50 protein-coding genes and 2 pseudogenes (2 of these 52 running past the window's edge) are annotated in these 57671 nt (G+C 61.4%); 15 read left to right on the forward strand and 37 right to left on the reverse strand.

Features of this window, described 5'->3' with window-relative positions:
* The 4 genes and pseudogenes from RX329_RS31555 to RX329_RS31570 form a co-directional block, all read left to right on the forward strand.
* Positions 1-820 carry the 3' portion of an invasion associated locus B family protein gene (locus RX329_RS31555; protein WP_204510535.1) on the forward strand. Its footprint begins 587 nt before the window's first position, so 820 of the gene's 1407 nt are visible here — the last part of the coding sequence; its start codon lies off the left edge, out of view; it ends in the stop codon at positions 818-820.
* Between the two features lie 335 nt (positions 821-1155).
* On the forward strand, positions 1156-1500 hold the full coding sequence (locus tag RX329_RS31560; RefSeq protein WP_317244797.1) for a hypothetical protein: 345 nt from the start codon (positions 1156-1158) through the stop codon (positions 1498-1500).
* Between the two features lie 270 nt (positions 1501-1770).
* On the forward strand, positions 1771-2949 hold the full coding sequence (locus RX329_RS31565) for an IS481 family transposase (protein WP_317244478.1): 1179 nt from the start codon (positions 1771-1773) through the stop codon (positions 2947-2949).
* 2 nt (positions 2950-2951) lie between these two features.
* Positions 2952-3498 (forward strand): annotated as a pseudogene (locus tag RX329_RS31570) (adenylate/guanylate cyclase domain-containing protein); the annotation flags it as partial.
* A gap of 90 nt (positions 3499-3588) precedes the next feature.
* Here RX329_RS31570 and RX329_RS31575 read toward each other — a convergent pair.
* The 7 genes from RX329_RS31575 to xylB form a co-directional block, all read right to left on the reverse strand.
* Entirely contained in the window at positions 3589-4635 is a 1047-nt protein-coding gene (locus RX329_RS31575; RefSeq protein ID WP_317244798.1) for a sensor histidine kinase, read from the reverse strand.
* 387 nt (positions 4636-5022) lie between these two features.
* Complete coding sequence (locus tag RX329_RS31580; protein ID WP_317244799.1) at positions 5023-5970, reverse strand: phosphatase PAP2 family protein; 948 nt, start codon at positions 5968-5970, stop codon at positions 5023-5025.
* 349 nt (positions 5971-6319) lie between these two features.
* The gene (locus RX329_RS31585) at positions 6320-7699 is read right to left on the reverse strand and encodes a TadE/TadG family type IV pilus assembly protein (RefSeq protein ID WP_247454674.1); all 1380 of its coding nucleotides are present in this window, start codon (positions 7697-7699) and stop codon (positions 6320-6322) included.
* 247 nt (positions 7700-7946) lie between these two features.
* Positions 7947-8894 (reverse strand): ABC transporter substrate-binding protein, encoded by a 948-nt coding sequence (locus tag RX329_RS31590; protein WP_018458273.1) that lies wholly within the window; start codon positions 8892-8894, stop codon positions 7947-7949.
* Positions 8895-9047: 153 nt separating this feature from the next.
* Entirely contained in the window at positions 9048-10103 is a 1056-nt protein-coding gene (locus RX329_RS31595) for an ABC transporter permease subunit (protein WP_018458272.1), read from the reverse strand.
* Positions 10096-11631 carry a sugar ABC transporter ATP-binding protein gene (locus RX329_RS31600; RefSeq protein WP_317244800.1) on the reverse strand — a complete coding sequence of 512 codons (1536 nt, stop codon included), beginning with the start codon at positions 11629-11631 and terminating at the stop codon, positions 10096-10098. The genes RX329_RS31595 and RX329_RS31600 overlap by 8 nt, the downstream gene beginning before the upstream one ends.
* Positions 11632-11841: 210 nt before the next feature.
* The gene (gene xylB / locus RX329_RS31605) at positions 11842-13287 is read right to left on the reverse strand and encodes a xylulokinase (RefSeq protein WP_247488869.1); all 1446 of its coding nucleotides are present in this window, start codon (positions 13285-13287) and stop codon (positions 11842-11844) included.
* Positions 13288-13430: 143 nt separating this feature from the next.
* Between xylB and RX329_RS31610 the strand changes: the two genes are divergently transcribed.
* The 4 genes from RX329_RS31610 to RX329_RS31625 all read left to right on the forward strand — a co-directional run bounded on the left by RX329_RS31610 (position 13431) and on the right by RX329_RS31625 (position 18319).
* Positions 13431-14684, forward strand: a complete 1254-nt coding sequence (locus RX329_RS31610; protein WP_247488871.1) for an MFS transporter — start codon at positions 13431-13433, stop codon at positions 14682-14684.
* A 24-nt stretch (positions 14685-14708) separates the two neighbouring features.
* Positions 14709-15902 (forward strand): M20/M25/M40 family metallo-hydrolase, encoded by a 1194-nt coding sequence (locus RX329_RS31615; RefSeq protein ID WP_317244801.1) that lies wholly within the window; start codon positions 14709-14711, stop codon positions 15900-15902.
* 74 nt (positions 15903-15976) lie between these two features.
* Positions 15977-17065: a mandelate racemase/muconate lactonizing enzyme family protein gene (locus tag RX329_RS31620; RefSeq protein ID WP_085352056.1), complete on the forward strand. Its 1089-nt coding sequence runs from the start codon at positions 15977-15979 to the stop codon at positions 17063-17065.
* A 105-nt stretch (positions 17066-17170) separates the two neighbouring features.
* Entirely contained in the window at positions 17171-18319 is a 1149-nt protein-coding gene (locus RX329_RS31625) for an amidohydrolase (RefSeq protein ID WP_204510527.1), read from the forward strand.
* Positions 18320-18325: 6 nt separating this feature from the next.
* Here the strand turns inward: RX329_RS31625 and RX329_RS31630 are convergent, their stop codons facing one another.
* Positions 18326-18637 carry a hypothetical protein gene (locus RX329_RS31630; RefSeq protein ID WP_018458265.1) on the reverse strand — a complete coding sequence of 104 codons (312 nt, stop codon included), beginning with the start codon at positions 18635-18637 and terminating at the stop codon, positions 18326-18328.
* Between RX329_RS31630 and RX329_RS31635 the strand changes: the two genes are divergently transcribed.
* Complete coding sequence (locus RX329_RS31635) at positions 18636-19421, forward strand: DUF72 domain-containing protein (RefSeq protein WP_018458264.1); 786 nt, start codon at positions 18636-18638, stop codon at positions 19419-19421. The two genes, RX329_RS31630 and RX329_RS31635, sit on opposite strands and share 2 nt — an antisense overlap.
* Here RX329_RS31635 and RX329_RS31640 read toward each other — a convergent pair.
* Positions 19418-20605, reverse strand: a complete 1188-nt coding sequence (locus RX329_RS31640; RefSeq protein ID WP_018458263.1) for a CaiB/BaiF CoA transferase family protein — start codon at positions 20603-20605, stop codon at positions 19418-19420. The two genes, RX329_RS31635 and RX329_RS31640, sit on opposite strands and share 4 nt — an antisense overlap.
* A 166-nt stretch (positions 20606-20771) precedes the next feature.
* On the opposite strand from RX329_RS31640, the gene RX329_RS31645 reads away from it, so the two are divergent.
* Complete coding sequence (locus RX329_RS31645; protein WP_018458262.1) at positions 20772-21659, forward strand: VOC family protein; 888 nt, start codon at positions 20772-20774, stop codon at positions 21657-21659.
* 109 nt (positions 21660-21768) lie between these two features.
* On the opposite strand, the gene RX329_RS31650 is transcribed toward RX329_RS31645, so the two are convergent.
* The 4 genes from RX329_RS31650 to RX329_RS31665 all read right to left on the reverse strand — a co-directional run bounded on the left by RX329_RS31650 (position 21769) and on the right by RX329_RS31665 (position 26854).
* Entirely contained in the window at positions 21769-23115 is a 1347-nt protein-coding gene (locus RX329_RS31650; RefSeq protein WP_317244802.1) for a carbohydrate porin, read from the reverse strand.
* A 137-nt stretch (positions 23116-23252) separates the two neighbouring features.
* Positions 23253-24314 carry an ABC transporter permease gene (locus tag RX329_RS31655; RefSeq protein WP_317244803.1) on the reverse strand — a complete coding sequence of 354 codons (1062 nt, stop codon included), beginning with the start codon at positions 24312-24314 and terminating at the stop codon, positions 23253-23255.
* The gene (locus RX329_RS31660) at positions 24311-25837 is read right to left on the reverse strand and encodes a sugar ABC transporter ATP-binding protein (protein WP_317244804.1); all 1527 of its coding nucleotides are present in this window, start codon (positions 25835-25837) and stop codon (positions 24311-24313) included. The genes RX329_RS31655 and RX329_RS31660 overlap by 4 nt, the downstream gene beginning before the upstream one ends.
* Before the next feature lie 51 nt (positions 25838-25888).
* Positions 25889-26854, reverse strand: a complete 966-nt coding sequence (locus tag RX329_RS31665) for a sugar-binding protein (RefSeq protein ID WP_317244805.1) — start codon at positions 26852-26854, stop codon at positions 25889-25891.
* A 255-nt stretch (positions 26855-27109) separates the two neighbouring features.
* Between RX329_RS31665 and RX329_RS31670 the strand changes: the two genes are divergently transcribed.
* Positions 27110-28372: an ROK family protein gene (locus RX329_RS31670; protein WP_317244806.1), complete on the forward strand. Its 1263-nt coding sequence runs from the start codon at positions 27110-27112 to the stop codon at positions 28370-28372.
* A gap of 251 nt (positions 28373-28623) precedes the next feature.
* Here RX329_RS31670 and RX329_RS31675 read toward each other — a convergent pair whose 3' ends face one another.
* On the reverse strand, positions 28624-29301 hold the full coding sequence (locus RX329_RS31675; RefSeq protein ID WP_085359193.1) for a hypothetical protein: 678 nt from the start codon (positions 29299-29301) through the stop codon (positions 28624-28626).
* A gap of 129 nt (positions 29302-29430) precedes the next feature.
* Here RX329_RS31675 and RX329_RS31680 point away from each other — a divergent pair, with 129 nt between their 5' ends.
* The 4 genes and pseudogenes from RX329_RS31680 (at position 29431) to RX329_RS31695 (ending at position 34392) form a co-directional block, all read left to right on the forward strand.
* Positions 29431-32013, forward strand: a complete 2583-nt coding sequence (locus RX329_RS31680; RefSeq protein WP_085350531.1) for a MobA/MobL family protein — start codon at positions 29431-29433, stop codon at positions 32011-32013.
* Positions 32014-32432: 419 nt separating this feature from the next.
* Positions 32433-33310 (forward strand): annotated as a pseudogene (locus tag RX329_RS31685) (SMODS domain-containing nucleotidyltransferase).
* Complete coding sequence (locus RX329_RS31690) at positions 33288-33875, forward strand: SLATT domain-containing protein (RefSeq protein ID WP_085359197.1); 588 nt, start codon at positions 33288-33290, stop codon at positions 33873-33875. Before RX329_RS31685 ends, RX329_RS31690 begins: the two are co-directional and overlap by 23 nt.
* A gap of 70 nt (positions 33876-33945) precedes the next feature.
* Positions 33946-34392: a hypothetical protein gene (locus RX329_RS31695; protein ID WP_201263209.1), complete on the forward strand. Its 447-nt coding sequence runs from the start codon at positions 33946-33948 to the stop codon at positions 34390-34392.
* A 748-nt stretch (positions 34393-35140) separates the two neighbouring features.
* On the opposite strand, the gene RX329_RS31700 is transcribed toward RX329_RS31695, so the two are convergent.
* The 23 genes from RX329_RS31700 to RX329_RS31810 all read right to left on the reverse strand — a co-directional run.
* On the reverse strand, positions 35141-37255 hold the full coding sequence (locus RX329_RS31700; protein WP_240543252.1) for a TonB-dependent receptor: 2115 nt from the start codon (positions 37253-37255) through the stop codon (positions 35141-35143).
* A gap of 217 nt (positions 37256-37472) precedes the next feature.
* Positions 37473-38186 (reverse strand): urease accessory protein, encoded by a 714-nt coding sequence (locus RX329_RS31705; protein ID WP_085359199.1) that lies wholly within the window; start codon positions 38184-38186, stop codon positions 37473-37475.
* Between the two features lie 165 nt (positions 38187-38351).
* Positions 38352-39332: a hydrogenase nickel incorporation protein HypB gene (gene hypB / locus RX329_RS31710; RefSeq protein WP_085359201.1), complete on the reverse strand. Its 981-nt coding sequence runs from the start codon at positions 39330-39332 to the stop codon at positions 38352-38354.
* Positions 39332-39673 (reverse strand): hydrogenase maturation nickel metallochaperone HypA, encoded by a 342-nt coding sequence (locus RX329_RS31715; RefSeq protein WP_085359370.1) that lies wholly within the window; start codon positions 39671-39673, stop codon positions 39332-39334. The genes hypB and RX329_RS31715 overlap by 1 nt, the downstream gene beginning before the upstream one ends.
* A gap of 8 nt (positions 39674-39681) precedes the next feature.
* Positions 39682-40749 (reverse strand): hydrogenase expression/formation protein HypE, encoded by a 1068-nt coding sequence (gene hypE / locus RX329_RS31720; protein ID WP_085359203.1) that lies wholly within the window; start codon positions 40747-40749, stop codon positions 39682-39684.
* Positions 40746-41876, reverse strand: a complete 1131-nt coding sequence (hypD, locus tag RX329_RS31725) for a hydrogenase formation protein HypD (protein ID WP_085359205.1) — start codon at positions 41874-41876, stop codon at positions 40746-40748. Before hypD ends, hypE begins: the two co-directional genes overlap by 4 nt.
* Positions 41873-42565: an SIS domain-containing protein gene (locus RX329_RS31730; RefSeq protein WP_085359207.1), complete on the reverse strand. Its 693-nt coding sequence runs from the start codon at positions 42563-42565 to the stop codon at positions 41873-41875. The genes hypD and RX329_RS31730 overlap by 4 nt, the downstream gene beginning before the upstream one ends.
* 13 nt (positions 42566-42578) lie before the next feature.
* Positions 42579-42860 carry a HypC/HybG/HupF family hydrogenase formation chaperone gene (locus tag RX329_RS31735; protein WP_007594357.1) on the reverse strand — a complete coding sequence of 94 codons (282 nt, stop codon included), beginning with the start codon at positions 42858-42860 and terminating at the stop codon, positions 42579-42581.
* Positions 42830-45289 carry a carbamoyltransferase HypF gene (gene hypF / locus RX329_RS31740; protein WP_317244807.1) on the reverse strand — a complete coding sequence of 820 codons (2460 nt, stop codon included), beginning with the start codon at positions 45287-45289 and terminating at the stop codon, positions 42830-42832. Before hypF ends, RX329_RS31735 begins: the two co-directional genes overlap by 31 nt.
* A complete protein-coding gene (locus RX329_RS31745) occupies positions 45286-46224 on the reverse strand; it encodes a hypothetical protein (RefSeq protein ID WP_240543251.1) in 939 nt (312 codons plus the stop codon). The genes hypF and RX329_RS31745 overlap by 4 nt, the downstream gene beginning before the upstream one ends.
* Before the next feature lie 266 nt (positions 46225-46490).
* Positions 46491-47360 (reverse strand): NifU family protein, encoded by an 870-nt coding sequence (locus tag RX329_RS31750; protein ID WP_162847246.1) that lies wholly within the window; start codon positions 47358-47360, stop codon positions 46491-46493.
* Positions 47361-47389: 29 nt separating this feature from the next.
* Positions 47390-47614 (reverse strand): hypothetical protein, encoded by a 225-nt coding sequence (locus tag RX329_RS31755; protein WP_085359213.1) that lies wholly within the window; start codon positions 47612-47614, stop codon positions 47390-47392.
* A 13-nt stretch (positions 47615-47627) separates the two neighbouring features.
* On the reverse strand, positions 47628-47837 hold the full coding sequence (locus RX329_RS31760) for a hypothetical protein (RefSeq protein ID WP_085359215.1): 210 nt from the start codon (positions 47835-47837) through the stop codon (positions 47628-47630).
* Entirely contained in the window at positions 47834-48901 is a 1068-nt protein-coding gene (locus tag RX329_RS31765; protein WP_085359217.1) for a hypothetical protein, read from the reverse strand. The genes RX329_RS31760 and RX329_RS31765 overlap by 4 nt, the downstream gene beginning before the upstream one ends.
* Positions 48902-48970: 69 nt before the next feature.
* On the reverse strand, positions 48971-49297 hold the full coding sequence (locus tag RX329_RS31770) for a hypothetical protein (protein ID WP_007594374.1): 327 nt from the start codon (positions 49295-49297) through the stop codon (positions 48971-48973).
* The gene (locus tag RX329_RS31775; RefSeq protein WP_085359219.1) at positions 49294-49779 is read right to left on the reverse strand and encodes a hydrogenase maturation protease; all 486 of its coding nucleotides are present in this window, start codon (positions 49777-49779) and stop codon (positions 49294-49296) included. Before RX329_RS31775 ends, RX329_RS31770 begins: the two co-directional genes overlap by 4 nt.
* A gap of 134 nt (positions 49780-49913) precedes the next feature.
* Positions 49914-50222, reverse strand: coding sequence for a hypothetical protein (locus RX329_RS31780; protein ID WP_085359221.1), 309 nt, complete (start codon positions 50220-50222; stop codon positions 49914-49916).
* Positions 50223-50269: 47 nt separating this feature from the next.
* A complete protein-coding gene (locus tag RX329_RS31785; protein ID WP_085359223.1) occupies positions 50270-50581 on the reverse strand; it encodes a hypothetical protein in 312 nt (103 codons plus the stop codon).
* A gap of 100 nt (positions 50582-50681) precedes the next feature.
* Complete coding sequence (locus tag RX329_RS31790; RefSeq protein WP_007594382.1) at positions 50682-52280, reverse strand: nickel-dependent hydrogenase large subunit; 1599 nt, start codon at positions 52278-52280, stop codon at positions 50682-50684.
* A 60-nt stretch (positions 52281-52340) separates the two neighbouring features.
* Complete coding sequence (locus RX329_RS31795) at positions 52341-53303, reverse strand: hydrogenase (protein ID WP_085359225.1); 963 nt, start codon at positions 53301-53303, stop codon at positions 52341-52343.
* A gap of 720 nt (positions 53304-54023) precedes the next feature.
* Entirely contained in the window at positions 54024-55469 is a 1446-nt protein-coding gene (locus RX329_RS31800) for a sigma-54 dependent transcriptional regulator (protein ID WP_085359229.1), read from the reverse strand.
* Between the two features lie 188 nt (positions 55470-55657).
* Positions 55658-56974, reverse strand: coding sequence for a DUF3422 family protein (locus RX329_RS31805; protein ID WP_085359231.1), 1317 nt, complete (start codon positions 56972-56974; stop codon positions 55658-55660).
* A gap of 266 nt (positions 56975-57240) precedes the next feature.
* Positions 57241-57671: the 3' portion of a GntR family transcriptional regulator gene (locus tag RX329_RS31810; RefSeq protein WP_085359233.1), read on the reverse strand. 286 nt of this gene lie beyond the right edge of the window; 431 of the gene's 717 nt are visible here — the last part of the coding sequence; its start codon lies off the right edge, out of view — the gene reads right to left on this strand; it ends in the stop codon at positions 57241-57243.

Below are 57671 nucleotides of genomic sequence, written 5' to 3' on the forward strand. Positions count from 1 at the left end.
AGTTGACGGCAAACCCAACAACAATTGTGCTCCCGACAAGCTCGTTGCCGCCACCAGCGAATTCGGCCGCACCGCACGCGTACCGATGCTTTGGATCTACGCGGAAAACGACAGCTACTTCGGTCCGGAATTGACGATGAGGATGCATCAGGCCTTTGTCGAAGCGGGCGGAAATGCCGATTATCGTATGCTCCCGTCCTTTGGGACCGACGGGCACTTCATGATCGATTTCGCCGACGCGGTGCCGATCTGGTCGCCCTTGGTATCGCAATTTCTGGAGAAGCATTCAGCGACCGCTCCGCCGCTTGGGCAGCCAGTCAACGGCCCTTCTGCCCAGCGGGAGCCTCCGTCGAAGCCGCCACGATTGCGGCTGCCTGAGAACATCCATTTCTCAACCTGGAAAAAGCTTTGTTTCGCCTCATCCGATCGAACCAACATATGCCGATCGACGTCAACCGCCACGGACGATCTCGATCAGATCGTGGCCCGTGTCGATCTGATCGAACGAGCTGACGGTCCCGCTCGCCTGCAGCTGTTCGTTCCGCAAGGGGCAAATCTGCAGCAGGGAGTCAAGGTGACGGTAGATCAAGGCAGTCCTGTCCAGGTTCCTTTCACCTGGTGTCTCACCAACATCTGCATCGCAGCACGTGGAATTGAACCAACGGTGGCGGCTCAAATGGAAGCCGGCCAACAGCTCAAACTCGAACTCACAGACCTTTACTCCTCTTCGGTGACGATAAAGTTGCCGCTGAGCCAGTTCGGGGCTGTTCACCAAGACCCGCCTGCCGAAACTTTCGATTTCAGCCTGACTGAAGAATGAATGGAGTTGGACCGCCTGACGGGGCTGACCGAAAGGAAGCTCGACTGTGAGTACGTCGGATATGCCTCTACGGAGCACGAGACAACGGATCCTCGCTCTTAACGGACTGAAAAAATTCTCCGGATCGACGATCAAGCAGTCAATCCGGCAGCGAATTGTAGCAATCGCTGTCGGACTGATCATCCTCATGCTCGTGACGTCGGTCCTATCGATCGCGATGGTCAGGCGAGTCGGCTACCTGCTTGATGAGCTCTCTGCACGTTACGCACCTATCAACGCCCCGTCTGACACGGATCAATACTCTATCGCTCGAACGAGGCCTCGGGCTCCGCCGCATGGTGATCGCGAAGATGCAGGAGCCTCCCGATGTGCTCGGATATAGAGCCCGCTTGGAGTTCTACAACGAGAAGGGAGCCGAGGTCGAAAGCGAAGCGCAAGCCGCGCGGACACTGATCAATTCGATCATTGAAGACACAAGTACACCATCGGACAACGCAGCCCTGGCGCGCATCGACAACCGGATTGAAAATCTGGACGATACTCGCCGCCAGCTGAAGCAGGAGACCAGAGAGCTACTTTCACACCTTGAGGCGAGAGACTTTCCAGCGGCGAGACGCAGCCTTGCGCGAGCAGACGCTGTTCGCGACGACTGGATGAGAAGGTCAGTGCTATTCGATTGAGTATGCTGACCGTCAGCGAGGGGGCTATCGCAAAAGTGAGGTCGGAACAGACCCAGGTGGCGCTGACCTCGGCCATCGTGACGCTGCTTGCCGCGATCGTCGATTGATCTTCGCCAATCTGGGCAGCGGCGGCATCATTCGCTCTGTCCGACTATTGCTTGAAGGTGCCCGCCCGGTGGAATGTTTAGACCGGACAGATCACTGACAGGTGTTCGGAGACATAGCTGACACTTCAAACTGGGCTGGAATGGTCGATTCGGGAGGCCTTCCATGCCCTGGAACGAGGTGTCGGTGATGGATCAGCGACGGGAGTTTGTGCGGCTTGCGTTGCAGGAAGGGGCGAACCGGCGGGAGTTGTGCCGGCGGTTCGGGATCAGTCCTGATGTGGGCTACAAATGGCTGCGGCGTTGGCAGGCTGGAGATCATGAACTGGCGGATCAGTTGCGCCGGCCCAAGAGCATGCCCAAGCGGAGCGTGCCTGAGGTCGAGGCGCGGGTTCTGGCTGTGCGTGACAAGCATCCGGCTTGGGGAGCGCGCAAGATTGCCCATTGCCTGAAGCGCGGCGGCCAGACCGTACCGGTGCCCTCCACAGTGCATCGGATCCTGTGCCGGAACGAACGGATCAAGCCGAGCGAGAAAGCCGCGCCGAGCCCTTCAGGCCACCGGTTCGAGAGGGACGCGCCCAATCAACTCTGGCAGATGGACTTCAAGGGCCACATGCCGCTTGCCGACGGAAGGCGTTGCCATCCGCTAACCATGGTCGATGACCACTCCCGCTATGCGCTGTGTTTGAAGGCGTGCGCCAACGAGCAGCGACCAGATGTGCAGAGGCATCTGACCGACACCTTCCGACGCTATGGGCTGCCGGAGGCCTTCTACCTCGACAACGGTTCTCCCTGGGGCGACACCTCGGGCGTTCGCTGGACTGCGCTGAAGGTATGGCTGCTCAAGCTCGGCGTCAGGGTGGTCCATGCCAGGCCACGTCATCCTCAGGGCCGAGGCAAGAACGAACGCTTCCATCGCAGCTTGAAAGCAGAAGTGTTCGCTCTGCGCACGTTCCGCACTTTGGCGGAAGTCCAGCGTGCCCTCGATAGCTGGCGAACGGTCTACAATCTGGAGCGGCCCCACGAGAGCTTGGGCATGGGCATTCCCGCCGATCGCTACCGGCCCAGTTTACGCGCCATGCCGGATCGTGTGCCGAAGATCCAATACGACGCCGGGGAGATCGTTCGCACCGTCTCCTCGACGCGGAGCTACATCGCCTTCAAAGGGCAAATGTGGAAAGTCCCTCAAGCCTTCTGCGGCGAGCAGCTGGCCGTGAGGCCGCTCGACCGCGACGGCCGCTACGGAATCTTCTTTGCCAGTTGGCAGGTCGGATCAATCGACTTGACGCGCAGCCAAACTGTCAGTGATGTGTCCGAACAGGCGTCAGCTATGTCTCCGGTCTAAACATGGAAGCGGGTCAGCTCGATCAATCAATCGATGTAAGGGCGACTGACGAAATCGGACAACTGGCTGCCGCCTTCAATCGAATGGTTGTGCAATTGCGCAACAACCAACGCATCAAGGAAACATTCGGAAAATACATCGATCCGCGCGTCGTTGAAGGGGCTGATCGATCACCCAAATTTGACGGCCGCCGAAGGCCAGCGCCGGGTGATGACTGTGTTGTTCTGCGACTTGAAGGGCTTCACCAGCCTTAGCGAAGGCATGACCCCGCAAGGTCTCGTCAAGGTCATGAACCACTACCTTTCGGTCATGTCCGAACCAATCCGGAACAACCGAGGGATCATCGACAAGTATATCGGCGACGGCATCATGGCTTATTGGGACCCACCTTTCGTCGATGAGGCCGATCATGCCCGCCTTGCATGCCTCGCCTCCCTGGAAATGATCGAACGTATCGGAGAATTGCGCGAGGAGATTCCTGAGCTACTTGGCGTTCGCGCAACTCCAATGGAGCAATGCGATCTAAGGATCGGGATCGCGACCGGCGAGGCGCCGGTGGACAGGACACGACATGACGGCGGGCCCGTGAGGGGCTCCTCGTCCTCGCGGCAGTCAACATGGGTCGGGTAAAAGCTCCCACTATTGTGGTGACATTTCCAGATTTTCGAGCGGAGCCGTGAGGCGGCAAGTGAGTCCGGTCGATTCATAGGACACCGCAACCGACCCTCTGAAGTCGTATTCCAGCGCCCCCGAAATGAGTTGCGAACCGAAGCCTTTATCGGCGGGCTCCGACACAGATGGACCGCCGAATTCTTGCCAGACGAAGACGAATTTTTGATCACCCGCCTGATCTTCGGTTGACCACACGATGGACACCCGGCCGCCTGTCACGCTCAGAGCGCCATACTTTACTGCATTGGTGGCGAGCTCGTGAACCGCTAAGGAAAGGGCGAGAGCCTGTTGCGATCTGAGAACAAGCGGAGGACCGGACGTCGTAATCCGGCCTTCGCCTGTTCTGTAAGGGCTCAGGGCCGTGTTGACGACATCTCGAAGTGGGGCAGCAGCCCAATTCGCCGCAGTCAGCAAGGCGTGTGCTCGTCCGAACGCGGCAAGTCGTGCCTTATACTTTTCAAGATCGGCGCGGCTCGATACGTCACGAAATGTTTGGCTGGCAACAGCACCAAGCACAGCAAAGGTGTTCTTGAACCGGTGCTTTAGCTCTTCGTTGATAAGCCTCAGGGCTTCCCTTGCCATGTGCTCGGAGGTGACGTCTTTACAGACAACGAGTACGCCGCCGACTTTATCTTCAAGGTCAATTGGACCGAAGCTGTACGTCCACCAGACATCCTCGCGCCGACCGTGGCGGGTTACAGGCACCAATTGATCCTCATGCCACGTCGCCCCCTTACCTGCCATGACGTATTCAATCTGGGGACCAATGATGTCCCATATTTCATCCCAGCATTCACGGCCGCCCGCGCCCAAGGCGCTCGGATGCCGCTCGGGACCCATCGTTTCGCGATACGCATCGTTATAGAACTGGATGAGGTCCGGTGCCCACCAAATGAACATCGGGTGGCGTGAGGTAAGAACGAGCCGCACCGTGACCCGAAGACTTTGCGGCCACGCTTCCGGCGAGCCGAGCGATGTTTTTGACCAGTCAAACGCTCTTGTGAGAGCGCCCATCTCGCCGCCCCCCGACAAGAAAAGGCTACCTGTGTCCCCGCCCATGCGCGCAACTCCTGACACGTTGCCCAAGCGTAAAGCCAAAATTCTCGGCAATGCAATGTCGATGGTTGGTCAAAGCGGTCCACGCCGGGCGCTGCGATAGATCAGTTTCGGGCCAGATGGGGGTGCCACTACACCGGGCGCGCCGGCGACATCGACCAGACCCTGGCGATGTCCGTTCCGGGTCAGTTTGCCCGCGTGTTCTCGATGTCGGCTGGCCCCCGCTCCGGTGTACCGCAGGCGATGGCGACCTTCGCCTTCGCGCCACAAGCGAACTTCAATCTGTTTGTCGTTTGATGACCTCTGCCAAGACAAATCGCTCTGTCGCTTGCAGAGCGTGGATGACTATCCGGCCGCGTGCGATGGCGAGGTGTTCCATCGCGCAAACAAAACGCCCCAGCGAAGCTGTCGAAGGCAAGCGAGGCAGAGAACGATGCCCGCACCGGCGATGATATCGATGAAATAGTGGCCGCCTACAGTAGGTGTTGCAGCAAGCATCAGCAAGTTCAAGACAAGGTATAGTGGGAAAAGCATCTTCACGCCTCGGCTGGCGTATATAAGTATTGTGGCCAGCGCAGCGTGGAACGAAGGAAATGTGATCAGACCATTCACGTGCGTCAACGAAATGCGTGTCATCTCGCCGCTTCGGAGTGCGTTGAAATCGACCAAATGATACGCGTCGACGCGTTCGACGACGCCAAAGTAGACCCATGCGCTCGCTGCCGGCAGTCTCCATGAGATCGGAAGAATCACGAGGAGCGATGTTACGAACAGCCAAACAAACTCTCGCATCCTTTCAAATCGCCCGCACGCACTCAGCCACACCAACAAGATGGCGACCTGCAGCATACAGCTGTGATACGCGACTGCGAGGACCGCTTTGATAATTGGTCTGACCTCAACCCACTCAAAGAAAGCCAGCCAATTCAGTCTCAGCAGGGTGTCGACACCGGCCAGCTGGGAATCGACCAACGGAAACTTTGCCGTGATGGTTAGATAACTCAGGATCGCGCCCACGACCGTAAAGGCAATGATCTGAGCCAAAGCCGTGGCAAGCTCAGCGATACGCCGATCCGGCCTCAACCTCGTGTAAACAAAGGAGAGAAGAGCAGCAGCACAGAACGCAATCGCTTGCGTCGGATCGATAGCCATCGTCATCCCAGCGGCGCGAAGCCATACGAGGTCAACGGCTGCAACAATCGCAATTGCGATCCACAAGCGCAGAATTTCGCTGAACCGATAAGCATTGAGGACGGCAAAGACAAAGCCTTCATTTCGCATCACTCTGTCCATCTATCGCATCGTTCGGGATCCCTGACCCCTTCTGGAGTATCAATATCCGGTGCTCATCTAATGATTGTTTAATTTGTCTCACACAATTTCCGCGTGTTGAACTCGATGGGTTCCGCGCTGCTCATCAAATCTGCTTCGGGTCAAACTGCGACTCCGCTTTGCATGAGCGACGGTCCGGTCTAGCTCGCGAACGGACGTCACGATCGCTCGCGCGAAGGTCAGCCGCCGAGCCAACATATGACGCGCGTTGGCGCTCACGTGAGGATGCGATTTCGCCCTTGGCGGGCTCTGCCTGCTGTTTCAGCCTTTGCTTCCCCGGGCCAATATCAAGCAAAATGGATATGTGGGGCTACTTCGAAACGCGCAGCTTGGAAATGGATGTGCCGATCTGGGTGAAGGCGGCGTCGATTTCGCTGGGGTTGCTCAGCATGAAGAAGTTTGCCGAGCCGCTCGCACATTTGGGAAGCACGGGCGACACCCCGGTGCCGTCGTCGAGCTGGACCGTGTAGATGGTCGTGTTCTTGGCCTTGACGGCGGTGCACAGAGCCTCCATTCGCGTGTCGATCTTGCCGCGTTCAGTCGAGGACGAGGTCATGGACCCGTCGCCGTTCCACCGATTGACCGTGTTCTGGCCGTCGGTGAACAGGATGATCACGTGCTGGTACACGTTGTTGACGTCCTCGGCCGGCGCGTTCAGCGGCGCTTGCTGCAGCAGCGACAGCCAGCCCCAGTGCAGCCCGATGGTCTGATTGGTGCCGCCGTTCGCCGACATCGCGTCGATGGTGCTCTTGACGGTGCTGGCTGTGCTGGTCAGCGCCAGCAATTTGGCCGGGCAGTACGGGTCTTGGTCGGCGACAAATTGCGTTGTCAGCGCCGATGGCAATGCGTCGGAGACGTCGTAGCTCTGATCGCGGTCGGTCACACAGCCGTTCCAGTTCGAAGTTGAAGGCGAGCCTACGGAATGGCTCCAGGTGTAGCCATGCCCCTTGCACATCGCCATCGTGTACCAGGAGCTCCGTCCGCTGCTGCAATAGGAGTTGCTGGAGGAATCCTCCGACCTGGGGTCCCATAGATCCCAGCGCAGCCACGTGGCCGAGACCTTGTCGATGCCGACGTTGACGGCGCTCGCGAACGGAATCACGGAGAACATGACATCGCCCGGGGTCTTCGCCAGCGCCCCGAGCTTGTCGACAAGGTTCTTGGATGCGGTCTTCAGGTTGCTGATCTTGGTGCCCCCCATGGAACCGGTGTTGTCGAGCACCAGCGCGATGCGCAGCAGGTTGTTCCCCCAGGTCGAGGTCGAGCCGACGCTGAAGTCGAGGGTTGGAAAGCCGGCAATCTGCATGAACTGGCTCTTGATTTCGCCCGACGCCGCCATCGTCACCGTCGATCCCTTGCCGCCATTGTTGGCGGTGTAGGTGGCGGACGCCTTGACGTTCTGGCTGCCGGTGTGGGTATAGAGTGCGGCGAAGTAAGCGGCGCCAGCGGTCGGAACCTGGTCAGCCGTGATCTTCCCATCGGACAGGTTCTTGGCGACCATCAGCGCGGCCGAATCGAGCGCACCCTGCATCGCGGTGCGGGCGTGGGCGGCGCGGCTGTAGTCGATCGCAGCGCCGACGAATGACAAGACCGGCAACAAGGCGATGGCGAAGATGACGGCGATATTGCCGCGCTCGTCCCGGGCTAGGCGACCCAACGTGGTGGCGGCGGAAGAAGGGCTCAAGGTCATCGGGAATCCTCTGCAACCTCCAATAGGCAGTGGACTCTAAAGTATACGTTAAGTTACGCGCGAAAATGCTGGCAAACCGCCTTCCGCATGCGCGGCGCCGCCAAGGAGACCCGGACCTCCTGCGGGTTCCGCAGGCCGCTTTGGTGATATGCGAACGGGGCCATCCTGCAGGGATCGCTGCCACATCTTCCGCTGGTGCCACGCGAGCCGACCAGCGCCGCATCCGGCGCCGGCCGCCTCTCGCCCGCTACTGCGACCGATCCGAGGTCCAGCCTTTGTACTCGCCGACATTGTCGCGCGTCACGAGTTTCGACGGCAGCAGCTCGACCGTGGACGCCGGCTTCTGGCCGTTGAGAATGCTGACGCCGACCTGCACGGCGCGGCGGGCCATGAAGAACGGGTCCTGCGAGGCGGAGGCCTGAATCTGCGTCGCCTGCGGGTCCTTGAGCGCCGCTTCGATGTCGGGGGCGCCGTCGACCGCGGTGATGACGATGCCGGTGCGCTGCTGCTGGCGCGCGGCGAGGTCGGTGCCGATCGCCTGCGGGTCGTTGATGGCGAAGATGGCGTCGATCTTGGCGAAGCGGGTCAGATAGCCCTGCGCCACCGTGAGGCCGCCTTCGCGCGAGCCCTTGCCGTCCTGGTCGCTGGACAGGACCTTGATGCCGGGATTCTTGCCGAGCACGTTCTTGCAGCCGACCACGCGATCGATCACCGCGGAGACCTGCGGGCCGTTCTCGATGATCACGTCGCCCTTGCCTCCCAGCTTGTCGACGATGTACTGGCAGGAGATCTCGCCGGCCTGGACGTTGTTGGTGGTCACCGTGGCGTCGGCGCCTTCGGCCGCGGTGTCGACGGCAACGACGACGATGCCGGCGGCCTGCGCCTTCTTGATCGCTGGTCCGATCGCCTTGGGATCGCCAGGGTTGAGCAGGATCAGGTCGACGCCGGCGGCGATGAAATTGTCGATCTGGGTGACCTGCTTGCCGAGATCATATTCGAAGCCCACCGTCGTGATCTTCACGTTGGGGTTGGTCTTCTTGGCCTCGAACTCGGCGCCCTTCGACAACGCGACGAAGAATGGATTGCCGAGCGAGCCCAGCGAAATGCCGATCGACTTAAGCTCCTTGGCGTAGGACGGCGCGGAGCTCAGGACGAGCGCCATCGCGGCGCCGGCAAGCGAGATCGACTTCAACATTGGCTTCCTCCCTGGTCTGTTTGAAGCTCCGGCGCGGCGACCAGTTGCCGTGACGGAATGAACATGACGGCGCGGTGCCGGCTGCATTTTCATGCTCCTTGTTTGAGCATGATCCTTTCGAAAAACCGCTTCGCACTTTTTCGGATCATGCTCTCAAGTCCGAGCCGAGCCCTGCAGCCGATAGCGGTCCAGCGCCACCGCGCCGATGATGACCAGACCCTTGATCACATATTGCCAGACGTCGGACACGCCGATCAGGATCAGGCCGTTCGACAACACGGCAATGATCAGCGCGCCGACCAGCGTTCCCCAGATCGAGCCGATGCCGCCGACAAAGGAGGTGCCGCCCAGGATCACGGCGGTGATGGCGTCGAGTTCGTAGGACTGGCCGAGCTGCAGGCCATTGGCCGCGTAGAGGCGCGCTGCCTGCATCGCGCCGCCGAGGCCCGCGAGCAGGCCGGACACGCCGTAGACGAAAATCAACACGGCCCAGACCTTGATGCCGGCGAGCCGCGCCGCGCTCTCATTGCCGCCGACCGCGTAGATGTGCACCCCGAGCACGGTGCGCTTGAGCACCAGCCACGACACCAGGATGACCAGCAACGCGATCACCCAGAGCCAGGGAATCGACAATACGCCGGGAATGAGGGTCAGAGCACCGTTGCCGATGAAGGCATAGGGGATCGACGGATTGAACACCGTGGTGTCGGCGCCGAGCAGGCGCGCCGCGCCGCGCACGGCGGTCAACGATCCCAGCGTGACGATGAAGGGCGGCAGGCGCAACAGCGCGATCAAGCCGCCGTTGAGAATGCCGAAGACGGTGCCGGTGAGCACCGCGGCCGGCAACCACAGCGCCCCGAGATCGGGAAATTTGGAGATGATCAGCCCGGCCATCGCCGCCGCCGCCAAGATGGAGCCGACCGACAGGTCGATGCCGCCGGTGAGGATGACGAAGGTCATGCCTGCGGCCAGCACGGTATTGACCGCGGACTGCTGCACCACGATGCCGATGTTCTGGCCGGTGAAGAAGCGGCCGTCCGACAGCACGTGAAAGCCGATGCACAAGAGCAGCAGCACCGGCAGCATGCCGACCGCGCGAATGATCATCCGCGTCCGCTGCCGCTTCGTCTCCTGCGCGGCGGCAAGACCGGGCGCGACGGGGACGGCTTTGGCGGGGGCGGTGTTGGCGGAAGCGCCGTTCTCAGGCATCGAGCTGCTCCGTTCCGGTGGCGAGGGCCATGATCTCCTCCTGATTGAGCGGCGATGTCGCGTCGCGCCGGATCTGCCCGGCGATATGTCCTGCACGCATCACGATGACGCGGTCGCAGATGCCGATGATCTCGGGCAGGTCGGACGAGATGACGAGAACCGCGGTGCCCGACTTCGCGAGATTGTCGATGATCGAATAGATCTCGGACTTGGCGCCGACGTCGACGCCGCGCGTCGGCTCGTCGAGGATCAGGATTTTCGGGCCGATCGCGAGCAGCCGCGACAGCAGCACTTTCTGCTGGTTGCCGCCCGAGAGCCCGCCAGCGGGAACACCGACATTCGCAGCGCGGATGCCGAGCCCCGCGAACGCGCGCTTGGCGCGGTCGCGGGCCTTGTCGCGATCGAGGATGCCGCCGAATTTCGCGTCGCGGCCGAGCACCGCGAGATTGATGTTGTCGAGACAGGACATGTCGAGGAACAGGCCGAGCGCCTTCCTGTCCTCGGTGAGATAGGCGATGCCGGCGTCCAGCGCCTCGCCGGGCGTGCGGATGGAGACCTCGCGCCCGTCAATCTCGACATGGCCGGAGATCATGGGCGCGGCGCCCATGATGAGGTGCGCAAGCTCGGTGCGGCCGGCGCCGACCAGGCCGGCAAGCCCTACCACCTCGCCCGCATGCACCGCCAGCGAACATCCCTTGACGCGCCTGCCGTCGGCGATGTCGACGGCCGCAAGCACGGGAGCTCCCGACCGCGCGTTGGGATCGTTCCTGGGATCATGCTCCTTCTTGTAGAAGGACGAGACGTCGCGTCCCACCATCATCCGGACGATGGTGTCGGCACGGATGTCTGCCTTGTCGAGCGAGCCGACCAGCGTGCCGTCGCGCAGCACCGTGACGCGGTCGCCGAGCGCATAGACCTCGTCCATGCGATGCGAGATGTAGATGATGGCGAGACCTTCGGCGCGCAGCTGGCGGATCAGCGCGAACAGCCTTTCGCTCTCACCGGCCGACAACGCGGTGGTCGGCTCGTCCATGATCAGGATCCTGGAGCGGGCGTGCAGCGCGCGCGCGATCTCGACCAGTTGGCGCTGGCCCATCGAGAGATTGGCGACCTGCGTCTGCGGCGTGAAATCCGCGCCGAGCCGCGCCAGGATCGGACCGACGCCGGCCTGCATCGCCTCGCGCGCCAGCAAGCCGCCGCGGGAGACCTCGCGACCGAGATAGATATTCTCCGCAACGCTCAGGTTGGGGGCGAGCGAGAGTTCCTGATAGATGATCGCGATGCCGGCTGCGCGGCCGCCGAGCGGACCGCTGATCTGCACGGGCTGGCCGTCGATGCGGATTTCGCTGCCCGGGTCCGGCCGGTAGGCGCCCGACAGGATCTTCATCAGGGTGGATTTGCCGGCGCCGTTCTCGCCCATCAAAGCGTGGATTTCGCCCGCGTAGACGGTGAGGTCGACGTCGCGCAGCGCCTTGATGCTGAAGAACGATTTAGAGACCCGGCGCATCTCGAGGATGGGCTCGCTCATCACACCTCCCCGATGCGCCGACGGCGGCATCGCAATCTCACCCGCGTCTCGTTGGTCCCTGGCGCGCGCGCAAGCATTAAACAAAAGGTTGTGGCGCAGGGCAATACCTCCGGCATGCCGACCAACGGTCCGGCGCTGCTTTTATCTTTTGCAGACGGAACCGATCTCGCGCGTGATGCCTTTTCTTCGCCACATCATCGCGTATCGCGATCAGCGCCGCGGCCGGTACAGGCGGCGCCATTGCGGCAGCCGCTCGGCATAGGCCTGCGCAAGCGCGCCGTCGGGCTCGAAGGTCTCGACGCGCTGTGGCGCGGTGCAGACGGCGTCGATCGCCTCACCGGTGACGGCGAGGCGGCCAAGCCGCGCCGCACCGAACGCCGCGCCCGTCTCGCCGTCGGCAAAGCGATGCACCGGCACGTTCAGGACATTGGCCAGCACCGAAAGCCAAAACCGCGACCGTGAGCCGCCGCCGATGACATCCGCCTCCGCGATCACCAATCCGGTCTCGGCCAGCACGTCCCGGCAATCCGCAAGCGCGAAGGCGACGCCTTCGAGCACGGCTTGCACGATCGCGTCACGATCGGTGGCGTGACTGATCCCATCGAGCATGCCGCGCACGTCGGGGTCATCGTGCGGGGTGCGTTCGCCGGAGAGGTACGGCAGGAAGCTGATCGGCGACGGCGCCCGCGGGCGCAACCCGAGCGGCGCCAGCAGCTCAGTCTCAGGGATCCCCAACAGCCGCGCGATCCAGGCCAGGCACGATGCCGCCGAGAGGATCGCGCCGGCTTGAATCCACCTGTCGGGGACGGCGTGACAGAACGTGTGCACGACCCGCTCCGGATTGGCCGCGATCGTCTCGGTCGGCACCAGCAATGCGCCGGAGGTTCCGAGCGAAATGAAGGCTGCCCCGGGATTGATGGCGCCGATGCCGATGGCTCCCGCCGGATTGTCGCCGGCCCCGCCCGCGATCATCGGCCGCCCGGTCATGCCCCAGCGCTGCGCCAACTCGCTCCGCAGCCGTGCAGCCGGCGCGCAGCCCTCGACCAGACGGGGCATCTGCCGGCGCGATAGCGCGGTCGCGGCGAGTCCTTCATCCGACCAATCGCGGCTGCTAACATCGAGCCACAGCGAACCCGAGGCGTCCGAGACATCCTCGATCGCCTCGCCGGTCAGCACCAGGCGCAGATAGGCCTTTGGTTGCAGCACGAGTTTTGTCGCCGCGAAGATCTCCGGTTCGTGCCTAGCGACCCACAGCAATTTTGGCGCGGTGAATCCCGGCATCGCCTTGTTGCCTGTCGTGGTCCGCAAGGCGGGCCAGCGCCGCTCCAGCTCGGCGCATTCCGCAAAGGACCGTCCGTCATTCCAGAGAATGCAGGGCCGCAACGGCCTGTGGCTGGCGTCGAGCAGCGTCGCGCCGTGCATCTGGCCGGACAGGCCGATGCCCTCGACCTCGGACAGCTCGCGCGCGTGATCCGCCTTCAGCGCGTCCAGCGTCGCGAACGTCGCCTCGATCCACTGTGCCGGGTCCTGCTCGCAATGGCCGGGACGCGGCGAGGAGACCGTCAGTGACCGGCTGCGGCTCGCCACCACGCGCTGCGCGTCGTCGACCAGAACGATTTTGACGGCGGAGGTGCCGAGGTCGATGCCGAGATACATGATGTCACTAGCCTTGCACGTTTAGGATCTTGCGCGTCCGTTGCCTTGTGCATCCACGACATTGCGGCCATGGCGGTCCCGATGTTGGCATGCACCCGTCAATCATGTAACCCCACCCGAAACCTTGCCGGGACGCAACGCCCATGACCACCGCCGCCACCCACGACGCGGGAGCCACCCGCGCGCTGATCTTTGCGCTGCTTGCGCTGGCCTGCGGGCACATGCTCTCGACCTTGCTGCGCACCATTCCGGCGGTCAGCCTCGACCTGATGGCGGCGGATTTCGGCATCGAACCGCAGGCGCTGGCGAGCCTCACCTCGGTCTACCCGTTCGCGTTTGCGGCCGCGCAGATCCCGGTCGGTGCGGCGATGGACCGCTTTGGCGTGCGGCCGGTGTCGCTGAGCCTGCTCGCGGGAACCGTGGTCGGCGCCATCGCGTCCGGGTTCGCAACGGGACCCGAAAGCTTCGCCATCGGGCAGGTGCTGCTGGGCATTGCCACCTCCGGCATGCTGATGTGCCCGATGACGTTGGCGGCCAAGCAATTGTCGGCCGCGCGCTTTGGGCTGTGGTCGGGCGCGATCCTCTCGATCGGCAATATCGGCATGCTGTTGTCGTCGAGTCCGCTCGCCTTCGTGGTCGACACTTGCGGCTGGCGCGCCGGGTTCTGGATCTCGGCGCTCGGCGGCGTCGCCGTGGCGCTCGCGGTGTTCCTGCTGGTGCCGAGCCAGCCGGCCGAGCACAAGGACGAGTCCTCGCCGCTGTCGCAGATGATCGAGGTGCTCAGGCTCGGACTGTCGCGGCCCTTGCGCGGCCTGATCGCGCTGGCGCTGGTGTCGCTTGCGACCTCGCTGGTGCTGCGCGGCCTGTGGGGCGGACCGTGGCTGATGCAGGTCAAGGGATTGTCGCGGGTCGAGGCCGGCAACCAGCTCGGCGCGTTCACGCTGGCCATGATCGCAGGTCCGCTTGTCATCGGCATGATCGACCGCAGGCTGGCACGCCGCCGCGCGCTGGTGGCGGGAACGCATCTCGTCGGCGCGTTGCTGCTGGCGCTGATGGCGTTAGGGGCCCCGCGCTATGCCATTTCCGTGTTGTGTGGTGTTGCGGTGATGCCGCCGCAATACGACCTCGTGCTGTTCGTGCTCATCGGGCTTGCCACTTCCGCACAGCCGCTGCTGTTCGGCATGTCGCGGCAGCTGGTCGACGCCCAAGTTGCGGGCAAGGCGCTCGCGGCGATCAACCTCGCCTTCTTCCTCGGCGCGGCGCTGATGCAATCGATCACCGGTGCGGTGGCGGCCTTTGCAGGGTTGCCGGCGGTGCTGCTTTTCATGGCAGCCATGCTTGGCATCGGCGCGCTGATCTTTTTGGTCTATACCTCGCCAAGACCGACGATAGAGTAGAGCCCTGCATCAAGGGGACATCTCATGCCTGTCGACACCAAAGCCGCCACCGACCGCCTCTTGCGCTTTCTCGCCGTCGAGGGCGTCACCGGACAGGAGGCCGCAATCGGGCGTGAGCTCACGGCTGCGCTGAAGGAGAGCGGCGTGCCGGCGAAAGCGATCCGGCTCGACGACGCCAATACCCGCATTCCGGTGCCGACCGAGACCGGCAACCTCATCGTCGACCTGCCCGGCCGCGGCGCGCTGCACAACCAGCCGCGCATCATGTTCATGACCCACATGGATACCGTGCCGCTATGCGCCGGCGCCAAGCCGAAAAAGTCGGGTCGCAAGATCGTCAATGATGCGAAGACCGCGCTCGGCGGCGACAATCGCTGCGGCTGCGGCGTGCTGGTGACGCTGGCGGTCGAGCTCGAAAAGCAGCAACTCGATCATCCGCCGATCACGCTGCTGTTCTGCGTGCGCGAGGAGAGCGGGCTCTATGGCGCGCGCCACGTCAAGCTGGACGAGCTCGGCTCGCCGGTGATGGCCTTCAACTATGACGGCGGCTCGGCCTCCAACGTCGTCATCGGCGCCGTGGGTGCCGACCGCTGGACCGTGGAAATCTTCGGCCGCGCCTCGCATGCCGGCGTCGCGCCGGAGCGCGGCATCTCCTCGACCATGATCCTCGCGCTTGCGCTCGCCGACGTGAAGGCCGGCGGCTGGTTCGGCAAGGTGGTCAAGCGCAAGCAGCAAGGCACCAGCAATGTCGGCCCCGTCACCGGCGGCGAGGGAAGGCCTGCGGGCGACGCCACCAACGTCGTCACCGACTACGTCCATGTGCGCGGCGAAAGCCGCAGCCATGACGGAAAGTTCTTCAAGGAGATCACAAAAGCCTACAAGGCCGCGTTCGAGAAGGCGGCCAAGAAAGTCACCAACGCGCAAGGCAAGTCCGGCAAGGTCAAGTTCAAGGCCGAGACCGACTATTTCCCGTTCCGCATGAAGGACAACCTTCCTGTCGTCAAACGCGCGGTGGAGGCCGTGTCCGCCGTCGGCGGCACCCCGAACGTGCGCACCGCCAATGGCGGCCTCGATGCCAACTGGATGGTCCGCCACGGCGTTCCGACCGTGACCTTCGGCGCCGGCCAGAACGAGGTGCACACGATCGACGAGTGGATCAATCTCGACGAATACGACCGCGCCTGCGCGCTGGCCGTGCAGCTCGCGACGATGCGGTGAGCTGCCTTGCATGGCGCGCGCTTGCCGGGCGGTGCGCGTCGGCCTAGCCTGCAAAGAAAACGCAGGGAGGCCGCATGCCGCGCATTTCGACCATCGAGACCGGATTCTACCGGATCCCCCTTCCCGTCACGCTGTCGGACTCGATGCATGGCGACATGGCGGCGTTCGAGCTGATCACCTGCCGCATCCGGGATGCCGATGGCGCCGAGGGGGTCGGCTACACTTACACGGTCGGACGCAATGGCGGCGCCGTCGCCGACATCCTCAAGCGCGAGATCCCGCCGCTCGTCGAAGGCCGCGAGGCCGATGATACCGAGGCGATCTGGCACCAGGTCTGGTGGGCACTGCATTATGGCGGGCGCGGCGGGCCAGCGGTGCTGGCGCTCTCGGCACTCGACATCGCGCTGTGGGATTTGAAGGCGCGGCGCGCGCAATTGCCGCTGTATCAGTTGCTCGGCGGATTCGACGCGCGCGTGCCGTGTTATGCGGGCGGCATCGATCTCGATCTCTCCGTCGATGCACTGCTCGCGCAGACTGACGGCAATCTCAGCAAGGGCTTTCGCGCCATCAAGATGAAGGCCGGCCGCCCCGATCTCAAATCGGATGTGGCGCGGGTCGCGGCGATGCGACAGCATCTCGGTGACGGCTTTCCGTTGATGGTGGATGCCAACATGAAATGGACGGTCGAGGAAGCGATCCGCGCCGCCCGCGCGTTCCAACCGTATGACCTCACCTGGCTCGAGGAGCCGATCATTCCCGACGACGTCGCGGGCCACACTCGCATCATGCAGGCCGGCGGCGTGCCGATCGCGGCGGGCGAGAATTTACGTTCGCTTTGGGAGTTCAAGAACTACATCGTCGCGGGCGCGGTGTCCTATCCCGAGCCTGACGTCACCAATTGCGGCGGCGTCTCCGCCTTCATGAAGATCGGGCGGCTGTCGGAGGCGTTCAACCTGCCCGTCACCAGCCATGGCGCGCATGACGTCACCGTGCACCTGCTCGCGGCCTGCCCGAACCGGTCGTATCTGGAGGCGCACGGTTTTGGGCTCGACAAATTTATCGAGCATCCACTGGTGCTGCAGGACGGGCTTGCGCTCGCGCCGGACCGTATCGGCCACGGCATCAGCTTCGATTGGGACGGGCTGGCGAAGCTGTCGGCGTAGACGGGAGCGCGTTGCTGCACGCGAGGCATTCGCTGAGGCTTGATGCAAGCTGCGGTTATTCGGCTATGGTGTCGACGCCGACACACAAGCCGAGAGATTCCCGCCTTGACCCCCGAGCTGCACCAGAAACTGACCGCGTGGCGCCGGCATTTGCATGCGCATCCCGAACTGTCCCTCCAGGAGAAAGCCACCGCGGCCTTCGTGCAGGACAAGCTCACCGAGCTCGGCATTTCCTTCGAGGCCAACATCGGCGGTCACGGCATCGTCGCGACCCTGACGCGCGGCCACGCCCAGGGCCGCGTCGGCCTGCGGGCCGACATGGATGCGCTGCCGATCACCGAAGATACGGGGCTAGCTTACGCTTCGCAAAACCCCGGTGTGATGCATGCCTGCGGCCATGACGGGCATACCGCTTCGCTGCTCGGCGCGGCCGCGCTGCTCGCCGCCGACACCAGCTGGAGCGGGACGGTCGATTTCATCTTCCAGCCGGCCGAGGAAGGTTATGGCGGCTCGCGCGCGATGGTCGCGGCCGGGCTGTTCGACCGCTTTCCGATGCAACGGGTGTTCGGCTTTCACAACTGGCCGGGGCTCGCCGCCGGCACCATCGCGGTCCATGACGGCGTCGTCATGGCCTCCGGCGGGCGCATCACCATCACCATCGATGGCCATGCCGGTCACGCCGGCATGCCGCATCTGACGCGCGATCCGGTGATGGCGGCCGGCCATTTGATCGTGGCGCTGCAATCGATCGTCTCGCGCAGCGTCGATCCGCTCGACACCGCCGTGCTCTCGCTCTGCACGCTCGAAGGCGGCACGGCACGCAACCAAATCGCCGGACGCGTCTCGATCGGCGGCACGCTGCGCTACCATCGCGATGCGGTGAAGGACACCGTTTTGGCGCGGATCGAACAGATCTGCGCCGGGATTGCCACGAGCTTCGGCGTCAAGGTCACGCCCGAGATCGTCATTGGCGTCGGCGTGGTCATCAACACGCCGGCAGAAGCGGATCTCGCGCGCCTCGCGGCGGACACGGTACGGGCCGAGTTGCGGCGCGACCTCGCGCCCAGCATGGCCGGCGAGGATTTTGCCCACTATCTCTCGCGGCGTCCGGGCGCCTTCGTCTGGATCGGCAATGGCGAATTGCGGGATGGCGCCGAGCTGCACGGCCCGCGCTATGATTTCAACGACGCGATCCTACCGGTGGCATCGAGCTGGATGGCGGAACTCGCCAAGGCGGCGCTGGCCTCGAACTAGGCCCGCTCACGAGATCTCGCGCGGCAACTTCCAGCCGGGCTTCGGCTCGAACGTCTCCTCGACCTGCGCGACGTGATAGCCGGCGGGCAGAAGGCGGCCGCCCTCCTCGTCCGCGACCGGTACGTCGGTTACCAGCCCCTCGATCAAGGCGGCTTCCCACACCTCCTTCTCCGTCGGAAAGGGATCGCCGATCTGCTTGTTGCCTTCGAACAGCGCGTACATCGGTTCCGGTCCTGCGTTGATCAAGCTCACGAGCAACGTATCGGCCGCACGGACGTTCCCATCCGGCAAATCGCAATGGATGGACACGTCGAACATGGCGCGCGTTCTGATCGGAACTTCCGGCTGGCATTACGCCTCCTGGCGAGGCCCGTTCTTTCCCAAGGGCGTGACGCTGAAGCAGCAGCTGAGCTACTACGCCGGACAGTTCGACACCACCGAGCTGAACGGGGTGTTCTACCGCACCCCGACGCCGGAGGCCGTCGAGGGTTGGCGGGAGCAGACCGGCCGCGATTTCGTCTTTGCCTGGAAGGCCTCGAAATTCATCACGCACTGGAAGCGCCTGTCGGATCGCTCGGTGAACAGCCTCGAACTGCTGGAGGATCGCATCTCACGGCTCGGCGGCAAGGCCGGCCCGATCCTGTTCCAGCTCCCGCCGCAATTCGAGGCCGACGCGGACCGCCTCGCCGGCTTCTTCAAGCTGTTGTCGCGGAAGCGGCGTTACAGTTTCGAATTCCGTCATCCGAGCTGGTATCAGCCGCGCATCTTGCGGATGCTGGCCGACGAGAACATCTCGCTGTGCCTGTCCGATCATCACGACGCGCCCGCGCCATGGAAGCGCACGGCGGATTTCGTCTATGTGCGCGGGCACGGGCCCAGCGGGCGCTATCACGGGCACTATACGAAACCCACGCTGGCGCAATGGGCGCGGCGCATCAAATCCTGGAAGCGGCAGGGCTGCGACGTCTACGTCTATTTCGACAACGACCAGAAGAGCGCGGCGCCGGCCGATGCACAGGCGTTGAAGCAATTGCTCAACGTGCGGCAAAGCGCGGCGATCACGACGGCAAGCCGCCGTGCAGGTGCCGTTGTTCACCGCTAGACGATGCCGCCTTGCCGGAGCGCCGCGATCGCGGCCTTGTCGTAGCCGAGCTCGGTCAGGATAAGATCGGTATGCTCGCCGAGCGTGGGCGGGCGCATCGCGATTTCGCCGGGCGTTTCCGACAGGCGGACGGCGGCGCGTGCCACCGGTGCGGGCTTCGGCAGACCTGGATAGTCGACGTCCTGCATGAATCCGGCGGCGCGGACGTGCGGATGATCCAGCGCCTGCTGCGGGCTCAGCACGGGGCCGGTCGGAATCATGGCCTTGCCCAGGGTGTCGACGGCTTCCTGCGTGGTGCGCTCGGCGCACCAGCGCGCCATGCGCTCGCTGATGACAGGGCCATTGTTGCCGCGGCTGATGTCGTCGGCAAAGCGCGGATCGTTCAGCCAGACCTCCTCCTCGCCCATCAGTTTCGCCCAGCGCTTGAACAGCGGATGCCCCGTGACCTGGCACAGCACCCAGCCGTCCCTGGTGCGGTAGATGTCGGCAGGCGCCGCGGTCTGGCCGAGATTGCCTGTCGGCACGCGATTGACGTTGATGACGGCCTGCTCGATCAGCGTCGCGTTGGTGAAGGACAAGGCGGTTGCGAGCAACGCGCCCTCGACGATCTGCCCGCGCCCGGATTTGCCGCGCTCGATCAGTGCGGCGAGCGTGCCGAACGCGCAATGTAGCGCGGTCCCGAAATCGACCCAGTTGACCGCGGCCCGGTAGGGTGGATCGCCGGCGCCCGTCATGTACACCGAGCCCGACATGACCTGGCCGACACCATCGAAGCCGACACGGTCGGACCATGGCCCCGGCCCGCCAAACGCGGTGGCCGTCGTCAGGATGATGTCCGGCTTGATCGCCTTGAGCGAATCGTAGTCGAGCTTCATCGCGCCCAAGGTCTGCGGCGGCAAATTGGCGACGACCACGTCCGCGGTCGCAATCAGGCGGCGCATCACCTCCTGTCCTTCCGGCTTCATCGGATCGAGCGTGAGGCACTTCTTGTTGCGGTTGACTTGAAGAAACAGCGCGCCTTCGCCAGTTTCGCCGACCGGCGCCACGAAACGATCCTCGCTGCCGTCGCGCTTCTCCACGCGAATGACCTCGGCGCCGAATTCGGCCAGCAAGGTCGCGCAATAGGGCCCCGCGATATAGCGCCCGAAATCAAGAACGCGGACGCCCGCCAGAACCCCTCCCATCGATCTCTTTCCTTTGTGCTTTTTGTCAGCTTACAGGGATTGGCATTTGCGGCAAGGTGGCAATGGACGCCATGCCCCACCCTCGAGATGTGATCGGCGAATCATTTCGACTGGCGGAAATTGTGCTCTAGTATGGACCTGTCCCTCCCCCATCAGAGCCCCGTCCATGCCGCAACAATTCGATCGATCCAAAGAAGATCTCGGCAACGCGATCCATTTCGAGCACGTCAACATCCAGGTCCCGGACCAGCGCCTCGCCACGCTGTTCTATGTCGCAGGTCTCGGGCTCACCCGCGATCCGTATCTGATGGTGTCCGACACCAACATGTGGATCAACGCCGGACGGAGCCAGTTTCATTTGCCGAGCGGCCGGCCGCAGGTGCTGCGCGGTCATGTCGGACTCGTCATCGCGGGCCGCGAGGCGCTACTGGCGCGATTGGCGTCGGTCGCCAAAAAGCTCGAGGGCACCGCGTTCGCCTTCGCCGAGCATAACGACCATGTCGAGGCGATTTGTCCGTGGGGCAACCGCCTGCGCTGCTACGAGCCCGACGCCGCGCGCTTCGGCCGTGTCGCGCTCGGCGTTCCCTATGTCGAGTTCGACGTGCCGGTGGGATCGGCCGCTCGCATCTGCGCCTTCTACCCCGAGATCATGGGCATGCCATCCGAGTTACGGAACGGCGACGGTACGGTTGCCGCCGTGAAGACCGGCCGCGACCAGCATCTGTTGTTTCGCGAGACCGATCGGCCGCAAGGCGACTATGACGGCCACCATGTGCAGATGTACATCACCGATTTTTCCGGCCCTTACCGCAAGCTGCTGGCGCGCGATTTGATCTCGCGCGAGGACAATCAGTACCAGTACCGCTTCTGCGACATCGTCGATCTCGACAGCGGCAAGCCGCTGTTCACGGTCGAGCACGAGGTGCGCAGCGCCACCCACCCGATGTTCATGCGGCCGATGGTCAATCGCAATCCGGCGATCAACAACCGCAATTACGCGTTCGGTCACGATCAGGCGTCTTGGGCGATGGGACCGGATCAATACGAGGGATAGGTGATAACCAAGTCCCGGGCGGCTCCGCTGAGTGGAGCCGCCACACGTTACGTGCGCTCCGGTGGGACGGGCATGCCCCACCTTTCGCATCAGACGGGTGAGCGTCCCGTCAGAAGTGGACCTCGGTGCGCATGCCAAGAACCACGGCGTTGTCGGTCTTCACGCCCGCCGCGTTATAGCCGCGCCCACCGGGATTGATGACATACTGAGCGTCGAACTTGAGGTTCAGCCAGCCGGTCGCCTGCCATCCGTACCAGACTTCAAGCGGCACTTCGTTGCCGCCGGCGTTCGGACTGAGGGCAGCCGTGTTCACGTGCGTCGTGCCGACCGCGAAGCCGACTTCGTCCTGGGGACGCCAGGAGAACGTTCCGGTATGCCTGAAGCCGAGGGCGATCTGGTAATCCTGGTACGACGTCCGGTGATCGGCGACGGTGGTATTGAGGAAGGTGTACCAGCCTACCGCACCCGGGCCGTCAACAGTCAACCGCTGCAGGATCGACTCGTAGACGCCGAAGCGGCCGCGTTGATCGCTGATATTTTGATCGGGCACACCACCGACGCCCGGGATGGTGCCGATAACACCCGGAAGGCCGCCATCAATGGACGAGGCGCTGTCGTACCAGCCGCCAAGTCTCCAGGTCCCGGTCAAGGGCCCCTTCGGCGTCCAGACCAACTCCACCGGCACCATCACGCCACTGGCGGGGTTCGAGGCGGGAATGCCGGGCAAGAAGTAGACGCCCGGGTCTGACGTCGTCAGGTAACCCGGATTGGCATCGTAGACACCGACCGACACCGTGAATTCCGGCGCGATCTTATAGTGGACGACACCGGCCCACTGGCTCACCGGCCAATTGTAGATGTAGCCGCCCTGGATGTTGCCGGGCTGACCGCCGCAGAAGGTCAGGTTAATGAACTCGCACAAGCCGAAGAAGAAGTCGGAGCCGACCGGAAGACGGCCGCCCTTGAGTTCAAGGCGGTCATCGAAAAGCTTCTGCGAGTAATAGAGCTGCGTCAGGCGCAGAATATTGCCGCGGCCGAACACTTCGTTGGTCAGCTGCAGGGCGGGAATGTCCGCTTCGGTATTCAGATTCTTGCCGAAGCGGTCGACCAGCGTGAGACCGACGGTGCCGCCGGGGATGCCGGCGAGTTTTCCCATGTCCAGCTTCGCGCCAAACCACAACTGACCGGCGTTGGCCGCGGTGTTCCTGCTTCCGCCGGAGAGATTGCCGACGGATTCGTTACCGAGCGTCAGGCCGATATCGATGCCCTGCTCCTTCAGCCTGGTCCTGCCGAGATCGCCGAACAGATACGGTCTCGTCCAGAAATCGTCAGCCGCATAAGGAACAGGTGCAGCTTTCGTCGAAAAATCGGCCGCATACACTCCACCGCAAAACAGCGATGAGAAAGCAATCCCCACACCGCACACCCCTGCGGTGTTTATAAACCTGCGCAACATTTTACTCGTCCTCCCGCCGTCTCAGGCTTTGCTTGCTTTGCCTCACGTCCCTGCCCAAAGCCCTCGAGCCTGGAACGCGCTCCCTCTCCCAGCGGCCGCCGACCAGGCAGCCTTGTGTCAACTGGAGCGTGGATCTGTCATGCCCGATCACCCGTTCTCGCCGGCAATGCATCCGCGGCGCGCGGTGAGGCGCCCTGGACTTGCTCCGCCAATGTCGATTTCGGCGCCGCGCGGGTGAGGCCGGCCAGCGCCAGCTTGCGGCGCCGTCGTGCCTGCAATTGCTGATCCGCCAACACGCCGATCAGAATGACCGTGCCCATCACCGCGAAATTCAGCGAGTTGGGAATGCCCAGGATGTTCACGAGGTTCTGCAACACCTGGAGCAGCGCCGTGCCCAGCACGATACCGAGAATGGACCCCTCGCCGCCGCGCAAGCTGCACCCGCCCAGGACTGCGGCCGCGATCGCGTAGAGCTCGTAGAAATTGCCGAACGAGCTCGGCGAGACCGAGTTCGTGTAGAACACGAACAAGACCGTTGAAACGCCGGCGAGCCCGCCGCTGATGATATAGGCGGTCGCGATCACGAAGTTCGTGCTGATGCCCGAGAAGCGCGCCGCCTCCTCGTTCTTTCCGACGGCATAAAGCCAGCGCCCGTAGACCGAGCGGTGCAGCAGCACAGCGAGGATCAGCGCAAGGACGATCAGGAGGATGAAGGTGTTCGGGATTCCCGCCACATTGCCCGAGGCGATGTTGCTCAGTGTCGCCGCCTCGTCGCCGTAACCGAAGCCGCGGGTCGAATCGCTCGTGTAGTAGCGGGCGGCGCCGCGATAGATCAGCAAGCCACATAACGTCACGATGAAGGGCTGCATCTTCAGACGGGTGATCAGGAACCCCTGGATGCCGCCGAGCACCAGCCCGCCCAGCAGCACGGCCGCCAGCGCCAGCGGCCACGGCACCTCGTAGGTCGTCAGAAGGTCGACGAACACGACGCCGAGCAGCGCAAACATCGAGCCGAGCGACAGGTCGATGCCGCCGGTGATGATCACGAGCCCCTCGCCGAGCGCGAACACACCGAACAGGCCGATCAGATTGGCCATGTTCAAGAGGTTCACCAGCGACAGGAAGGCGGGATTGATCGCGCCCGTGATGGCGGCGATCACCACCAGCAGCAATCCCAGACCGAGCTCTTTCCTGATCATGGCGCGGCCGCTTCCGCGGTTTCCAGCGCCTGGCCCATGGCCAGTCGCAATACGTTGTATTCGCTGAACTGCTCCCGCTCGAGCACGCCGCTGACGCTGCCTTCATGCATCACCGCCACCCGGTCGGAGACGCCGATGACTTCCTCCATGTCCGACGAGATCATCACGATCGCGACGCCATGGTCGGCGAGGTCACGCATCAGCGCGTAGATCTCGCTCTTGGCGCCGACATCGATGCCACGGGTGGGCTCGTCAAAGAACATCACGCGCGGCTGCATGGATAGCCATTTACCGAGCACGACCTTCTGCTGGTTGCCGCCGGAGAGCGTCACCACCTCCATGTCGATGCTCGGCGCCTTGATGGAGAGGCGCCTGACCTGCTCTTTCGCGACCTTGCGCTCGGCCGCGCCGCTGACCAGCCACATCCGCGCATGATCCAACAGGCTCGCCAGCGTCATGTTCTCGCGAATCGGCAGCTCCAGCACGAGCCCGCATTTCTTGCGGTCCTCCGGCACCAGATAGATGCCTTGGCTGATCGCGTCGCGGGGCGAGGCGACAGCGACCGGTGCGTTGTCGATCCTGATCTCGCCACCCAGCAGCGGGTCGACACCGAAGGCCGCGCGGGCAAGAGAAGTGCGGCCAGCGCCCACCAGCCCCGCCAGGCCCAGGATCTCGCCATGCCGCACCGAAAGATCAACCTGCCGGTCGGGAAAGGCTGATGTCACGACGCCGACGATGTCGCAGCCGCCCGGCTGCGGCGGGCGTTTCGGCGGGGTATGCAGCGCTTTCAGGTCGCGGCCGATCATCAGCCGGATCATCGCGGCATGGCTTAGCTCGTTCCGCGCCAGCTCTCCCACCGTGCGGCCGTCGCGCAGCACCACGACGCGGTCGGCGCAGGTCATGATCTCGCCGAGCCGGTGCGAGATATAGATCACCGAGATGCCGTGTGCCTTCAGGTCGGCAATCACCTCGAGCAGCCGTTCCGTCTCCGAAATCGTCAGGCTGGAGGTCGGCTCGTCCATGATGATCACGCGGGCGTCGATCGAGAGCGCCTTGGCGATCTCCACCATCTGGCGTTCGGCGATGGACAGGTCTTCGACCAGCGTATCCGGAGTGAAATCGGCGCCCAGCCGCTCCAGCAGCGGCGTCACGCGGGCGCGCATCTGCGCGCTGTCCACCAGCTTCAGCGGCCCGCCCATCAGCTTCTCGCGCCCGATGAAGACGTTCGCGGCGACGTCGAGATTCTCGAACAGGTTCAGTTCCTGATGCACGAAGGCGATGCCGGCCTGCGTCGCCTCGTTCACCGTTATCTGCGCGTGGTCGTTACCGCCGATGCGGATCACACCCTCGCTCGGCGCGATCACGCCGCCGAGCACGCGCATCAGCGTCGACTTGCCGGCGCCGTTCTCGCCGATCAAGCCCAACACTTCGCCGCGGTACACCCGCAGGCTGACGTCATCGAGGGCCATGACCCCGGGATAGGATTTGCTGATCCCGGCGAGCTCGAACAGGATTTCCGCCATTCATTTCCTCCCGCACGGCGCCCGGCGGCCGTGCCGCCGGGCGCCTGATACTCACTTCTTGAGGAGGTTCTTCATGTCTGCGGTGAACGCCGCGACGTTGGCCTTGCTGATCACCTTGGTCGGCACGATCAGCTTGCCGCCCGCCGGGATCCAGGACTTGTCGCCGTTCAGCGTCTTGATGATGTTGGTGGCGGAGAGATAGCCGAACTCGTAGGGCTGCTGCACCACCGTCGATTCGATCGTGCCGTCGGAAACGCCCCGCAGCGTGCGCTGGTCCTCGTCGAAGCCGACGATCTTCACCTTGCCGGCCTTGCCCGCCGCCTTGACGGCGTCATAGATCAGCGGTGTCTCGTAGCTCCAAAGCCCGGACAACAGCGCGATGTCGGGATATTTGACGAGTACGTTCTCCATGTTCGCCTTGGCCTTGGCGAAGTCCACCTGGTCGGTGAACACGTCGACCAGCTCGACCTTGGTGCCGGCGATCGCGTCCTTGATACCCTGCACCCGCTCGCGGGCATTGTCCGCGTCCATCGTGCCGACGAACAGCGCGATCTTGCCGCCGTTCGGCAGCGCCTTCTTGATCTCTTCGCCCGCCTGGCGTCCGGCCGCGACGTTGTCGGTGCCGATATAGGCAAGGCGATTGCTCTGCGGCGCATCGCTGTCCGTCGTGATCAGCACCGTTTTGGCCGCGACCTTGTTGAGCTCTTCGGTTGCGTGCGGCGCATCGTCGACCGAGATGGAGATGCCGGCGACGCCGCGCACCAGCAGGTCGTCCAGTTCGCGCCGCTGGCCGGCCGCGGTCGCTTCGTTGGTGACGATCAACTGGATGTCGTATTCCGGGTGCTCCTTCTGAGCCTTCTCGAGCCCGCGGCCCGCGATGGTCCAGAAATCGGCCGCGGCATTGGTCACCAGCGCGATAGTCTTTTTCTGCTGGGCCTGCACCGCCCCCGTGGCAAGCGCCAGCGCAGCTGCAGTCGCAAACAGCGACGCCATGAGTTTCTTCATCGATCCGTTCATGTACACCTCCCTTGGTCACCCCCGTTCAGGGGTTACACAGCGCTTATGCGCCATCTTTTATTTACGTCGCGAACAAATGCCGCAGGGCAAACCAGCCGGATCAGGATGTACTTGCCCCTTCTTCAAGTCTAAATAGTACAGATGGTACGATAATAGTAAATATGGCTGCTGAAAACCGAATCCGATTGTGCTTTTCCGGTCACACCCGCATCTCGTCCCCTCTATTAAATTTACCTAATGAATTAAAGAGGCAGCATGGTTGACCAAATTGAGCCGTCCAGACGCGGAGCGAACACGGCCCGCGAATCCAACCGCGGCCGTCTCGTCGACGCCTTGCGACGCCAGGGGCCCCTGCCACGCGTGGCGCTCGCCCGGAGTACAGGGCTGAGCTTCCCGGCCGTTTCCGGCCTGACGTCGCGACTGATCGCGGAAGAGCTGCTCTGCGAGACCGAGACGGCGGCAACGCCGTGGTCCGAGGACCGCGAGGAAGAGGATGCGGACGGGCTGAATGGCCGCCGCCGCGGCCGGCCGGCCGTGCTGCTGACCCTGAATCCGGAGTTCGGGCGCATCGCCGCGGTCTCCGTGCGCATGAACCTGATCGAGACGCTGATCGCGGATTTCCGCGGCTCCGGCGTGGCGCAGTCGCGACTTGCACTGTCGACGCGCGCGCTCGATGCAGGGGCGCTGCGCGATCTCGTGATCGCGCAGATCAACGCGCTGCTCGATGCGACGGAGACGCCGCGCCATCGGCTATTGGGAATCGGCATTGCGCTGCAAGGCATCGTGAACGTCGACACCGGCTCGACGCTCTGGAGTCCCGCGCTGTCGATCACCGAAGTCGATCTGGCGACGCCGATACGTCAGGCGTTCGGAGTCGAGGTCGTGATGGCGAACGACGCCGTCGCGGTCGCGCTCGCCATCACGGCGGCCGAACCGGCATTGGCGCAAGGCCTCTCGGCCACAATCATGGTCGGTCACGGCATCGGGATGGGCGTCGTTGCCGATGGTGAAGCACGCTGGGGCGCCGGCAGCGAGATCGGCCACGTCAAGCTGGCGCCGGACGGCCCGCAATGCCGCTGCGGCCAGCGCGGCTGCATCGAGGCTTATCTTGCCGATTACGCGCTCTACCGCGACGCCCGCACCTTTCTCGACCTGCCGCCGGCGGACTCGCAGCAGCCGTCCGAAGGACAGATGGCTCTCTTGCGCGAGCGCGCACTGGGCGGCGATCCACGTCTCGAGCACCTGTTCCTACAGGCGGGTCGCGCACTCGCGGAGGCGGTCGCCGCAACGATATCGGTGCTGCGACCACACCACGTCATCCTGGCGGGTCCAGGCCTGATGGCATTCGACATGATGCGCCACGCCTATGAGGAGCGGCTCGAGCAGTCGGTGTTGCCATGGCTGCTCAGGTCCACGGCGATCCATCTGCGTCCAAGCGAGTCCGCGGTCATTGTCGAGGGCATGGTGCGACGGACGCTGCGGGTCGTGGACCAAAACCACATGGAAGCGACCGAGTAAGCGCCGCGAGCAGCTTGCGCGCTGGCTGGGGCGGGAGGGACCCCACCCTCGCGTCGGCAGCATGGCCGTTCCTGCTACGCACCTGAAAAGTCTGGGGAAAATCCGGACAACACGTGCATGTGTAGCAGCTCAGTGCAGCATCAGCAAGGACGCGGGCTTGGCGGCCTCGGGTCGCCCCATGGTCCCTGTCGAGCTGCGGGTGTCGGTCTTAATGCACGACATCGAGCGCTCACCGTTCTGCCACTCCTCAGCTACGGCGGGCCAGCGGGCTCTTCCGAAGCCTGAGGGCGGCGCGGAAAGCCGCGGAAATGCATAATTCTGTGGAGAGGCGCGAAGGTCGTCTCGTCACCTCCGGTGCACTCCGCGATGCCCACGTTCAGCTGGCTGTCGGCTTTGTTGGGCTCCTCGTCGGCGCACGAGGGGACTGCAGCGCTTTCTTGCGCGGACGAAGAGGGAGCCTCGGGCGCGACCAACCTCGGCTTCTCCACCTTGTCTCCGAAGACGTCGCGCAGTTGCGTCAATGCGGCGCTTCCGACAAAGCCTGTCCAACCGCCGTCTCGACCATGCCAGTGCAGTCCAGCCTGTTCGAGAAGGGCCCGCTTGCGCTTCCCAACGTTTCTGCTGATCTTAATGAAGGTCGCGATCTTTTCGTCGCCGGCGTTCTCCTTGGTGGTAGCGAGGTCAGCTCCATCACTGCGGGGCACGGCACCATCTAATGCCGTCAGGTAGGCGCATATCGCTGAAACGGGCATTTGCAAAAGATCGACACCGGCGAGAATCTCGCTCGCAAGCTCAAGCAGATCCGCCCTCCGGGTGGATTCCAAGATTGCGATCCTCGCGTCCATCCGGGCTCGCTGGTCGCGCAAAGCGGCCAACTCGGCGTCGATATGTTCGAGCTGTTTGATACGAGCACGGTGTGTCGTGGCCATGTGATCCCTCCTAAGAAGGATGCAACCATGGATGACGGAATTTTCAAATATGCGTCTGCAGCAAATTGGACTGAGGTCGTGAGCGGCCTTCGCCGTGCTCAATATGCAGAATGAAAAAGGCTACTCCGGATGGCGATCACATTCGCGCGATTGGTGACTCGACACCTGACGCAGCGGTCGGGTGCCGTGCGAAACCTCGCCTATACCGCTCGCACCGCGATTTACGATCCACGTCTCGATACGGTCTTCGACTACGCGTGCCTTCAAGGCGACCTTGCATGTCACGGGATCATTTTGCCCGAGGGCTATCCTCCCCGATTCGCAGAACTCGATGCCCTCGCCGCAGCTCTCGACCTTGCCGAATGGGCCAAAGTGCGCACGCCGCTAGAGCAAAGGACGCGACCGCCCCAGGTCGGGCTCGCGCTTGTGGTCGCACTCCCGCCGAGCGATGAACTTTGGCTGCATGAGGCGGCCGAGCTGTTCCAGAGGATCGCCACGGAGCCAAGTGGATCAAGGACGGTCCCGATCCACTGGGCGATCCACAATGCGGACATCAATTGCCATGGGCACGCATACTACGGGCTTAGAGTGTTCGATGCGGAAGGCAGGCCGGGCCATCGGGTCCGAAACTTCATCGCCCGCCTGCGTCCCTCGCGCTTTGGCACCGAGGTCGTCGAGGGGGTCGATTGGCCGTCGCTGGTATGGGAGACGCAACAAGCCTACTTCGAGGAGCTCGGGCTCGAGCTCGTGGTCGACCCGATTGCGCCGGCTCCGGGACTACATCTCTCCCCCGTGGTGTACGCCAACGGCACGATCCACAACGAACGGACCAGAGAGCAGGTCCTTCGGGCGCGTCAGCAGGCGCATACAGCCAATGTGGCGGCGATAGAGGGCAGCCCCGCAGAGCTCATCGAGATCCTGCTGCGGGGACGATCCTCGCTGCGCGTTTCGGAACTCGAGCGACTCAGCGCGAAATTTTTTGATCATCCCGCGGAGAGAGCCTCTAAGGTCGAGCGCGTTCTCGGCGACGATGAAATCGTGACGATGGCCGAGAACGGCGCTGAAAAGCCCCGATATCTGACGACCCGTCGGATCCATGTACTGCTGACGAATGCTGCTCAGCTGATCGACGATCCGGGTCAGCAGCAGATCTCGACGATTACCGCTCGCGACAGCGCCTCGCTCGTGGAGCGGCTTGCCCGGCACTACTTCACCGGCAACTACCCCTCTCACCCGCTCATCCTGGGCCACGCGTTGTCGGATTGCGAGGGGACCGCGCTTGCCCTTGCCGCCTGCGAGCCGTTCGTCGGCACCATCGACATGGCGGTGACGGGCTCCGACAGTCTGCTGGCGACCGGCCGTCGGCGCGATCTCGCCTTCCGGCCGGGACGCCCGGTCATCGTGCCCCACAGCGAACGGATCGACGATCAGCGGCTTGCACAACTCCTTCTGGAAGCAAAAAAGCACGACGTTCAGCTCATCTTCGGCCACGACCAATGCAGGCGGCACGGAATCGTCGCTCGTCGCCTCGCTGCATATGCCGCGGATCGCGCGACGCCGAATTCAGAACGCTATGGGCGGAACGACATCGAACGCCTGCTCCGGGCAGGCCTGGTCAGCCTCGCGATCACGGCGATGGCCGATCATGGACTCCTGAAGTTCGACGATGGCCTTTCCCGTGAGGTTGATAATCCGATGTGCGTCGTTGCATGTCAGAGTCGACGCCGCATGCGCGACTTGGCCGCCGTGATCAGGGAACAACGCGTCCGATCAAAAATCAGCGAGCCGCCGGAGCAGCTGACAACACTTCGCGGAACGCTCAGTCTGTCGGTCGGCGAATGGATCGTGACCACGGAAGCGTGCAATGCTCCCGCGCTTCCGGCAGGACAGTTCGCGCGACTCGTTGCCGTCGATCGGTCGGCCAGCGTCATCTCGGTCATCCATGACGGAGAGATCAAGAAAATCGACCTTGATAAGTTCGCCGCAATCAGGTCGGCCAGCACGCTCGCAATCAGGGAGGCGCGCGGCCTTCCTCCGAACATGAGACTCGTCGTAGAGCTCACGAAGCACCGCCATATTTGGAGCAGCCTGCTCCTCGTCGCCCGACATGCGCACGCCGAGCTCTATGTCGATCCGGTCTTGGCCACGTCGGCTCGAAAACTGGCCGAAATAGCGGGCCGATCGCTGCCGGGAGCTCTGCCTCACGAGCGCGAGATGAAGCCAGATTCCAATGCAGAGATCGGCAAGATCTTGCTGGCACTGCAATCCAATGATCCGGTCGAGACGGAACTGTTCCCCAAAGCGCCTGTTACTGCACCTGCTCCACCGCGCCCGATCCATATGGAAGAGAGGATCCGCGGTATGATCGCATCCAACTCCGAGGGCTACCGCTTGCTCCACAATCATGTCGGAAATCACAATCCCGCTCGAGAGGCGAACGCGGCTCGTATTTTGGGATTGAGCAACAGCAATCTGCTCAAGTCCCTCGTGCGCTTCCTCGCCGATCTCGAGCTCGAACGTCCCAGCGACGAACTCGACGATCTGGATCTGCCGGTGGAGCTGTCTGAGCTTGATCCGATGCGCTGGACTTATGGCGATATCGAAAACGCTAGATATGAACTCTATACCATGGCGATCCCCGGCTCGGCGTGGGGGCTCAAGCCCCCGCTTCCCCCACAGAACATGACGCCCGTGAATTCGGCGGACACTTAGCGATGGGCGCCTGACAGCGACCGCCGTCCTGCGGCATTCAAAGAGATCCCCCGGAAATTGTCGGCCAGGAGCGCTGTCCGGCCTCCCTCACCATAGCGTCGCGGACTGGCCCCTTCCCGTCTCCCGAGCATCAAGCCTCAGGCTTCGCGAGCCTGGCCTACCGCTGCAAACGATGAGGCACCCGATCCGGACATCATCATGAGGCGCTCGCGACCTCGGAAAGGACCATGACCCCAGCTACGGGCAACAGTTCGCATTGAAACTAGGTGACAGCTATCGGCCTACTATTATGAGCTGGCTATAGAACTACCAGCCGCACTCGCCCCGTCCGCGCAACCCCCGGCGCGCCTCGTCTTGCTACCCTGAATTGTGCCACCGTAGCGCCAGTGATTCGCAGGAACAAAGGCTGGAGAAGCCCAATGGGGGTCGGGGACGATTTTTCCAAGTTCAAAGAGAATTATAAAATTACGATAGAGCTAATCAGCTCGATTTCTTACCGCTATAAAAGGATTACTCGGCAGCTCAATTCGGATTTTTGGACCACCAATTCTGAAACGGCCCATAGCCTTTACGTTGGCTCCTACGGCCGCGATACCGCCGCCAAGGGGATAAGCGACCTCGACATCGCGTTCATTCTGCCGAACGCCGACTATCACAAGTACAATGCGTATCAGAACAACGGTCAGTCAGCGTTGCTGCAAGCGGTCAAGAAATCAATTCAGAAGACCTACAGCACGTCGGAGAGCTTCGGAGACGGCCAAGTAGTCGTCATCCGTTTACGGACGGTTTGAGCTTTGAGGTGCTGCCCGTCTTCGAAAACAAGGACAGCGATAGCTTCACCTATCCTAACGCGAATGCTGGAGGTAGTTGGAAAGTTTGTAATCCGCGCGCAGACATGGCAGCGGTCTCAAAAAGAAGCGACGCCACGAACACCAATATGAAATATTTGGCCCGCATGGCGCGCATTTGGTGCAAGCATTGTGATGTGCCCATGAGTGGAATGCTCATTGACACATTGGGGTATCAATTCATCGAAACTCATGAGCACCGCGACAAGTCATTCCTGTACCACGATTGGATGATGCGGGACTTTTTCGATTTCCTCTCAAAGCAAGACCAGCAGAAAACCTACTGGCGTGCCCCGGGCAGCGGTTCGTCGGTGGCCAGAAAGGGCATCTTTGAATTCAAGGCTCGCAGCGCATACTTGCGGGCTTGCGAGGCCATCGCGTTCGACGACAAGGAATGGTCGCGCCGACAGAAATGGAGAGAAGTCTTTGGTAGCCTCTATCCCGGGTGAAGACGAGCGCTATGTGCTAGAAAGTCAAGTCCGTGAGTTGTACGGGCGATGCGCTTATACGCACAAGACGCACGAGAAGATGGCTGAGCGCGCGAGCACCCGTCTCTGGCGCGTCAAATGGGCTCAAATCGTCTTGTCCGCGCTGACAACGGGCGGAGCCATAGGAGTGCTATTTGATAAGGCCTCAACCATCTTCCCGTTGGCGACTGCCGCACTGTCCATTTCGATGCTCATTTTGAATAGCTACGTGAAGGACCTCGATCCGGGTCAGGACGCCCAGATACATCGGGACACAGCTTCGGACATTTGGGATGTCCGGGAGGCCTATCTAAGTTTGCTGACCGACATCCGCGACCAAGCGTTCAGCCTCGATGATCTCCGCAGTCGGCGAGACAAATTGCAGGCCCAGCTACATGCGATCTACAAAGCCGCGCCGCACACGAACGGCAAGGCCTACGGCGAGGCTCAAGACGCACTGAAAAATAAGGAAGACCTCACATTTACCGACGCGGAAATAGACGCTTTCTTGCCGGGGCCATTAAAGCGCACTCGCTCCCGGGCCTAACATCTTGGCCAGTCGGCGTGGCGACCGCCAGCATACCTTCAACGCGCTCGCATTCGCGAGCCGGGTCAGGATGCCAGCGGCTGACGCCGCAGCGCCGCATGCGAAGCGCCAGCTCGGCACCCTCGCGCTTAGCACCGGGATCGCCGTAGGGCTGATCCAGCGCGCTCATGTTGGGATAGCAGGGCGGGCTCATCCACGGCATCAGGCCGAACGCTTCTATCTCATCGTCGCCGGTGATCTCTGTTTCGAAGACGCTGCCATCGCCAAATGCCTTGATCACGCAGTGACGAAGAAGGGCGACACCACCGTCGCCGACCGTCACGGGCAAGGTCTACAACCGCTCCAAGCGCACGAAGGAGAAGCGCGCAATGTTGAGGGCCTCGCAGCCGAGCTGCGCCGGATCGTCGGAGCGCCTGTCGCCAATGCCCTGGAGCATCGAAGGGCACGGCTCCTCGCCCGACTGAGCAACTCTGAGCACATCATAGCCTTCGCAGCCCAGGCTTTCCCCTGCGCATGAAATGTTCATGCGTAAAAACGCTTTATAAATCAAAGCAGTAAGTCTTGAGTGTCGTCATTTGTGTCGCGATCCGCTGGGCGACCGTTCCCTGTGCATATCTCGGGGGCGATCCTCGATGCAGGCATCACGTGCACCCTGGCTTAGCCCTTCGCTTTGCTTGCATTTTCGTGCAATCCCGCGTCCTAGGGCCGCCCGCTGATGCACCCCCGCGCTGACTATACCCGAATGCGTCGAACAGCCCAGAGACGCACCACGCGGTCCCCTGCGTGTCGTGTGATGCGATCGAGCGTGTGTCGTGACCCTGTCAAGGTCGTGATGACGCGATAAGCGCGGAGTGCGTGTGTTGCGATCTTACCGCTGGCGTTTAGGCTCCGAAGAAGCCTCATTCATCGATCGACGCAATCGTCCTGAAACAATGGAAGGAGGACCCTCAGGTGGCGACCGCGATAGACAATGCGAGTAAGTAGGCAGACCGACCGTACGTTTCAGAACCATATCTCTCCTTCAGCATAGGCGCGCCGGTCATCAAACCTCCTTGCCGTCCACCGAAAGCACGCCGGTGCCGCCCTTGCCGAAACCGGGCCCGTCATATTTGAAATCAAACACGATGGTGTGCTGGCCGGGCCATACGCCTCGCCACTGCCAACCTAAATGCTCGAGAGGATCGGTCGTCTCGGTGTCGAGCAGGATGCCAACCCGGGTCCCCTGTCCGGCTGCCGAGGCCGACGGAAGACGGGGCTCGTGTCGGTTAGAACGCCGACGCCAGCGTTACGCGCCAGGCCCGCGGTTCGGCCGGATGCACATGACGGTCGGCGATGCCGCCGATCGGCTCACCCGGTAGACGCGATAGATAGTAATATTCGATCTGGTTCGTCTGGGCGTCGAACAGGTTGAGCACGTCCAGCTGCAATCGCGCACCATTGTCAAATCGGTAGCCTGCGCGCGCATTGAAGATCAGCGAGGAAGCCGACCGAACGCTATCGTCCTCAATCAATGGACGAGGACCGAAATAGCGCGCCTTCAGCGCGCCGAACCAGCCTATTTCACGGCCGACGATGATGCTGCCGCTGGCGATCCAGGCCGGGGCACCAGGAATGCGGCCGCCCGCGGGATCGAGATCGCTGAAGCGCGCGCGGGTATAGGCAAGATCAAGGTCGAAGGTCAGCCAGGGCGCGGGCTTGTAACTATTGGTCCACTCCACTCCGACACGTCGGCTCGGCCGGCTGGGTTCGGTCGTTCCGGCATCGCCGACGAACAGGAGCTCAGAGTCAAAGTCGAGCACGAAGACTGCGACCGAGCTGGTAAGGCCATCGATCGCCCTGGTGCGGATACCCAGCTCGGCGCCACGCGAGCGCACCAGGAGCGGAACACGATCGAGCGGGGTCACCTTATCGCGGGGATCAACGCTGATGGTCGCGCCGCGGATATCATTGCTGTGCAGGCCGTAGCCGGCATTGCCGTAGAATTCGGTCTTGAACCAGGGTCCAAACACGATGCCAGCTTTCGGACTCATCATCGACGCCTGGGCGTTACCAGAATTCTGCGGCGTATCACTGAGAACGCGTCCGGCAAAGATGTCCTCGCGAATTCCAACAGTGGTCCGCAACCACTCGGCCAAGCGTGTGGTGCTATCCATCCAGAGGCCGACATTTCCTTCCTCCACACGGTCCGCGCGTACGGTCGAAAGCCACGCGCGCTGCTCGGTCGCGAATAGGCCGACCTGAATATGATCGTGGCGGCCCTCCACGCCAAAACGGGTATGTGTTTCAAACCCACCAAAGCGCCAGTCGAACGCATGCCGCGCATCAAAGCCCCCGAGTGTGCGACGATCGAGCTGACTGAATTGGTCGCCGTTCAGCGGATCATCGAGGACATAGGTGAAATTGTTGAAGAGCTGTAGCTCAGAACGGACGACATAGGCGCTGATATTGCTTTGACCGTACTCGCTTGAACCAGCCCAACTGCCGGAGAGACTGAAGCGGCTGGAGGTGCCGCCGTCGGTCGGATCGAGCGAGCCGAAGCGGCCGATGACACCCAGATCGACGGCACGCTGCGCGATCTGATCGGTCGAATTCCAGCCGTTGGAGTAGGCCATTCCAGTGAACGTGAATCCGTCGGTTGCGGTACCCTGGCTGTAACGCAAGACGCTGTTGATCTTCCGCACCTTGTCCGGCACGTCCCAGGGACCGTCGTATTTGCTATTCTCGACCGCGGCGAGCAGTGTACCGTCGCCCATCACGGTGGAACCCGCCACCAGCGCACGGCGATACCCAAAACTGCCAATGGTCATCTCCGCGGTGTTTCTCGGCGGCTTGTTCATGTAGTCGATGCTGACCGCGCCGGCGGAAGCGAAATCGCCGAAGTCGGCGAAGTATGGACCTTTGCGGATACCAACCGACTGGATCAGCTCGGGGATCAGGAAATTGATGTCGGCATAGCCCTGCCCGTGTCCGTGCGTTGGCATGCTGACAGGCATGCCGTCGAGACTGATCGCGAGGTCCGTACCGTGATCTAGATTGAAGCCCCGCAGAAAATATTGATTGGCTTTGCCTTCGCCGGAATGCTGCGTGACGATCAGTCCAGGAACGACCTCCAGCGCCTCGCCAGGCCGCGAGAACGGAATGGCATTCACCTGCTCGCCGCCGACAAGCAAGGCGCTCGCAGCGCCAGGCTGAATGGGCCCCACTGCGTTGCGCGACGCACCCGGCATGACCCCGCCGGTGCCTGCAGTCGCTATTTCCGGCTGATCAGAGTGCACCACATTGCTACTTCGCGACGGCCTGTCTTGCGCCGCTTTTGGCCTGGCGGCCCGCCTACGCGGCGTGACATCCGGCGACGTCACCGTGACCGAAGGAAGCTGCATTGGCTGAGCCGCCGCAAGCTCTTGCGCAGCCGACGGCGCCGCGAGCCCAGTTAGGGCGGCGAAAGCTCCCCAGCAGAGCGATCCCCGCAGGAATTGCTTCGTCCGGTCAACTCTCACGGAGCCACTCCGACGCACCTCTGGAACAGCAATGCATCGAGACCGGCAGAGCTCGCAAGCACGAACGGCTCCAATCATACCCGGCCAAAGCGCATGCCATCTAACTTGTCGCGAAACTGTAGGCGATTGCCGTGGTATAGACAGTCAGAGCCCCCAGTCCGATGGTGACAGCGCCGACGACACCCTGGATTGCACGATTGGTCCACGTCAGCCAGCGGGCCGAGATCGCCAGCGGCACGGCGATGATGATCGAGAGGCAGCCCATTCCAAACATAGATCCGACGCCGAACAGCCCAACATACAGCATTCCGTAAACGGGATTGCTGATTTGCGATACCGCGAGCACCAGCAATGCGGCCGAACCGGCAATTCCATGGACAAGCCCTACCAGCAACGAACGCCAGCGAAACCCGTGCGCATGGGTGTGCGAGTTTTGCTGATCTATCGTTCTTTCATTCCGATGGCTATGAACGTGGGTGTGCTTTGTTCCATCGAAATGTCCGTGGCGATGAAAGTGAACGCGATCACGCCATAGCTTCCAGAGAACATTGATCCCGAGGCCGATCAACATCACGCCAACGGCAGTTTCAAGGGGTTGCGCAAGGCTTTCGGGGATTGCGCGACCTAGCAGGATGGCGACACCAGCGAAGACGAACAGGGCCAGCGTATGTCCGAGTCCCCAGGTCAGCCCATGCCTGACGATATCGCCGATATTGGTACGCCGGGCTGCGATGCTGGAGACTGCAGCGATATGATCCGCTTCCAGCGCATGTTGCATGCCGAGCAGGAATCCCAGCCCCAAAATCCCCAACATCTGCGCCCCCCGCGGTCTGTGGCAGACATACCCCGTTGCACATCGGGGAACAGCCGGCCGTTCGCACAACAATCAACGTTCGCGCAGATCGCGTATGTCCATCTGCGACAGAGAAGCGTCAGAGCAGAACACTGAAGCGAGGCGCTAATCGGCGCCATCAATGCTCTAGGCGAAGACCGCCTCGCCAGCTTTGCTCAATTCACGGCGCAACCAGCCGTACCAATCGGCAAGTCCCTCGCCAGTTCGCGCTGAAAGCTGAAACACAGTGATGTCCGGGTTAACAGTCCGCGCATTAGTCAGCGCCTGCGAGACGTCAAAATCGACATGCGGCAGCAGATCGATCTTGTTCAAAATCATGATCTCTGCAGCACGGAACATGTGGGGATATTTCAGCGGCTTGTCCTCGCCCTCGGTCACCGAGAGGATCACAACCTTCGCGCGCTCTCCGAGGTCGAACATCGAGGGACACACCAGATTGCCGACATTCTCGATCATCACCACTGATCCCGCCCCGGGTTGCAGCTCGCGCAACCCGCGGGCAACCATGTCGGCCTCGAGATGGCACCCCGTGCCGGTGTTGACTTGCACAGCCGGCGCTCCTGCGGCCCGAATTCGCTTGCCGTCATTGGCGGTCGCCTGATCGCCCTCGACCACGTAGATCTTTAGCTCGGCAGACAGGTCGCGAATGGTGTGCTCCAGCAGCGTCGTCTTACCCGAACCCGGCGAGCTGACCAGATTGAGCGCGAGGATTTCGCGACCTGCAAACCATGCCCGATTTTTTGCCGCCAGCGCATCATTCTTGGCGAGGATCCGTGTCTCCAACTCGATCACGCTGCCCCCAGCGTGATCGTGTCGATGCTCCACGCTGTGATCATCGTGGGCTGAATGACTACGGCTGTGATGTGTGCCATCGCCGTGAACATGGTCGTGGGCATGATGATGGTCGTGGGGACCGTCATGGGGGTGGTGGTGATCGTGACTATGCATGACACCACCGCCCAGCAAATGATCATGTTTCAGGTGATGTGCGTGCTCATGGCTATGATCGTCGTGGTGGGAATGGCCGCTCATATCGATTTCCTTCCCGGTCTGAAGATTTAGGACTGTGGCGCCTCGCTTGTCTCCGCATCCGCAATGACCACACATCAAGCGACCTCCTCTTCCAGTTCCATGCTCTTGATGTTCAATTCTTCGCCCTGCAATCGCGTCAGCAGGCGCGAACCGCAGCTACACGCGCTGAACAGAGTCTGGGTGGCGAACTCCAGTCCACAAGAATCGCAGCGGGCGCGTCCCTCGATCTTCCTGATCTCCAGCGTTGCGCCTTCCAGCATCGTTCCCCGGGCAACCGTCTCGAAGCAGAAGGCGATCGCGTCCGGCATCACGCCGGACAATTCGCCAACATCAAGATTGACGCGGCGAACCCGACGGCCCTTGGCTGCGTCGCCAACGATCGCGATAACGTTGCGAGTAATGCCTAGTTCGTGCATGAGCAGCCTCAGCAAATCCGCGGCAATTGCTCGCCCACCAGCATGTCGACGATACGCTGTCCGCCAAACACGGTGCGCATGGTGACACGCCCTGGCTCTCCCCGTTTGACCCTGCCGACGACTGCGGCCCCCGCGCCCAGCGGGTGAGCCCGCATGGCTGAGAGTGCGGCATCGGCCTGTTCGGGAGGCGTGATCACCACAATCTTCCCCTCATTTGCGAGATAAAGCGGATCAAGGCCAAGTATTTCGCAAAAGGCCTTCACCTCCTCGCGAATAGGAGTGGCGCGTTCGTCGATTTCAATCGCAACCTGGGAGGCTTCGGCGATCTCGTTGAGTACTGTCGCCAATCCACCGCGCGTCGCATCGCGCATGAATCTAACTTCGGGTGCCGCCTCTAAAAGTACTCCGATCAGGCCATGAAGGCAGGCGCAATCGCTTTCGATCGTCGAATCAAGTGCCATGTCCCCGCGCGCGCACAAGATCGCTGCGCCGTGGTCACCGAGCAGACCATTGACCATCACCACGTCGCCTGGCCTGGCGTTGCCGACTTCGAGTTCGAGGTCTCTGCGGATCACGCCGATCCCCGTGGTAGTGATGAAAAGCTTATCGCAGGCGCCACGTTGCACCACCTTGGTGTCGCCGGTGGAGATGACAACGCCGGCTGCTTGGGCGGTCACTGCCATCGAGCGCGCAACTTGGCGCAAGACCTCGATGCTCGTCCCCTCCTCGATGATCACTGCACACGATAAATATAGCGGCTTCGCTCCGCCGACCGCGAGGTCGTTGACCGTGCCGCAAACCGCAAGTTCGCCAATGTCGCCGCCGGGGAAGAATAACGGATCAACCACGAAGGAGTCCGTCGTGAAAGCGAGCCGGTCTCCATAGCCAGCCAGTTCGGCCAGGCTGAACCGAGCCTGGTCTTCCAGGGGCGCGAGCGAACGATTGTCGAAAGCCGCGACGAACACGTCGTCGATCAGATCCTTCATTGCCTTGCCTCCACCACCGTGGGCAAGCGTGACCTTATCGACACTGACTTTGCCGAGCTTGCGAGCATGAACGAACGGCGCGACGTTCATACTGCCTCCTTGTAGCTCTTCTGGCCGCCATATTGGTAATAAGCTGCACAGGCGCCCTCGGACGAGACCATCAACGACCCGAGCGGCATCTCCGGCGTACACGCCGAGCCGAATACCTTGCATTGCCACGGCTTGATAACGCCTTTGAGCACCTCGCCGCACTGGCACGACTTCGGATCGGCGATCTTTAAGTTGGGGATGGCGAACTTTTGCTCAGCGTCGTAGCCAGCATACTTTTCGCGTAGTTTGACACCGGAGTGGTCGATCGAGCCAAGTCCGCGCCATTCGAAGAACTCACGCAGTTCGTAGACGCGTGAGACCGCTTGAAGCGCCGCTGCGTTTCCGCCATCCGGAACGATGCGGGCATATTGATTTTCGACGTCGCTGCGGCCATCCTTGATCTGCTTCAACACCATCCAGATGGACTGAAGGATATCGAGCGGCTCAAAACCGGCTACCACCATCGGCTTTCGGTAGAACCTGGCGATGAATTCGTAGGGAGCTGTGCCGATCACCATCGAGACGTGACCGGGTCCAAGGAAGCCATCGAGCTGGAGGCCCGGGCTGTCCAGGATCGCCTTGATTGTGGGAACAATGGTGATGTGATTGCAGAAGACCGAGAAGTTGATAATTTCCTCGGCTTCCGCCTGCAGGACGGTCAACGCCGTCGATGGCATCGTGGTCTCGAACCCGAGCCCGAAGAAAACGACCTCGCGATCCCTGTTCTTGCGGGCGAGCGCCAGCGCATCCATCGGCGAATAGACCATCCGAACGTCGGCGCCATCGGCTTTCGCTTGTAGCAGGCTCTTCTTCGAACCCGGAACCCGCATGGCGTCGCCGAAAGTCGCAAAGATGACGCCAGGGTTCTCTGCAATCGACACGCAATCATCCACGCGTCCCATAGGCAACACGCAAACGGGGCAGCCCGGTCCATGGATCAGTTCGATCTCCTTGGGCAACATGCCCTCGAGGCCGTAGCGGAAGATTGAATGCGTGTGACCGCCACAGACCTCCATGATATAAATCGGCCTGCCGGGCGGCAGCGTCATGGTTGAGACCAGCGCTTCGATTTCCCGGACCAGGAAGCCAGCCTTTTCAGAATCGCGAAATTCATCGACATATTTCATGCTGCGGCCCCCTTCGTGGTGGCTGATCCGCGATCGTCCGCGAGCAGCGTGTGCACCAGATCCCACAAGATGTGATAGGCCGCCACGTGACATTCCTGGACCCGGTGGATGGATGTCGTTGGCACTACTAGGCAGAAGTCGACCAGGCCTGATGATTTCATCTTGCCGCCTTCGCCGCCGGCAAGGCCGATCGTGAGAATGCCGATTTCCCTGGCCTTGGCGAACGCAGCCATCAAATTGGTAGAATTGCCACTGGTGGAGATGCCAACCAGCGCGTCGCCGGCTTTTCCCTGCGCCAGCAGCTGACGGACAAAGACGTGCTCGAATCCGAGATCGTTGCCAACGGCGGAGATCATTGCGAGGTCCGCAACGAGATTGGTCGCGGCGAGCGCCGGCCGGCCTGCAGTGATGGGATGAACAAATTCCACGGCCACATGAGAAGCATCGCAGCTTGACCCGCCATTGCCCATCGAGAACAGCCGGCCGCCCCGCCGGTAGACGTGGGCCAGAGCCTTGGCGGCGGCAACCAGAACCGGCCCCTGCTCGTCGAAGAAACGGGAGCTGGTCTCGCGAGAGTCGCGAGCTTTCTCATTGACGGAATGCAGGAGTGCCGCGTCTAACCGCTCCGGTGACTGCGGTTGTCCATGCAAAAATGGATAAAGTGCCGTGAGATCGCTCTCGTTGGACATGGTGAGACCCTCCTTACTGGGCCGCCGACAGCTTCATTGCCTCGATCTCAGCCTGGGCTTCGCCGAGTTCGATCAGTATTTTCAAGGTCTGGGCCGCCTCTTCCTCGTTGATCCGGCTCATTGCGAAACCGACGTGAACCAGCACCCAGTCGCCTACGCACGACTCGACCGGATGGTCGTCGTTCACGATGCAGGCGATGTTGATTTGTCGCTTGACGCCACCAACATCGACTGTTGCGAGGCGCTTGGTCACATCGTCGATCTTCACGATGCGTCCGGGAATGCCGAGACACATGACCTGCTTCCTTCTGTTGACGGCCTTTGTTTATCGATCAGATGCGCGGCAGCGATGGCCGCTTGCCCCAGTGCAAGCCCACCGTCATTGGCGGGAACCTGGGCATGCGAGAGCACCGAAAACTTCGCCTGTCCAAGGCGGCGGCTGACTTCCTGGAATAGAACCCTGTTTTGAAAGCAGCCGCCCGACAAGGCGACTGTCGAGAAACGCGGTTGCGTCGCATCGTCCTCGCCGCCGGCGAGCTTTCTCGTCATGGCGACTATCGATATCGCCAAGCCCTTATGGAAGCGTGCGGCCATGACTGGCGCTGGCGTGTTCAAGATGAGATCACCGAGCACCGCGGCCCACATTGCTCGCGGCTCGATGTAAGGCAGTCCTGACCCGGGCAGGTTCGGAATTGTCAGGGGGTAGCCGAGCTCATCCCCCTCATTCAGCATCGTATCAGGATCGACAAGGGCTTCCAGTCGCGCCGCGGCCTCGCCCTCGTAAGCCTGCCGCTCGCGGCAGACATCCAGCGCCGCGGCAACGGCGTCGAACAATCGGCCACATGACGACGCCGGCAGCGCGTTGATGCCCTTCTTGATCATGGCATCGAGGGTGCTGCGCGGCTTGCCTGACAAATAACCATGAAGTGCGAGCTGGTCGAAATTCATTGAAAATTCCGGCCACTTCATCTCGGCCATCAGATGCGCATACAGGTTACGCCACGGCTCGCGGACTGCATGAGCTCCGCCGATCATCGGGACCGGCTTGAATGTGCCAAGCCGTCGATAGCCCCGGTAATCGGCGAGCAAGAATTCACCGCCCCACAACGTACCGTCGCCGCCCCAACCCAAGCCGTCGAGCACGATACCGAGCACCGCGGGGGCATCCAGCGGATAATTGTTCTCGGCAAGGCAGGAGGCGACATGGGCGTGGTGGTGCTGAACTTCGATTAGCGGCAACTCATCGGCGACGGCACGCTCATGGGCGAATTTCGAGGACAGATATTCGGGATGCAAGTCGACGGCCAGAGCGGCCGGTGCGTGATCGAACAAGCGAGCATAAAGCGCGAGATTCTTCCGGTAGTCATCGAAACATCTCGCATCCTCGAGATCGCCCTGATGCTGCGACAGGATAGCGGCACCATTATTGAGGAGGCAGAAGGTCGACTTCAACTCGCCGCCCATCGCCAGCACATCTGGCGCTGCCTCGAATCCCCTGGGCAGGACCATCCACTCCGGTGCGTAGCCGCGGGCTCGGCGCAGTAGCCTCACGCGGCCGCCAACAACGCGCACGACAGAATCGTCAATTCGGTTCGCGATTTCACGATCGTGGATCAGCGCATAAGAGGCGATCCCGCCAAGCCGTTCGCCCGCTTCCGCGTCTAGTACGACCTGCGGCTCGTCCGAGAGGTTTCCGCTGGTCATCACCACCGGCCGCGCCATCCTTCGCAACATGAGAAGATGCATCGGGGTCGTCGGCAGCATGAAGCCCAGCGTGGCAAGGCCCGGCGCAATTGTGTCCGGTAATCTTCCCGGGCCATTGGCCTCGAGCAGGACGATCGGCGCCGAGGGAGCCGTCAACAGTGCTTCTTCCTCGGCGCTCACGCTGCAATAGCGACGAATCACATCGAGATCGCGCGCCATCAGTGCGAACGGCTTGGCATCACGATGCTTCGTTCGGCGTAGCCTTGCTACGACGTCGGTCTTGGTGGCGTCGCAGGCCAATTGATAGCCTCCGAGACCCTTGATCGCGACGATCTCGCCGTTCTTTATCAAGCCACACGCGGCATCAACATCATCCATCATCGAGAACTGGTCGAAGGTGAACGCGTGGCCGTCGAAACGAACCAACTTCGCCCTGGGCCCGCAGGCATGACAGGCGATTGCTTCAGCATGGAAGCGGCGATCGGCAGGATCTTCGTACTCGGCCCGGCAAGCTGCGCACATCACAAATGGCGCCATTGTGGTAGTGGCGCGGTCATAGGGGATAGCGTTGACGATGCTAAGCCGTGGTCCGCAATTGGTGCAGTTTGTGAAGGGATAGCGATAGCGGCGGCCGAACGGGCTGGTGATCTCCTCGGCACATTCGGCGCAAATTGCAGCGTCAGGCGCAACTTGGGTATTTGCGCCGCCGGTAAGGCTCCCTGCAATGACGAACTGCCCTGGCAGACCGCCACGACCCGGCCCTGTCTCGACTGCATCGATACGGGCCAGTGGTGGCGAGTCAGTGTGGATGCGGGCGATGAGCGCAGCTATGGTGCGCTCGCTGCCGTAAAGGCGGATCAGCACGCCGTCCGCGTCATTTCGAACGTCGCCTGACAAACCAAGCTCACGCGCGAAACGCCAGATCGCCGGCCGAAAGCCAACCCCTTGCACGCGGCCGCGCACGCGAATCTCCGCTCCGACATTAGCGTCTGGTTGCGCGATGCTGCTACAATCGGTCACGAAACCGCCTCCCAAAGGAGTACGCGGTTATTGCCGGCGTCGGCCACGACCAGCAGATCATCGCACGCTGAAGCAGCGTAGGGCCAGCAAAGGCTGTCGCGCGTGGCAGAACGCCACCGATTGTCTCCTTTGGCCGAGAACATGGGCTGCCCAGCCAGCGCTATGGCAGGAGAATCCATTGATAGGCCGTCCAGTTCGAATCCAAGCAATCGCGAATTTGCGGTATCGGTCACGATCAGCATTCCGCCTTGCACGGTCAGCCCGTACGGCATGTTCATCGCGCCAGATGTCGGATGATAGGAGGCGCGGTTGTGATCGAGGTGCGTGAAATCGCACTGGCCGAGCACGAAATCGCAGGCTTGTCCGATGGAACGCGGAAACGTTCGCCACGCCATGACACGATTACTGCCAGCGTCAGACACGAATAGCATGCCGCTGCAGGCCACGATGCCGTGGGGCCAGCGCATGCCGACCGCGCCGCCGGCCTGCCCAGCATTGTCATCGCGGGTCACAAAGTCGAGCTGCCCCAAGACCAGATCGGCTGGTGTGCCGTTCGAGTTCGGAATACGATCCCAGACCAGGACACGACGATTCCCGGTGTCGCAGACAATCAGTTTCCCGTCCACGATGGCCACGCCGTAGCACCAATTCAATGTGTCCGGTCGGGGCGCGTTCGCGCCGCGATTGGCGAGACCGCTGGAAAAATCTGTCTGCCCAAGCACTACATCGGCAGGCTGGTTGGATGTTTCAGGATAGGTATGCCAGATCAGAATGCGATGATTCCATGCATCGGCTACAGCAAGGACGCCATTGGACGCTGCGATTCCAGTCGGCATGTTGAGCGTCGTCGGCCCCACGTCGCTCTTGGCGTTGCGTCCTTCTCGCGAAAAGTCTGGTTGACCAATTATCAGATCCGCTGGTGTCTGATCGGCCATTGGCAAAGATCGCCAGATCATGAGCCGATGATGGCCTGTGTCACAGACAAACAGCGGTCCGTGAGCGCTGGCAAGGCATGCCCCACGCGGGCCGAACAGGGTTGTCGGGTCTGGCACGATTGATTGCGCCAGACCATTCGGCAGCGCCTCGCCCCCAAGGACAGTGCGCGCGCCGTCATGAGCCAAGAGCGGCCGCGCGACGTGATTGTCTCCGGCCCGCGCAAGAGCCCTATCCAATCGGCGAGGGGCAAAGGAAACCTGCATGGCTACACCGAAATCCTGACCTCGACCCGAGCGCCTATAACGCGAACAGCATGGGATTGGAGCGCCACCTCCGGCGCGGTGAGGCATTCACCGCTTGAAAGGTCATACTGAAAACCATGATGCGGACAGGTGATGATGCCGCTCTCCACCTCGCCGTCGTGGATCGGAAATCCGAGATGGGCGCAGGCATCCTGGAAGCAAGTGACACTCGCACCCGCGCGCGACAACAATAGCTTATCTCCGCCAATGGTGATCGCGCGAACCCCACCTTCCGGAATGTCGGCCAAGAGACCAGCCGAGAGCCAGTTCCCTTGTGCGTCAAGCGCGAACGGGCTGACAAAGCGAACTCCGTTGTCCGTGGAGCTGCCCAGCCCCTTTACCTGTACAATCTCTGTAATTTCTGGACATGCCTCCTCAACTGCCTTCTTCACGCCGGCGTGGAACGTCAATGCGGACGCCGGACAGCCGTCGCACGCCCCAATGAAACGCACTTCCACCTTGGGTGGGTTCACCTGGACGAGCTCCACGTTGCCGCCATGCGAACCCAACATGGGGCGGACGCCCTCAAGCGCCGCTTCGACTCGTTCGTTGAGGCTGGGTTTGACGATCTGATGCCGGCGCAAAACCGCGTAGACGACCTCGTCGGCGACCGCATTTTTCATCGCCGCAAGCGCGGCAGGATCAGTCTTGAGCGCCCGGATCAACCGGCGCAACGCTTCTCCATCCAACGCCTCGATGGCCCGTTTGTAGGCGCCGACGGCCGCCCGCTGGGTATCGTCCCATGTCGCAAATATGGCCTCCAGTCGCTCGATGTCGCCGACCAAGCCGGCAAGATCGTCGCGCGTCGTCGAGATCATATCGTGGGCGTTCATATCGTTCTCACATGCGGACTCCCGCAGCATCACCGATAGCGGAGGTTCCGAAACAGATAGGGCTGCAACCCACCGCCGACGAACGCCGCGACCGGTGCCGCCATCCACAACGGGGCACCCAGCTTTGCGATCATGACCAGCAACGATGCAGTCACAAGCACGCCTACAAAAATCATGAGGAATGCTTTGCGCGGTTCGGCAAACAACTTGCCGCGGAAGAACAGGACGATTGAATTCTGAGCCATTGCCCACATGATATCGTTCTCCTCAGCCGACAATCGTAAGGATGGCGAGCCCAAGAAAGGCGCCGGCAACGCCGGCCAGGGGCCCATAGAAGCCCCCCAGTAGCGCTGCCAGTTCATTCCCCAACACCTTGCCGCCGACGACTACGCCTCCGATGACGCCGCCGCCAATCGAGGCAACGACGCACAGGATAAACGAAACAACCAACATTTCTGGAGAAGACGGTAGGGTCATAGATCGGAAGCTCCGGTTTCGCTCGATTGACGATTGCTGGGATGAGAACGCACGACCTGGCCATCGGCCGAATTCGACGCCAGCAACTCGCGCTGAATCTGGTCGATCGCTTCGGCAACGACCTTTCCCTTCTCCAAGTCGCCATGCGCCATGAAGATCTCCCGCGCTTCGCCGTAGTAGGCGCGCGCTTGTAAAAGATTGGATCGATTACCACCGTCTGGATCGGAGGGATCGTCGGGCAAATTCCACAGGCAGTTGGCTTTGTTGCAAATCGTGTTCGCGTATTCGAGCGGGGTCGTCTCGCGCGCCCGCACCTTCAGCGCTTCGTCGTAGGCTTCAAGTGCGCGTATGTTGTTTGCGATCGTGTGGCTCGAGGACACATATTGCAGAGCGTTGCCAAGGTTGTTTTGCAGCATCGCATATTCGGTCGGATTGTCGATCAGCGTGATGACCTTGAGACCTTCTTCGAAAGCCTGCACCGCAAGCGCTTCACGCATCTTTCCGCGTTCGTCCGTCATGGGGATCGAGAGAAACGCCGTGGCAAGGTTGTTCTGCAGGATCACGAACTCCTGCGGAAACTCAGATCGCGTGAAAGTCCGCAGCGCACGTTGATAAGCGGAAATGGCGTCTGTGATGCGGGCCTTGTTCACGCCTGCAAGATTCTGCAATACCAGGCCGAAATTCATCTCTGCTTCGGCAAGCTCCTCTGGCCTGCCGAGCTCGGTCATAGTCCGGATTGCCTGCTCAAAGGCCGGGCGCGCCTGCTCAAGCGCCGCTGTACCTTCCTCCGGTATGGCCTGTAGCGCAGTGCCTTTACGCGCCAGAATTCGAGCCGACAGAAGCCGCATGTCCTCAGGACAAATCGCCAGCGCCTTGTCATAGAGGGCAACCGCAGCATGAAGCTGATCCGGCGATTTGGGCTGCCGCTGCAGACCCATCGCAATCTCCATCAGCATCTCGGCCCGCTCGGAGGGGCTCGCCTCGGCGTCATCAGCAGCCGCAAGCGCCGCACGCACTTCATCGCCGAGAAGTCCTGTAATCACTGCTTCCTCCGACCAGCGCATTTTTGGCTGCACGCTTGGTACGAGAGCTACTCTAGCAGCACGAAATCCGAACTGTCTATCTATTATGCGTTATGTAAACTTAGTTTGCAGGAAAGCGCCAGCGGCGATGAGCGCACCAGCTTCCGGCGACCACGCGACCGGCAGCTGCGAGGCAACGTATTCATCGACCGCGTGCTCGCGCAGGAAATCTGGTGCATGCACCACTCGGTCTCCTCGGCTGTTGCGAAGCTTGAGGAGATAGCCCCCGGCGGCGGCGTGACGGACTGGCATGATCCAGAGGTCATCGGCGCGGCGTAACAGGATGACCGCCTCCAACCCTGCAAAATAGCGGTCGTATGTTTCGCGGCTCAGATAAAGTGCCCCGCGCGCTATTCTGACAAAAAAGACAGCGGTCACGACGATCCCTCTGGGCCAAGACGTGCATCGATCAGCGTGGCAATGCGGTCGGTCACTTTCGCGACAGCGGCTGATGCGGCATCAGATAGGCCGATCCCCAATTCGACTGTCTGCGCTTCAATCAAAAGCACGACGACGTCCGAGGGAAAGTCGTCGCGAAAGATCTTCCGGCCTGCGAAAAGTGCGTGATCCCACCGGAAATCGTGCAGGTTAAGCGATGGCTCGTAGCGCTGCTCCAGCTCGCTTCCTGGCACTTCGAAAACCGCCCCTGGCGGAGAGCCCGAGCGACACGCATCCACAACAATCAGCGTCCGGCACCCACGCGCCGCAAACATGGTCGCCATGCCGTCAGTTCCTGCAGCCAGCAGACGGACGTTTGGTAGGCCCGCTCCAACACCGCGCGCCTCCAGCAGGCGCAGGACTTCAAGACCCGCACCGTCATCGAGCCGATTTGGATTTCCACATCCTATGACCACGATCATGGGGAGCCCGCTACGCAATGCGTCACCATCTGCGATCCCGCACCAGGCGGCAATACCTCGTCGTGACATGATGCGCTGATAACGACGCGGCGCATAGATCCGGTATCGGTGGCCTGGGCCCGCAACATTGAGAGCTAAATGCGCCAGAGGCGACAGGACCATTGCGGCTCAACCGGCAGATCAAGCTCGGGCAGCTCGCAATAGCGGCGGTGAACCTTGTAATACATGCACGTTTCACACAGTTGCTCGAGACCCTCGTGTTCAACCGGCTCGAGGGTAAACCCTCCGAGGACGAGCTTCGTTTTCAGCTCATTACCCGCGGCTTTCAATCGAGAAACGATCGTCTGAACTTCTTCATGAGAATCTGCCCGCGGCAGGACCTCCGTTTTGAGGCCACCCGCCAGAAGAGCGCGAATCTCGTACCGGATCTTCCCGTCGCACACGGCGTCATCTCTCCTGAGGTTCGCTCTCGCGGCTGTCAGTCAAGACATCAGATTCGCCACAATCGGCACCACCACTCTGGCTCGACCGGGACCGCAAGTTCAGGCAGGTCGCACCACCTTCGATGCACCAGATAGTACATGCACTCCAGGCATCGTTGGTTATCCGGACCGTACGGATGATTTACAAAGCCTCCGACCACAAGCTTGCCTTTGAGATCCTTTGGATCGAGCCGGCGAAGCTGGAGCAAAATATCGCCAAATTCCTTGTCGGTTTCGGGAAAGGGCTCGACTTCCGTTTTGAGCCCATTCTCGAGCATGTCGGCGATCGCCTTGAGCACAACCTCTTTGTCGGACGCCATGCGCGACCGCCTTTCGCTCTAAAGATTCAGTATATGACGTTGCTACTGGCAATTTAAGCACCAGCGCTACGATACCCACAGCGTGCCCGATGAGCGAACGTCAGGCCGTTCGGAAGCGCGCCAATTCCTCGCCCGTCTTTGCGTCATGTGCGTGGACGGTGCAAACTAGGCACGAATCGTAGGAGCGGCAAACGTGACCGACCTCGACCGGGTCGTGCGGGTCCCTGATCGGAGAACCGATCAAGGCCTGCTCCATCGGGCCCCGAACGCCGTCGGCGGACCTTGGACCAACATTCCAAGTCGTCGGCGCAATGATCTGGTAATTCTTGATCTTGCCATCCTTGACCTCGATCCAGTGGCAGAGTGCGCCACGAATGGCCTCTGTAGCTCCCCAGCCCCGTCCATCCCGTTCCGTGGGCTTGATATACCAGGGATCATTGAGCCGGAATTCACGCAAAGCACGTTCGGCCTGGCGATAAAGCTTAACCCCTTCATGCATGCGGGCGAAGTGCCGCAACATGACGTTTGCCCCACCCAACTTCCTGTACATGTCGAGTACCAGTGGATCGAAGTGCTGCCAGGCTTCCCCATGCGTGCCGCCGGCGATGAGCTGACGAGACAGCGGACCAGCTTCCAGGCGTCCTGATTCGTCGTGGCGCACAGCCGTCGACCAGGAATATTGGCCGTCCATATTGATGGTGTTCTTTTGCGTAGGCACCGTCTTGCGATCGAACGGATGCACCCCACCCGGCTCATCGTACCAGGACCGCATCGTATCTTCGCGCGTGTGCTTCTGATCCATCAGCTTGAAGCTGTTGGCGTTGCCGTCATAAACACCGCTCTTCATGATCAAAGCCGCGTTACGCCCATCGATCGTCGGCTTCTGATATTTATCTTCATGCGGCAAGTAGCCCCACGAGACGAACTTTTCGTGGCCCTTCCCGAACTTGTCCATCCCACAGTCAACGCTCATCCGCCAGAACATTCCTAGATCGGAATTTGCGTGCTCGGGCTTCTCGTCGAGCCAGGCCATGAAGTCGTCATAAGATTTGATCTCTTCGTAGCGCTCCAATGAACAACCGAGCCAGATTTTCTCCATCCAGTCACGGCGGAAATACTCCAGGATCGACCACGCTCTGGTGACGTCGGTCAGGGTCGGTGCGCACATCACGCCGCCCGGCACCATGTAGCTCGAGTGCGGCCACTGGCCGCCCAAGAGTGCGTAAATTTCCACTGGCTTGCCAGAGATCGTGACGCCGATCTCGTAATTGCTTCCGGTGAACGGTGCCCAGCGTTTGACGGCTTCTTCGTAGTATTTCGATTTCGAGTAGTTCTTGTGCGTGTAATCGATCATGAACAGACCGTAGTGATGACGCGGCAGGCTCTGAAGGCTTTCGACAAGCTGACCGAGATTCCGTGCCAGAATCGCATTGCGGGGCACCTCCGTTTGCCACGCGGTATCGAGCGCCCAGGCCGCGCACGTCAGATGCGAAGCACCGCAAATTCCGCAGGCCCGAGGTGTGACCACAAGGCCCGCCTGGGGGTCCTTGTCACGCAAGATCACCTCGAAGCCGCGGAACAACTCCGCCTGGGTCCAGGCGTCGACGACGACTCCATCCTGAATGTTGACGCGGACATCAAGGTCGCCTTCGACGCGCCCGACGGGAGAAATATCAAGTGTTTGAACGGCTGAGGGCATAGGAATGCATCCTGAATTTTCAAGGTGAAGTGTCTGCGCGGTGTTGGGCGAGCTCGCAGCTCAAACGACGAAGATGTCTTCCTCGGCCCAGGCGGGAGAGGCGGCCTTGGCTGCTGCCGTGAGCTTGATGTAGCCGGCCTTGTCGACGCCGAGCGGCATGTCCTTTGGAACGCCCATCATCGTTTGCGTCTTGAAAACCGTTCCCGGCATCAAATCGAAGAATGGGAATTCCGGCTCCGTGCACCCCATGCAGGGCATACCCGCGCGCGTCTTTGACGACTGGCGATTCCAGAGGATGCGGTTACAAGGCGAGTGTGTCATCGGACCGCGACACCCAAGATCATAGAACAGGCACCCCTTGCGCTGCCCGTATTCGGTCGCGGATACCTTGTAGGCGAAGTGCATGTTACGGGTGCAGCCCGTCTGGGTGAAGCTGGTAAAGAACGTTTTCGGACGCTGGAATTCGTCAAGCGTCAGGTCGCCGCCGCGTCCCGTAGCGACCGCAACAACGATTTGCGTTATCCAGTCAGGATGCGCGGGGCAGCCGGGCACATTGATGACGGGCAGCCCGGCCTTGGATTTATAGGTCGGTCCGAGAAATCCGCCGTGCTTTCGCTTCAGGAACTGCAGTCCCTCGCTTTCTGACGGGTTCGGGGCTGTTGCCGGGATCCCGCCCCAGGTCGCGCAATCGCCGATTGCGACCGTATATCCGGCGACCTTCGCAAGATCGGAGACCCAATCCTTCATCGGGCGGCCCGCGAACCGATTCCATTCGCCCGTGCCGTTCGGCGCGTTGACGACTGAGCCTTCGAAGACGAAAATATCCAGCGGCATTGCACCAGATACGAGCGCATGCAGCATTTTTCTGAGGTTTTCGCCGAGCTCCATGCCGAGCGAAGGATGCCAGAGAACATTGATGCCAAAATCAGTGACCAGGTCGCAGGCGCTCGGCTCCTCCGCGTTGAGGAACGACATCGTATTTCCTGAACATGCGCCGCCCTGGAGCCAAAGTAGATTAGCCATCAATTTCCTCCGCTATGTTCTATCGCCAACCAATACGGCGCTTGAACAATAGTACAGCAAGACCTGTGCCGGATTGGGCGACCCTGAAAAGACCTCGTAAAGACAGATGCTTAGTGTGAAGTGGTCCAAGTCCCCGAGGTGTTTCTTCAAGCGCATTGGCTGCAAAGAAAGTTGGCTATGCAAAGTTAGTTTTCAAATTCGCTGACCGATGTAACGCGATTATGCGCGTCAACGAGCGGGTGCTCACGAGGGAATGACTCTCTCAGAAAGAACAGGAGGCCAACGTGGAGGGCGCGCTGCGCGCACCTAGGGTCTCTTCAGAATCGCCGCGCGCCTGGCGCGCTTCAACGCACCGGATGTTCTCGAAAATACTGGTGTTTAGACAGCGCGTAACCAATTGCCTGTTGAGCTCCGCGGTTAACCGCAGCGAACCGCGATCAGACCGGCAGGCTCAGCGCACAGCGGCTATCCGTGACGGTTGCCACAGGCCGGGCAAGTTACCTCCAGCAAGTATCCATACCAGATGCCGCGACAGCGGCTGCACCAATGGCCAGTAGCCTGACGCTCGGGCAAGCCAAGAGCTTTCGAAAGCTGGCTAGTGCCAAGCTCCCTAAAAGGTTCGGAGCTTCCCGCCGGGTTTACGCGCGATTGCGGGAAGCGCACAATTCGCGCTGAGGGATCGCTGCCGATTGCATCCTTGTCGTCGGGCATCGCAAACTCTTATTTAGCCTCGTCGAGACCATATCGCTTGATCTTGTTGGCTAGGCCAACGCGCGACAGACCAAGTTCGTTCGCAGCCCGGCTTTGGTTCCAGCGATGGCGGCCCAGCGCTTCGTTCAGAACCTGCTTCTCGAGGCTTTCGACTTTATCCTTCAATGTTGTTCCCTGCGGCACAAATGCTAGCGCTGTGTTCGATCGCGGACGTGGTGGCGCTGCGAAAATGGAGGGCGACATATACTTTGTTGTCAAATACTCACCATCTTCCGCCAAGGAGACCATCCTGCGGATTTCGTTTTCAAGCTCGCGAACGTTGCCCGGAAAGTCGAACGCCGCCAGCTTTTCGAGGGTCCCAGCGGAAATCCCAAGAATTTTGCGACCCATCGCATCGGCATGTTTGGCTGCGAAAAACTCCGCAAGGGCCGGAATATCGACAGGGCGGTCACGAAGCGGGGGCACCTCGAGCTCGAAACCCTTGAGACGGAAATAGAGGTCCTGCCGATATTTTCCCGCGGCAACGAGCGCCTGCAACGGCCGATTTGATGCAGCGATGATGCGAACGTTGCAGGTCTGCGTTTTGTCGGAACCGAGTGGTTTGACCTCGCCCTCCTGAAGAAACCGTAGCAGGCTCACCTGAAAGGATGGCGACACTTCCGATATTTCGTCCAGGAAAACCGTTCCGCCGTCGCCGGCCCGAAACAAACCGAGGCGATCGGAGATGGCGCCCGTAAACGCACCGCGCTTATGGCCAAACAATTCCGAATGAAGCAACTCATCGGACATGCCGCCGCAATTCTGGACCATCAACGGACTCGTCTTACGGGTCGAATTGTAGTGAATTGCGCGAGCCAGCAATTCCTTGCCTGTGCCGGTCTCTCCTTGGATCAGAATAGGCAATTCTGTTCGCGCCGCCTTCCTCGCAAGATCGCACAGCTCACTGAGCTTTTCACTCACATAGACCAATTTTTCGAAACGCTGGCTCTCGACATGCAACGAAGCGCCATTTCGTTGATGAACTCCTACCGTATCGCCTCGAATCTTGAACTCGCGCGACAGCATGCGATGCCGGCGTGAAAGCTCCCGCGACTCCAGGCCGCGCTCGACAACCAAGCCGATTTGCTTTGCATCCAACGGTTTTCGCACAAATTGATAGATCGCCGCCGGTGAAATGGCTTGTTGGCTCAGCTCCGTTTTAGCCTCAAGGGCGAGGACACGAACGATGTCCGGATGGCTGACACGCAAGCCGACGAGGAAGGTCAAACCTTCTCCGCCTGACCCGTGTTCTGCCAGAACGAGATCTACGTGAGCGTCCGCCAAGGCGCTCGTGGCATCTTCCGCCGAGCGGACGACCAGGACGCGATAGCCATACTCTTCCGATAAAACCGCCTCGGCCGCGGACCATTGCGGTCCGCCTCGGGCGACGATGAGGACTGTTCCCTGCGTTTCCATGCAATGCATCTTAGCTAATTGAAAACCTTCTTAGCAGCAGCCAGCGGAACCTTCAATGGGCACTCAGAAGGCTTTCAGTTTTCGAAAAATGTCGCTGGAGGCGGACGATCATCAGCGAACCGAACCGCCGTATGCGCAGCACTCTCACATCCGACTACTGCCATGGTCCGGAGCGTTTCATTGAGTCGTCATCCCTCATCGCTGACATGCTTTCGCCGGATCCGCCGGACGATCGACCAAATCATGATCGTGGCAACCGGAACAAATCCCGCAATCATGTAGTTCGGTTCAATCGATACCCGTCCGCTGTCATGAGCAGCTTTGACGAAATAAGCAAATAGCCCCACGACGTAATAAGTTATGGCCGCGACAGACAAGCCCTCGACCGTTGTCTGCAGACGCAATTGCAGGCGTGTCCGGGCATTCATTGATTGCAGGAGCTCCTGGTTCTGTTGCTCGAGCTCAACATCGACACGCGTTCGCAGGAGGTCTGCAGCGCGCGAAAGTTTGACCGAGAGATTGCCTTGCCGCGCATCGAGGGTGATGCAAGTGCGCATAGCAGGTGCCATTCGGCGTGCCAGAAAGGATGACCAAGTCGGGAATCCGCTCAGCTTCCTCTCCCCGATCGTCTGCAGCCGTTGCGCAACTATCTCTTCATAAGCACGACTGGCTCCAAAGCGGAAACCGCTGGCGGCCGCCCCCGCCTCGACCTCCGCTGCCATCTCCGTTAGCTCATTCAACAGCTGCCTGTTGCTGGCAATGTCCTTCGCCCCGCGCATTTCGTCCATTACTTCGGCTAACCGCTTTTCAATAAGACCTACGGTGGGCGCGAGCCGATGAGCTTCGGGCAAGCCAAGAAGGGCGAATGTGCGGTAGGTCTCGACCTCAATAACCCGCTGAACGAGCGCTCCCGCGCGCTCTCGGTCTAGTCCTCGGTCGATAACGAGAACGCGAACAAACCCGCACGAATCAGGCTGGAAATCAGTGGCATAAACGGCCTTTCCATCCGAGTTCTCCGCCATTGCCAGACTTGCGCGATCGAACAAAAGCTGCGGTGCTGGTCGATCTTGCTGTTCAGGGAGCAGATGCAAATCGAGAGCAACTAACAGCGGACCCGGTTGGGGAACGAGCCCCATTACCGCTGCGAGCGACTCAGCTCTTGGGCTGAATGGCTCAACATCAACGTCCGATGGGATTTCCCAGGTGTAAGTCGTGAATTCTGAATGCTGTTCCCACCGCAAAGCCGTCGTGCCGAGTTGCACGCGATGGTATCTTTCCTCCAGCGACGGCAGGGTCACGCCATGTTTGCTGCAGAGCTCCGCGAGATTCACACGATCCGTTTGTGCACGTCCTTCCGACGTATCGAAAGCGAAGTGGAGGATGCGACTGGAAACGGAGATTGGCGTGAATGGACGAGCATGCAACTCGCCCAAAACCGCCGAACGCAATTCATGGGTTGACAGACTGCGCCGTTCATTATCAACGAGCAAAACGACATCATTCATTTGCAATTCCCGCGGATTTTGACAACATCGACAGTTGATTAAACGCCAGATACGGAAACTCCCGTGTACGGATGGATTTGACTACTCGGCAGTACGCCCGCGCTGGTGCCGTGCTCGGAGACCAATGGATTCGGCTCCTAGCTGGGTATCGAACGAGCCATGAGGTCCGCGAGGGTCCTGCTGAACTCACCGCCTAAGATTTGTCTTTGTGGCAGCGGACGTTTCGCCGCGCGTACCGGCTTGGTTTGCATCAACAGCTGCGATGATCAGACCTTGTCGGGCTCAGGTCCGTCTACAGGCCGCAGGCGATCATCGATGTAGCGTCGAAGCGCTGCGGCAGCGTTCAACATGTGGGCGCGCATTCTGCGCGAAGCCGTATCGCCATCCCCCTCAGCGATCGCCTGCATGATGGCATCATGCTCGTCGCGGGACTTGCGGATGCGATCGCCCTGGCGCAATTGCGTGCGGCGGAAGGCGCTGAGGCGCGCGCGGACCTCCTGCGCCTGCTCCGCCATGAACGCGTTGTGCGTTGCGCTGTAGATGCCTTCGTGGAACAGGCGGTTGAACGCATCATAGGCATCGACGTCGTTGGCCTCAACCATCGCCAGGGAGCCATCGTGAAGCTCGATCAGGTCGCTGCGCTCGAGCGGGGTCATGCGATAGGTGGCGAGCCTGACGCACATGGCTTCCACCTCTG

The sequence above is a fragment of the Bradyrhizobium sp. BWC-3-1 genome, assembly GCF_032917965.1.
Taxonomy (GTDB): Bacteria; Pseudomonadota; Alphaproteobacteria; order Rhizobiales; family Xanthobacteraceae; genus Bradyrhizobium; species Bradyrhizobium canariense_D.

Coding starts and splice junctions, on each gene's coding strand:
- RX329_RS31560 (WP_317244797.1), top strand. CDS start 1,156: ATGGTGATCGCGAAGATGCAGGAGCCTCCCGATGTGCTCGGATATAGA.
- RX329_RS31565 (WP_317244478.1), top strand. CDS start 1,771: ATGCCCTGGAACGAGGTGTCGGTGATGGATCAGCGACGGGAGTTTGTG.
- RX329_RS31575 (WP_317244798.1), bottom strand. CDS start 4,635: ATGGGCGCTCTCACAAGAGCGTTTGACTGGTCAAAAACATCGCTCGGC.
- RX329_RS31580 (WP_317244799.1), bottom strand. CDS start 5,970: ATGGACAGAGTGATGCGAAATGAAGGCTTTGTCTTTGCCGTCCTCAAT.
- RX329_RS31585 (WP_247454674.1), bottom strand. CDS start 7,699: ATGACCTTGAGCCCTTCTTCCGCCGCCACCACGTTGGGTCGCCTAGCC.
- RX329_RS31590 (WP_018458273.1), bottom strand. CDS start 8,894: ATGTTGAAGTCGATCTCGCTTGCCGGCGCCGCGATGGCGCTCGTCCTG.
- RX329_RS31595 (WP_018458272.1), bottom strand. CDS start 10,103: ATGCCTGAGAACGGCGCTTCCGCCAACACCGCCCCCGCCAAAGCCGTC.
- RX329_RS31600 (WP_317244800.1), bottom strand. CDS start 11,631: ATGAGCGAGCCCATCCTCGAGATGCGCCGGGTCTCTAAATCGTTCTTC.
- xylB (WP_247488869.1), bottom strand. CDS start 13,287: ATGTATCTCGGCATCGACCTCGGCACCTCCGCCGTCAAAATCGTTCTG.
- RX329_RS31610 (WP_247488871.1), top strand. CDS start 13,431: ATGACCACCGCCGCCACCCACGACGCGGGAGCCACCCGCGCGCTGATC.
- RX329_RS31615 (WP_317244801.1), top strand. CDS start 14,709: ATGCCTGTCGACACCAAAGCCGCCACCGACCGCCTCTTGCGCTTTCTC.
- RX329_RS31620 (WP_085352056.1), top strand. CDS start 15,977: ATGCCGCGCATTTCGACCATCGAGACCGGATTCTACCGGATCCCCCTT.
- RX329_RS31635 (WP_018458264.1), top strand. CDS start 18,636: ATGGCGCGCGTTCTGATCGGAACTTCCGGCTGGCATTACGCCTCCTGG.
- RX329_RS31630 (WP_018458265.1), bottom strand. CDS start 18,637: ATGTTCGACGTGTCCATCCATTGCGATTTGCCGGATGGGAACGTCCGT.
- RX329_RS31640 (WP_018458263.1), bottom strand. CDS start 20,605: ATGGGAGGGGTTCTGGCGGGCGTCCGCGTTCTTGATTTCGGGCGCTAT.
- RX329_RS31645 (WP_018458262.1), top strand. CDS start 20,772: ATGCCGCAACAATTCGATCGATCCAAAGAAGATCTCGGCAACGCGATC.
- RX329_RS31650 (WP_317244802.1), bottom strand. CDS start 23,115: ATGTTGCGCAGGTTTATAAACACCGCAGGGGTGTGCGGTGTGGGGATT.
- RX329_RS31655 (WP_317244803.1), bottom strand. CDS start 24,314: ATGATCAGGAAAGAGCTCGGTCTGGGATTGCTGCTGGTGGTGATCGCC.
- RX329_RS31660 (WP_317244804.1), bottom strand. CDS start 25,837: ATGGCGGAAATCCTGTTCGAGCTCGCCGGGATCAGCAAATCCTATCCC.
- RX329_RS31665 (WP_317244805.1), bottom strand. CDS start 26,854: ATGAACGGATCGATGAAGAAACTCATGGCGTCGCTGTTTGCGACTGCA.
- RX329_RS31670 (WP_317244806.1), top strand. CDS start 27,110: ATGGTTGACCAAATTGAGCCGTCCAGACGCGGAGCGAACACGGCCCGC.
- RX329_RS31675 (WP_085359193.1), bottom strand. CDS start 29,301: ATGGCCACGACACACCGTGCTCGTATCAAACAGCTCGAACATATCGAC.
- RX329_RS31680 (WP_085350531.1), top strand. CDS start 29,431: ATGGCGATCACATTCGCGCGATTGGTGACTCGACACCTGACGCAGCGG.
- RX329_RS31695 (WP_201263209.1), top strand. CDS start 33,946: ATGCCAGCGGCTGACGCCGCAGCGCCGCATGCGAAGCGCCAGCTCGGC.
- RX329_RS31700 (WP_240543252.1), bottom strand. CDS start 37,255: ATGCAGCTTCCTTCGGTCACGGTGACGTCGCCGGATGTCACGCCGCGT.
- RX329_RS31705 (WP_085359199.1), bottom strand. CDS start 38,186: ATGTTGGGGATTTTGGGGCTGGGATTCCTGCTCGGCATGCAACATGCG.
- hypB (WP_085359201.1), bottom strand. CDS start 39,332: ATGTGTGGTCATTGCGGATGCGGAGACAAGCGAGGCGCCACAGTCCTA.
- RX329_RS31715 (WP_085359370.1), bottom strand. CDS start 39,673: ATGCACGAACTAGGCATTACTCGCAACGTTATCGCGATCGTTGGCGAC.
- hypE (WP_085359203.1), bottom strand. CDS start 40,749: ATGAACGTCGCGCCGTTCGTTCATGCTCGCAAGCTCGGCAAAGTCAGT.
- hypD (WP_085359205.1), bottom strand. CDS start 41,876: ATGAAATATGTCGATGAATTTCGCGATTCTGAAAAGGCTGGCTTCCTG.
- RX329_RS31730 (WP_085359207.1), bottom strand. CDS start 42,565: ATGTCCAACGAGAGCGATCTCACGGCACTTTATCCATTTTTGCATGGA.
- RX329_RS31735 (WP_007594357.1), bottom strand. CDS start 42,860: ATGTGTCTCGGCATTCCCGGACGCATCGTGAAGATCGACGATGTGACC.
- RX329_RS31745 (WP_240543251.1), bottom strand. CDS start 46,224: ATGGCCGATCAGACACCAGCGGATCTGATAATTGGTCAACCAGACTTT.
- RX329_RS31750 (WP_162847246.1), bottom strand. CDS start 47,360: ATGAACGCCCACGATATGATCTCGACGACGCGCGACGATCTTGCCGGC.
- RX329_RS31755 (WP_085359213.1), bottom strand. CDS start 47,614: ATGTGGGCAATGGCTCAGAATTCAATCGTCCTGTTCTTCCGCGGCAAG.
- RX329_RS31760 (WP_085359215.1), bottom strand. CDS start 47,837: ATGACCCTACCGTCTTCTCCAGAAATGTTGGTTGTTTCGTTTATCCTG.
- RX329_RS31765 (WP_085359217.1), bottom strand. CDS start 48,901: ATGCGCTGGTCGGAGGAAGCAGTGATTACAGGACTTCTCGGCGATGAA.
- RX329_RS31775 (WP_085359219.1), bottom strand. CDS start 49,779: ATGATCGTGGTCATAGGATGTGGAAATCCAAATCGGCTCGATGACGGT.
- RX329_RS31785 (WP_085359223.1), bottom strand. CDS start 50,581: ATGGCGTCCGACAAAGAGGTTGTGCTCAAGGCGATCGCCGACATGCTC.
- RX329_RS31790 (WP_007594382.1), bottom strand. CDS start 52,280: ATGCCCTCAGCCGTTCAAACACTTGATATTTCTCCCGTCGGGCGCGTC.
- RX329_RS31795 (WP_085359225.1), bottom strand. CDS start 53,303: ATGGCTAATCTACTTTGGCTCCAGGGCGGCGCATGTTCAGGAAATACG.
- RX329_RS31800 (WP_085359229.1), bottom strand. CDS start 55,469: ATGGAAACGCAGGGAACAGTCCTCATCGTCGCCCGAGGCGGACCGCAA.
- RX329_RS31805 (WP_085359231.1), bottom strand. CDS start 56,974: ATGAATGATGTCGTTTTGCTCGTTGATAATGAACGGCGCAGTCTGTCA.